The organism is Azospirillum sp. UENF 211521 (assembly GCF_058780535.1).
In genome coordinates, this window is record NZ_JBSNCF010000002.1 from 1,358,863 (window position 1) to 1,416,533 (window position 57,671).

Annotated in this window: 45 protein-coding genes and 4 pseudogenes (1 of these 49 running past the window's edge); 27 read left to right on the top strand and 22 right to left on the bottom strand. The window is 65.4% G+C overall.

Annotated features, from left to right (window positions below; all coding sequences use genetic code 11):
* Nucleotides 1–185 precede the first annotated feature (185 nt).
* Both ACWPN5_RS22970 and ACWPN5_RS22975 read right to left on the bottom strand, forming a co-directional pair.
* The gene (locus tag ACWPN5_RS22970) at nt 186–725 is read right to left on the bottom strand and encodes a hypothetical protein (RefSeq protein ID WP_492297548.1); all 540 of its coding nucleotides are present in this window, start codon (nt 723–725) and stop codon (nt 186–188) included.
* Nucleotides 722–1,897 (bottom strand): hypothetical protein, encoded by a 1,176-nt coding sequence (locus ACWPN5_RS22975; RefSeq protein ID WP_492297550.1) that lies wholly within the window; start codon nt 1,895–1,897, stop codon nt 722–724. The genes ACWPN5_RS22970 and ACWPN5_RS22975 overlap by 4 nt, the downstream gene beginning before the upstream one ends.
* A gap of 582 nt (nt 1,898–2,479) precedes the next feature.
* Between ACWPN5_RS22975 and ACWPN5_RS22980 the strand changes: the two genes are divergently transcribed.
* The 9 genes from ACWPN5_RS22980 (at nt 2,480) to istB (ending at nt 9,563) form a co-directional block, all read left to right on the top strand.
* The gene (locus ACWPN5_RS22980; protein WP_492297551.1) at nt 2,480–3,457 is read left to right on the top strand and encodes a hypothetical protein; all 978 of its coding nucleotides are present in this window, start codon (nt 2,480–2,482) and stop codon (nt 3,455–3,457) included.
* Nucleotides 3,458–3,603: 146 nt separating this feature from the next.
* Nucleotides 3,604–4,116: a winged helix-turn-helix domain-containing protein gene (locus ACWPN5_RS22985; protein WP_492297553.1), complete on the top strand. Its 513-nt coding sequence runs from the start codon at nt 3,604–3,606 to the stop codon at nt 4,114–4,116.
* Complete coding sequence (locus tag ACWPN5_RS22990; protein ID WP_492298020.1) at nt 4,113–4,556, top strand: IS630 family transposase; 444 nt, start codon at nt 4,113–4,115, stop codon at nt 4,554–4,556. The genes ACWPN5_RS22985 and ACWPN5_RS22990 overlap by 4 nt, the downstream gene beginning before the upstream one ends.
* A 59-nt stretch (nt 4,557–4,615) precedes the next feature.
* On the top strand, nt 4,616–5,008 hold the full coding sequence (gene tnpA / locus ACWPN5_RS22995) for an IS66-like element accessory protein TnpA (RefSeq protein ID WP_492297555.1): 393 nt from the start codon (nt 4,616–4,618) through the stop codon (nt 5,006–5,008).
* Nucleotides 5,005–5,352 carry an IS66 family insertion sequence element accessory protein TnpB gene (gene tnpB / locus ACWPN5_RS23000; protein ID WP_149168379.1) on the top strand — a complete coding sequence of 116 codons (348 nt, stop codon included), beginning with the start codon at nt 5,005–5,007 and terminating at the stop codon, nt 5,350–5,352. The genes tnpA and tnpB overlap by 4 nt, the downstream gene beginning before the upstream one ends.
* An 82-nt stretch (nt 5,353–5,434) precedes the next feature.
* The gene (tnpC, locus tag ACWPN5_RS23005; protein WP_492297558.1) at nt 5,435–7,057 is read left to right on the top strand and encodes an IS66 family transposase; all 1,623 of its coding nucleotides are present in this window, start codon (nt 5,435–5,437) and stop codon (nt 7,055–7,057) included.
* A 6-nt stretch (nt 7,058–7,063) separates the two neighbouring features.
* A complete protein-coding gene (locus ACWPN5_RS23010) occupies nt 7,064–7,318 on the top strand; it encodes a hypothetical protein (protein WP_492297560.1) in 255 nt (84 codons plus the stop codon).
* 89 nt (nt 7,319–7,407) lie between these two features.
* The gene (gene istA / locus ACWPN5_RS23015; RefSeq protein WP_492296729.1) at nt 7,408–8,691 is read left to right on the top strand and encodes an IS21-like element ISAzs30 family transposase; all 1,284 of its coding nucleotides are present in this window, start codon (nt 7,408–7,410) and stop codon (nt 8,689–8,691) included.
* Entirely contained in the window at nt 8,691–9,563 is an 873-nt protein-coding gene (istB, locus tag ACWPN5_RS23020) for an IS21-like element ISAzs30 family helper ATPase IstB (protein WP_492296731.1), read from the top strand. The genes istA and istB overlap by 1 nt, the downstream gene beginning before the upstream one ends.
* A gap of 344 nt (nt 9,564–9,907) precedes the next feature.
* Here the strand turns inward: istB and ACWPN5_RS23025 are convergent, their stop codons facing one another.
* Together ACWPN5_RS23025 and ACWPN5_RS23030 are read right to left on the bottom strand one after the other, a co-directional pair.
* Nucleotides 9,908–18,130 (bottom strand): FG-GAP-like repeat-containing protein, encoded by an 8,223-nt coding sequence (locus ACWPN5_RS23025; protein WP_492297562.1) that lies wholly within the window; start codon nt 18,128–18,130, stop codon nt 9,908–9,910.
* Nucleotides 18,131–18,224: 94 nt separating this feature from the next.
* A pseudogene (locus tag ACWPN5_RS23030) lies at nt 18,225–18,455 on the bottom strand (transposase domain-containing protein); the annotation flags it as partial.
* 175 nt (nt 18,456–18,630) lie between these two features.
* Between ACWPN5_RS23030 and ACWPN5_RS23035 the strand changes: the two are divergent.
* Nucleotides 18,631–19,697, top strand: a protein-coding gene (locus ACWPN5_RS23035; RefSeq protein ID WP_492296215.1) for an IS630 family transposase whose coding sequence is annotated in 2 segments (ribosomal slippage) — nt 18,631–19,116 and nt 19,119–19,697 — 1,065 coding nt in all. Because the reading frame shifts where the segments join, the coding sequence is not laid out codon by codon here.
* Between the two features lie 79 nt (nt 19,698–19,776).
* Here the strand turns inward: ACWPN5_RS23035 and ACWPN5_RS23040 are convergent.
* Nucleotides 19,777–21,072 carry an ISL3 family transposase gene (locus tag ACWPN5_RS23040; RefSeq protein ID WP_492298022.1) on the bottom strand — a complete coding sequence of 432 codons (1,296 nt, stop codon included), beginning with the start codon at nt 21,070–21,072 and terminating at the stop codon, nt 19,777–19,779.
* 4 nt (nt 21,073–21,076) lie between these two features.
* Between ACWPN5_RS23040 and ACWPN5_RS23045 the strand changes: the two are divergent.
* Nucleotides 21,077–21,511, top strand: a pseudogene (locus ACWPN5_RS23045) (IS5-like element ISAzba7 family transposase); the annotation flags it as partial.
* Between the two features lie 79 nt (nt 21,512–21,590).
* Nucleotides 21,591–22,826, top strand: a complete 1,236-nt coding sequence (locus ACWPN5_RS23050; RefSeq protein WP_492293979.1) for an IS701 family transposase — start codon at nt 21,591–21,593, stop codon at nt 22,824–22,826.
* Between the two features lie 1,013 nt (nt 22,827–23,839).
* Here ACWPN5_RS23050 and acuI read toward each other — a convergent pair.
* From acuI to ACWPN5_RS23075, 5 genes are all read right to left on the bottom strand, one after another.
* Complete coding sequence (gene acuI / locus ACWPN5_RS23055; RefSeq protein ID WP_145689424.1) at nt 23,840–24,832, bottom strand: acrylyl-CoA reductase (NADPH); 993 nt, start codon at nt 24,830–24,832, stop codon at nt 23,840–23,842.
* Nucleotides 24,833–24,878: 46 nt separating this feature from the next.
* Nucleotides 24,879–25,526 (bottom strand): acrylate utilization transcriptional regulator AcuR, encoded by a 648-nt coding sequence (gene acuR / locus ACWPN5_RS23060; RefSeq protein ID WP_492297564.1) that lies wholly within the window; start codon nt 25,524–25,526, stop codon nt 24,879–24,881.
* Nucleotides 25,527–25,604: 78 nt separating this feature from the next.
* Nucleotides 25,605–28,073 (bottom strand): trimethylamine-N-oxide reductase TorA, encoded by a 2,469-nt coding sequence (gene torA / locus ACWPN5_RS23065; RefSeq protein WP_492297565.1) that lies wholly within the window; start codon nt 28,071–28,073, stop codon nt 25,605–25,607.
* An 11-nt stretch (nt 28,074–28,084) separates the two neighbouring features.
* Complete coding sequence (locus tag ACWPN5_RS23070; RefSeq protein ID WP_492297567.1) at nt 28,085–28,732, bottom strand: TorD/DmsD family molecular chaperone; 648 nt, start codon at nt 28,730–28,732, stop codon at nt 28,085–28,087.
* Complete coding sequence (locus ACWPN5_RS23075; RefSeq protein ID WP_492297568.1) at nt 28,729–30,357, bottom strand: c-type cytochrome; 1,629 nt, start codon at nt 30,355–30,357, stop codon at nt 28,729–28,731. The genes ACWPN5_RS23070 and ACWPN5_RS23075 overlap by 4 nt, the downstream gene beginning before the upstream one ends.
* A gap of 217 nt (nt 30,358–30,574) precedes the next feature.
* Here ACWPN5_RS23075 and ACWPN5_RS23080 point away from each other — a divergent pair, with 217 nt between their 5' ends.
* Complete coding sequence (locus tag ACWPN5_RS23080; protein ID WP_492297570.1) at nt 30,575–32,884, top strand: hybrid sensor histidine kinase/response regulator; 2,310 nt, start codon at nt 30,575–30,577, stop codon at nt 32,882–32,884.
* Nucleotides 32,881–33,570 (top strand): response regulator transcription factor, encoded by a 690-nt coding sequence (locus ACWPN5_RS23085; protein WP_186466184.1) that lies wholly within the window; start codon nt 32,881–32,883, stop codon nt 33,568–33,570. The genes ACWPN5_RS23080 and ACWPN5_RS23085 overlap by 4 nt, the downstream gene beginning before the upstream one ends.
* Before the next feature lie 347 nt (nt 33,571–33,917).
* Here the strand turns inward: ACWPN5_RS23085 and ACWPN5_RS23090 are convergent, their stop codons facing one another.
* Nucleotides 33,918–34,673, bottom strand: coding sequence for a TetR/AcrR family transcriptional regulator (locus tag ACWPN5_RS23090; protein WP_145689429.1), 756 nt, complete (start codon nt 34,671–34,673; stop codon nt 33,918–33,920).
* A gap of 140 nt (nt 34,674–34,813) precedes the next feature.
* Here ACWPN5_RS23090 and ACWPN5_RS23095 point away from each other — a divergent pair, with 140 nt between their 5' ends.
* The 7 genes from ACWPN5_RS23095 to ACWPN5_RS23125 all read left to right on the top strand — a co-directional run bounded on the left by ACWPN5_RS23095 (nt 34,814) and on the right by ACWPN5_RS23125 (nt 42,079).
* On the top strand, nt 34,814–35,959 hold the full coding sequence (locus tag ACWPN5_RS23095) for an ABC transporter ATP-binding protein (RefSeq protein WP_492297572.1): 1,146 nt from the start codon (nt 34,814–34,816) through the stop codon (nt 35,957–35,959).
* Between the two features lie 22 nt (nt 35,960–35,981).
* Nucleotides 35,982–37,046, top strand: a complete 1,065-nt coding sequence (locus tag ACWPN5_RS23100) for an ABC transporter substrate-binding protein (RefSeq protein ID WP_145689431.1) — start codon at nt 35,982–35,984, stop codon at nt 37,044–37,046.
* A complete protein-coding gene (locus ACWPN5_RS23105) occupies nt 37,043–37,939 on the top strand; it encodes an ABC transporter permease (protein WP_200476514.1) in 897 nt (298 codons plus the stop codon). Before ACWPN5_RS23100 ends, ACWPN5_RS23105 begins: the two co-directional genes overlap by 4 nt.
* A complete protein-coding gene (locus ACWPN5_RS23110; protein ID WP_492297575.1) occupies nt 37,936–38,739 on the top strand; it encodes an ABC transporter permease in 804 nt (267 codons plus the stop codon). The genes ACWPN5_RS23105 and ACWPN5_RS23110 overlap by 4 nt, the downstream gene beginning before the upstream one ends.
* A 139-nt stretch (nt 38,740–38,878) precedes the next feature.
* Nucleotides 38,879–40,447, top strand: coding sequence for a class I adenylate-forming enzyme family protein (locus ACWPN5_RS23115; RefSeq protein WP_492297577.1), 1,569 nt, complete (start codon nt 38,879–38,881; stop codon nt 40,445–40,447).
* Between the two features lie 65 nt (nt 40,448–40,512).
* On the top strand, nt 40,513–41,280 hold the full coding sequence (locus ACWPN5_RS23120; RefSeq protein ID WP_145689435.1) for an enoyl-CoA hydratase/isomerase family protein: 768 nt from the start codon (nt 40,513–40,515) through the stop codon (nt 41,278–41,280).
* A 322-nt stretch (nt 41,281–41,602) separates the two neighbouring features.
* Nucleotides 41,603–42,079, top strand: a complete 477-nt coding sequence (locus ACWPN5_RS23125) for a hypothetical protein (RefSeq protein WP_492298026.1) — start codon at nt 41,603–41,605, stop codon at nt 42,077–42,079.
* Here ACWPN5_RS23125 and ACWPN5_RS23130 read toward each other — a convergent pair.
* Nucleotides 42,043–42,294: pseudogene (locus ACWPN5_RS23130) on the bottom strand (transposase); the annotation flags it as partial. The gene ACWPN5_RS23125 and the pseudogene ACWPN5_RS23130 sit on opposite strands and share 37 nt — an antisense overlap.
* Here ACWPN5_RS23130 and ACWPN5_RS23135 point away from each other — a divergent pair.
* Nucleotides 42,262–42,699 (top strand): isocitrate lyase/phosphoenolpyruvate mutase family protein, encoded by a 438-nt coding sequence (locus ACWPN5_RS23135; protein WP_307833580.1) that lies wholly within the window; start codon nt 42,262–42,264, stop codon nt 42,697–42,699. The pseudogene ACWPN5_RS23130 and the gene ACWPN5_RS23135 overlap by 33 nt on opposite strands.
* 774 nt (nt 42,700–43,473) lie before the next feature.
* Here ACWPN5_RS23135 and ACWPN5_RS23140 read toward each other — a convergent pair.
* Both ACWPN5_RS23140 and ACWPN5_RS23145 read right to left on the bottom strand, forming a co-directional pair.
* On the bottom strand, nt 43,474–44,784 hold the full coding sequence (locus ACWPN5_RS23140) for a hemolysin family protein (protein WP_492297579.1): 1,311 nt from the start codon (nt 44,782–44,784) through the stop codon (nt 43,474–43,476).
* 437 nt (nt 44,785–45,221) lie between these two features.
* On the bottom strand, nt 45,222–45,704 hold the full coding sequence (locus tag ACWPN5_RS23145) for a hypothetical protein (protein ID WP_492297581.1): 483 nt from the start codon (nt 45,702–45,704) through the stop codon (nt 45,222–45,224).
* A 278-nt stretch (nt 45,705–45,982) separates the two neighbouring features.
* Here ACWPN5_RS23145 and ACWPN5_RS23150 point away from each other — a divergent pair, with 278 nt between their 5' ends.
* From ACWPN5_RS23150 to ACWPN5_RS23160, 3 genes are read left to right on the top strand one after another with little or no spacing between them, the layout of a single operon-like run.
* On the top strand, nt 45,983–46,864 hold the full coding sequence (locus tag ACWPN5_RS23150) for an amidoligase family protein (protein WP_492297583.1): 882 nt from the start codon (nt 45,983–45,985) through the stop codon (nt 46,862–46,864).
* A gap of 16 nt (nt 46,865–46,880) precedes the next feature.
* Complete coding sequence (locus ACWPN5_RS23155; protein ID WP_145689439.1) at nt 46,881–47,576, top strand: response regulator transcription factor; 696 nt, start codon at nt 46,881–46,883, stop codon at nt 47,574–47,576.
* Nucleotides 47,569–48,888: a sensor histidine kinase gene (locus ACWPN5_RS23160; RefSeq protein WP_492297584.1), complete on the top strand. Its 1,320-nt coding sequence runs from the start codon at nt 47,569–47,571 to the stop codon at nt 48,886–48,888. Before ACWPN5_RS23155 ends, ACWPN5_RS23160 begins: the two co-directional genes overlap by 8 nt.
* On the opposite strand, the gene ACWPN5_RS23165 is transcribed toward ACWPN5_RS23160, so the two are convergent.
* Nucleotides 48,878–49,702, bottom strand: coding sequence for an undecaprenyl-diphosphate phosphatase (locus tag ACWPN5_RS23165; RefSeq protein ID WP_145678902.1), 825 nt, complete (start codon nt 49,700–49,702; stop codon nt 48,878–48,880). The genes ACWPN5_RS23160 and ACWPN5_RS23165 overlap by 11 nt on opposite strands.
* Before the next feature lie 219 nt (nt 49,703–49,921).
* Between ACWPN5_RS23165 and ACWPN5_RS23170 the strand changes: the two genes are divergently transcribed.
* Nucleotides 49,922–50,560, top strand: a complete 639-nt coding sequence (locus ACWPN5_RS23170) for a DedA family protein (protein ID WP_492297586.1) — start codon at nt 49,922–49,924, stop codon at nt 50,558–50,560.
* A gap of 30 nt (nt 50,561–50,590) precedes the next feature.
* Here the strand turns inward: ACWPN5_RS23170 and ACWPN5_RS23175 are convergent, their stop codons facing one another.
* The 7 genes and pseudogenes from ACWPN5_RS23175 to ACWPN5_RS23205 all read right to left on the bottom strand — a co-directional run bounded on the left by ACWPN5_RS23175 (nt 50,591) and on the right by ACWPN5_RS23205 (nt 57,355).
* Entirely contained in the window at nt 50,591–51,019 is a 429-nt protein-coding gene (locus ACWPN5_RS23175) for an NAD-binding protein (RefSeq protein WP_348982522.1), read from the bottom strand.
* A pseudogene (locus tag ACWPN5_RS23180) lies at nt 51,005–51,496 on the bottom strand (NAD(P)-dependent oxidoreductase); the annotation flags it as partial. The gene ACWPN5_RS23175 and the pseudogene ACWPN5_RS23180, both read right to left, overlap by 15 nt.
* A 64-nt stretch (nt 51,497–51,560) precedes the next feature.
* Nucleotides 51,561–53,450, bottom strand: coding sequence for a TRAP transporter large permease (locus tag ACWPN5_RS23185; protein ID WP_200476497.1), 1,890 nt, complete (start codon nt 53,448–53,450; stop codon nt 51,561–51,563).
* A 97-nt stretch (nt 53,451–53,547) separates the two neighbouring features.
* On the bottom strand, nt 53,548–54,603 hold the full coding sequence (locus tag ACWPN5_RS23190; protein ID WP_492297587.1) for a TRAP transporter substrate-binding protein: 1,056 nt from the start codon (nt 54,601–54,603) through the stop codon (nt 53,548–53,550).
* A 121-nt stretch (nt 54,604–54,724) separates the two neighbouring features.
* Nucleotides 54,725–55,738 carry a transketolase family protein gene (locus ACWPN5_RS23195; protein ID WP_200476493.1) on the bottom strand — a complete coding sequence of 338 codons (1,014 nt, stop codon included), beginning with the start codon at nt 55,736–55,738 and terminating at the stop codon, nt 54,725–54,727.
* Nucleotides 55,735–56,580, bottom strand: a complete 846-nt coding sequence (locus ACWPN5_RS23200) for a transketolase (protein ID WP_186466186.1) — start codon at nt 56,578–56,580, stop codon at nt 55,735–55,737. Before ACWPN5_RS23200 ends, ACWPN5_RS23195 begins: the two co-directional genes overlap by 4 nt.
* Before the next feature lie 25 nt (nt 56,581–56,605).
* Nucleotides 56,606–57,355: an SDR family NAD(P)-dependent oxidoreductase gene (locus ACWPN5_RS23205; protein WP_145689446.1), complete on the bottom strand. Its 750-nt coding sequence runs from the start codon at nt 57,353–57,355 to the stop codon at nt 56,606–56,608.
* Between the two features lie 240 nt (nt 57,356–57,595).
* On the opposite strand from ACWPN5_RS23205, the gene ACWPN5_RS23210 reads away from it, so the two are divergent.
* Nucleotides 57,596–57,671: the 5' portion of a LysR substrate-binding domain-containing protein gene (locus ACWPN5_RS23210; protein ID WP_492297590.1), read on the top strand. It continues 863 nt past the right edge of the window; 76 of the gene's 939 nt are visible here — the first part of the coding sequence; it begins with the start codon at nt 57,596–57,598; its stop codon lies off the right edge, out of view.

Consider the following 57,671-nt stretch of genomic DNA (forward strand, 5'->3'; position numbering starts at 1 on the left):
GTGGCGGCGATCAGGCTATCGCGTTTGAGGCACGGGTCGGGTACATGGAGTGCGGCACAGTGTAGTCCACCCAGGATCGATGGTCTCGAACTTGGCGCCCCCTTTCACCACACCTCTCCAGACCGCCGATCATCCGGACTGACGCAAACATGTTGGGCAGACCTCTTCATAAGGGAAGGCTTCGGCTACTCCTTGTCGCTGCAGGACAGAATGAACGGCAGTAGGTCCGCATGCGGACGGGCGTCCCCTTGGCTGGCCGCTGACAGGTTATCGAGCGCCTTGGCGAGCGGAACGGAATCGAGCAGGCCGACGGCGGCGCCGAGCGTGCCAACCACCTGATAGGCCTCGGCGCAGTCCTGCCGGAGGCGCTGAAGCTCGCGCAGCAGCGCGTCTCGGTCATCACCGCGAACAGCGAACAGGTCCGGGTCTTCGGGACCTTCGTTCACACCTTCCACCTGTGCCAACATATCGAGAAGACTGCCACGCTCACTCGACGGCGTGGGCTGGTCGCGAACCGGGAACGCGATGCCGGGAGAGGCGAAAAATTCTGTCCAGCGATCAGGCTCCGCCGCGGCCCGATCTGTGGGGGCGTCGAGCGGCGGGCCGACCTCCACCGGGCGCATTCCCCGCGGATGCCCAAGGATCTCGTACCGGCCGTCCCCCAAATCGCGGCCGGGCTCCCATTCAGCCGTAGGAGACAGTCGTATCCATCGCATTGTGCTCATGCCAGATGCTCCTTCATTTGACGGTAGAGCACCAGCGCCTGTTCCAACTGCGTGACCGCCGCATCCAACTCCTCCGGCGGCACGATCGTCCAGCCGATTTCCGACCCGGCCACAACCAGCACACGCGCCCGGTGGCGAATAGCCGCAATATGTTCGTCAATGCCACAGCCCTGGCTCAGAGCTGGAGCAAGCGCCAGCACCTCGATCTCCGGTGCCGGGCAGTCAGCGCCTGTGCCGCGTGTCAGCGCGTCGGCGATTCCTATCATGTCCAGGTCGGTAAGCTGGCGAACCCAGCCTTGCTCCTGCTGGCCGTTGTTGGACATGACCGGAGGCCCCCGCCCAACATCCGCCCTCCAATCAACCAAGTCGGGCCTGCTATCCGGCCTGATGCCCGCCCACAACTCCTCCAGGGTGTAGCGGTACTGCGGCTTCTGGGGTTCACGACCCTTCTCCGCACAGGCGGCCAGATACTCGTCCACGCCGTCGCGGAACGCTTGCCACAGGTCCGCGGCCGTGCGCCCCTCGGCGTGCACCACGTCAGAGATTCCCGACGCGACCGCATGCAGCGTACTGGTCACCGGGTCGATCTGGATATCCGCTGCGTAGCCCTTGTAGCTGTCGTCGCGGTCGATCTCACCGGTTCCGGCGCCAGAGCCATCCCGCGACGTGCGCCACAGACACCCACGGAGCCGAGCGATGTCAGCTTCGGCCTGCTCGACGCGCTGGCGAAGCTGATCGACTTCGTCGCAGGCCACCTCGAACGCCGACACGATCGGCGCAAGGTCGTCGGCAACGCGTTGTCCCGCGATGGTCCGTTTACCGAGAGCATGATAGTGCAGCCACTTCCGGCGCAGATTCGCCAAAGCCGAGCGGTCCCAAGGGGGTGGTGAAGCGCTGCCGTCCGGCGCCTCGCAAGGGATTTCATCCTCTCCGGCTATGCCTTTGAGGGCAGCGATGACAGTCGCACTGGTCTGTCCGCTCAAGCCGGCGACGCGGAGCGCATGCGCGAGCGTGTCCCATCCCTCGAAGGAAAGGTGGCGCTGCGGCGGCACGGGTTCGCCACGCTCCACTCGTTTCACGACATCGATGATGTCGCGAGCGGCGTCGTCAAGCATCTGGTCGCCGAAATGGATGTGCAGCGGCGGAGAGGCGCGTTCGGTGTCCTTGCTCATCAACCCCTCCACTGGTATCGGCGGCATCGCTTCCAGCTCCGGTGCCCGAGATCGGAGCGCCATTGGTCATCCCACGCTGTCGGTGGTCGGCGCAATCGTCCGGAGATAGCTACATCGCTTTCATCCACCTTGGCTGCTGCGGTCCGGCGCAACTCTGCGAGCGTTTGCGGATTGCGCAGCATCTGACCGACGAGACGTCCAAGACGCGGCTTGCCAGTGCCGGGAACCGGGGCACGGCGAATTCTGAACATGACCTTTCTCCGCTAGGTAGCTACCTAGCGGAAGGCCGAGGGCTCCTTGCTCCGTCGACGCTGCATGACCATGGCTCGCGCATCACAACGATCGCAACATAGCGTGTTCGGGCCGCTCCGCCTAGTCCACCCAGGGTCGATGGTCTCGAACTTGGTGTCCCCTTTCACCACACTCCTATCGGCGGATGTCGCCCCTTCCTGGGCGGCGGGATCGTTCGCTTTGCGCCAGAAGCGGAAGTTGGATCGGCGCGCAGCCGTTCTGATCTTGCGCATCTCCCTCTACCGCCGTGCGGTGCCTATATGAGTGGCGAGCCGATGAGCAGGGGGCGGAATGCGCGAAAGCAATACGAGCGGCATTTTCGCCAATGCCGTGGATTCCATCAAAATGGGAATTGAGGACTACGCGTTGGATACGCCGGCCCGCGCATTGTCGGCCGTGCGCAATTTCTACGCGGGCGTGCTGCTGCTCGGAAAGGAGGTGCTTATCCGTGCAGCGCCCCTTGCCGATCCTAATGAGGTTATCGGTGCCAAATATGCCCCTGTACCTGACGGTAAAGGCGGGGTGGATCATGTGATCGAGGGCTACCAGACGGTTGATTTCAACACGCTCAGCAAGCGCTTTAAGGATTTCAAAATCCCGATCGACATCAACAGGCTTCAGGAATTGAACGGTCTCCGAAACCACATCGAGCATCGTTATACCGATCAGCCTGCCCATGCGGTTCGCGAGGCCATTGCTCGTGCCTTCCCGATCACGGTCGCGATGTTTCAGCAAGTCGGCGAGCATCCAGCCGAAGTGCTCGGCGACGCTTGGCCGATCATGCTCGAGGTGCGTGCGCTCTACGAGGCAGAACTCGCACGATGCCGTGCCACGTTTGCCGGGGTCGATTGGGTCTCGGCGACGGTCGGGGAGAAGCACCTGCACTGCCAGGAATGCGGTTCCGATCTGATCGAGCAGCGTGACAGTGCCAATACAGATCAGGAGGCGCTCGCGCTTGTCTGCCGAAGCTGCGGCGCCGAACCCGACTGGGATGACGCGATCGCTGACGCGGTCGATCGTGCTCTCTCCAATGAGGCATATGACCGCTTCAAGGACGCGGGTGAATCCGGGCCAGTCTACGACTGCCCCGCGTGCGGGCAGCATACATATATTGATTTCGAGGACGCCTGCGCAGTGTGCGGAGAAACCTTCGACTATGAAGCCGAGTGTATGCGCTGTTCCAGCGGTATCCCAATTGAGGATGCGCTCGCTGGCTTCGATGAGGGGCTGTGCAGCTATTGCACGCACGTCATGGGCAAGGACGATTAAAGGCCATAGCATGGGAGAGTCTCGGCGCGCTGGATGCCGGCGATAGCGTAGACTTATACCGGCGAGCGGAGCCGCTGACTCACTGAGAGGGATTCCCAAGGCCGGCAACCCGTGATTCGATTCCCCATCGCGATGGGGAGGAGCGAATGCCAGCGGCGTTGCCGATCCGGGAAGACCTGAGCGCCAGCGAATTGCGTGCTTTGGCGCGGCGGGAGAACAAAGGGCGGGTGGCGGCACGCATGTTCGCCATCGCCCATGCGCTCGACGGGGTGAGCCGGGCGGAAGCGGCGCGGCTGGCCGGCATGGACCGCCAAGCCCTGCGCGATGCGGTGGTGCGCTACAACGCCGAAGGCGTCGCCGGACTCTATGATCGTCCGCTGCCCGGCCGTCCGGAATGGCTGACCGAAGGCGAGCAGGCGACGCTCAAGGCCATCATCCTGGCCGGTCCCGATCCCAAGCGGCATGGCTGCGTGGAATGGACCCTGCCGATCCTGTGCGAGGTGATCGCCGACCGCTTCGCCAAGACGCTGCATCCGGCCAGTCTGTCGCGCATCGTGCGTCGGCTGAACCTGTCGAAGCAGAAGACGCGGCCCCGCCATCCGCAGTCCGACGCCAAGGCCCAGGCCGCCTTCCAAAAAAGGGGCTGCGCGAAGCGCTGAAGGCCGCGGCCGCCGCGCATCCGGAGCGGCGCCTCCAACTCTGGTTCCAGGACGAAGCGCGCATCGGCCAGAAGGGCCGCACCACGCACCGCTGGTGGGAGCGCGGGCAGCGTCCGGCCGGGCTGTGCGACAAGCGCTTCACCTCGGCCTACCTCTACGCCGCCGTCTGCCCGGCCAGCGGCGCCGACTTCGCGCTGGTCATGCCGACCGTCTCCACCACCGCCATGAGCCTGTTCCTGGACGGCTTCTCCCGAAGCCTGGAACCGGACGTCCAGGCGGTGCTCGTGCTCGACCAGGCCGGCTGGCATGGATCGCGGACGCTGGTCGTGCCTGACACCATCACGCTGGTGCCGCTGCCGCCCTACAGTCCGGAGTTGAACCCGGTCGAGCGCGTCTGGCTGTACCTGCGTGGTACCCCTCCGCCGAGCGCCGCCTTGTGACCGAGCGGGGAAGCTGAATCATGGGGCCTGTCCCTATGGCTATCCCTATGGCACTCCCTATGACTATCCAACGCGTCGAGGTGATCACGGGCCTGGAGCGGCGACGGCAGTTCAGCGACGAGGAGAAGCTGCGGCTGGTCGAAGAGGCGTTCCAGCCGGGCGTCAAGGCGACCGAAGTCGCCCGGCGCCTGGGCGTGGACGTCAGCCTGCTGTACCGCTGGCGCCGCCAGTTCTTCGGTCAGCAGCCCCGGCTGCCCGCCTTCCTGCCGATCAACGTCGCCACCGACGCTCCGGCACCGGAGGAGGTGACGGAGCCGACAGCGGCGCCCGTAGCCCCACCAGCCGGTCTCATCGAGGTCGAGTTCGCGACGGCGCGCTTGCGCATCAACGGCCCGGTCGATCCGGCCCTGGTCGGCACGGTGATCGCCGCGCTGTCGGGACGCTCGGCATGATCCCGGTGCCCTCGGGCGTTCGGGTCTGGCTGGCTGGCGGGGTCACCGACATGCGCTGCGGGATGAACTCGCTGGCGCTGAAGGTCCAGGAGGGTCTTGGCCGCGATCCCCATGCCGGCGATTTATACGTTTTCCGTGGGCGTCGCGGCGACCTGGTGAAGTGCCTGTGGCATGATGGGCTCGGCATGTCGCTTTACGCCAAGAGGCTTGAGCGGGGCCGTTTCATCTGGCCGAGCCCGGCCAGCGGAGCCGTGGCCATTTCCGCCTCCCAGCTCGCGTATCTGCTCGACGCCATCGACTGGCGCAATCCGCAGCAGACTTGGAGACCGCGCTCGGCCGGATAAGCTGCGGCACAGTGAATCAACCCGCCGCTCTCCGGCAGGAAGAGCGAGGATTGGTCCGGGGTTCACGGTACAATCCGGCTCCATGGACGCCCTGCCCGACACCATCGACGCCCTGCGCGCCGCGCTGATCGAAGCGCGTGGCCGGGCTGCGTTGGCTGAGGCGGACGCCGCCCAGGCGCGGGCCGAACGGTCCGGCGACCAGGCGCTGATCGCCAACCTGAAGCTCCAGATCGAGAAGCTCCAGCGCGACCTCTACGGCCGGCGCTCCGAACGGACCTCCCGATTGCTCGAGCAACTGGAATTCCAGTTGGAGGAGGCGGAGGCCAGCGTCGGCGAGGACGATCTGGCGGCGGAGCAGGTGGCCGAGGCGACCGGCGCGGCCCGCATCACCCGCAAGGCGCCATCGCGCAAGCCGTTCCCGGCGCACCTGCCGCGCGAGCGCGTCGTGATCCCGACGCCGGCGGTGTGCCCATGCTGCGGCTCGACCCGGCTGTGCAAGCTGGGCGAAAGCGTCACCGAGACGGCCGAGCGAATCCCCGCGCGGTGGACGATCATCCAGACGGTGCGTGAGAAATTCTCCTGCCGGGACTGCGAGACGATCAGCCAGCCGCCGGCCCCGTTCCACACCACGCCGCGCGGCTGGGCGGGGCCGAACCTGCTGGCCACGCTGCTGTTCGAGAAGTTCGGCCAGCACCAGCCGCTGAACCGCCAGTGCGAACGCTTTGCCAAGGAGGGCATGGCGATCAGCCTGTCCACCGCGGCCGACCATGTGGGGGCGGCCTGCGGAGTGTTGAAACCGCTGCTCGACCGGCTCGAAGCGCATGTGCTGGCGGCGGAGCGGCTGCACGGAGACGACACGACCGTGCCGGTGCTGGCCAAGGGCAAGACCGACACCGGCCGCATCTGGGTCTATGTGCGCGACGATCGCCCCTTCGCGGGTGTGGCGGCGCCGGCGGCGCTGTTCCGCTACTCCCGGGACCGTGGCGGCGGACATCCCGAAGCACACTTGGCCGGGTGGACCGGGGTGCTGCAGGCCGACGCCTACGCCGGCTACAACCGCCTCCACGACGCGAGCCGCCGGCCGGAGCCGGTGGCCGAGGCCCTGTGTTGGGCGCACGCGCGTCGGAAATTCTTCGAGCTGGCCGATATCGCCGCCAACAAGCGGCGCGGCAAAGGAGCGCCGCCGATCTCCCCGCTGGCGCTGGAGGCGGTGCGGCGCATCGACCCGCTGTTCGACATTGAGCGCGAGGCCCTCGGGCGCTCGGCGGCCGACCGTCTGGCGGTGCGCACCGAGCTGTCCAAACCCCGGGTCGAGGAACTGGAGAGTTGGATGCGGACCGTACGGGCCGGGATGTCGAAGCACGCGCCGGTGGCCAAGGCGATGGACTACATGCTGACCCGCTGGGAAGGCTTCACCCGCTTCCTGCACGACGGACGGGTCTGCCTGACGAACAATGCCGCCGAACGAGCGTTGCGCGGTATCGCTCTGGGCAGAAGGGCATGGCTATTCTGCGGCTCGGATCGAGGCGGGCAGCGCGCTGCCGCCATGTACAGCTTGATCGTGAGCGCCAAGATGAACGACATCGATCCCCAGGCGTGGCTGGCCGACGTCCTGGCCCGCATCAACGATCTGCCGCAGACCAAGTTGCACGAGTTGCTGCCCTGGGAATGGAAGCGGCTGCACGAGACGACCACGGCGATCTGAGGAACCATGGCCAGAACCCGTAACCTCGTGACCATGGAGCGCGTCGCCGAGATCCTCGGCGAGGACGTCGAATGGCTGATCGACATCGCCATCGAGCTGGAGCCAGAAGACGGTTGCCTGACCGTGTTCGGCCCAGGCGAGCAGTGGTTCTATGCTCTGACCGAGGATGGCGTCGAGAACCTCAAGGAACTGATCCAAATCCACCTGTCAGTGCCGATTGGATACTCCCCGGAAAGGGCGACTGAAAATTCCCCAGGCTAACGCAACGGCAGGGCTCCGGGGCGTACGCCCCGGAGCCCTGCGGCCACTCGTCGCCCATGATCACCCTCCGAGGCGGAGGGAGAGGGCCGGTGGTCAGACTTGGGGAACTCGTCATGATTCTCGATCTCGCCCGCGAGGGCCTGTCGGTGTCAGCAATCGCACGCCGCACCGGCCTGGATCGCAAGACCATCCGCAAATACATCGCCCGCGGATTGGAGGCGCCCGCCTACACTCCTCGGCCGGCTCGGCCGACGCTGCTCACACCCTTCGAGCCCTATCTGCGCGAACGCCTGCAGGCCTTTCCCGATCTCAGCGCCCGGCGACTGCTGCGGGAACTCAAGGAGCGCGGTTACACCGGCGGCTACACCATCCTGAAAGCCGTGGTTCGCGCCATCCGTCCCACCCCATCACCGTCCTTCGAGCGCCGCTTCGAGACACCGCCCGGCAAGCAGGCCCAGGTCGATTTCGCCTTCTTCAAGACGACCTTCACCGACGAGCCCGAGGTGGAACGGATCGTCTGGCTGTTCTCCATGGTGCTCGGCCACAGCCGCATGATGTGGGCCCGCTTTGTGGCCCGCCAGGACCTGCAAACCGTGCTCCGCTGCCACATCGCCGCCTTCGACAGCTTCGGCGGCGTGCCGGAACAGATCCTCTATGACCGCATGAAAACCGCCGTGCTAGGCGAGATCGAAGACCCCGATCAGCCGACCCAAGGCATTGCCTACAACCCCAAGCTCCTCTCCCTGGCCAGCCACTACGGTTTCCTGCCGAAGGCCTGCAAGCCGTACCGCGCCAAGACCAAGGGCAAAGTCGAACGGCCCTTCCGCTATGTGCGCGAGGACTTCTTTCTGGCCCGCAGCTTCCGCAATCTCGAGGACCTGAACATCCAGTTCACCCAGTGGCTGGATCAGCTCGCCAACCGCCGTCGGCACGCCACCACCCAGCGCGTCGTCGCCGAGCATTTCGCCGAGGAGCGCCCCCACCTCAAGCCGCTGCCGGCCGGCCCCTTCAACAGCGTCCTGGCCCTGGAGCGCCGCGTCACCCGCGACGGCATGGTGTCGGTCGGCGGCAACCTCTACTCCGTGCCGGATTGCACCCGCCGGCGGACGGTGGAGGTGGAGGTCACCGCCGGCACCGTCACCATTCTGGAGGACGGCATAGCCGTCGCATCCCACCCGGCGCTGGAAGGACGAGGCCGGCGGCGCATTGCCACCGGACACCGGACCCAGCCCCCACCGCCCAACAGCCAGACGCCCAGGGAGGTCGCCATGCCCCCGGCACCTCCGCTGCAGGGCGGCACCGTCACGCCCCGCTCGCTGGCCATCTACGACACCATCGGCCGCCACTTGGCCAACCAGCCGGGGAGCCCGTGATGAGCACCACGTCGCTGGAAGCCGGCCCCGCCACCCTCGACCGCATTCGCCAATATCTGGTTGGGCTGAAGATGCCGCGCGCCTTGGAAGCGCTGGAGCACATCCTGCGCCGGTTGGAACGCGGCGAACTCTCCGCCCTGGAGGCCATCGACGCCCTGCTGGGCGAGGAACTGACGTTGCGCGAGGGACGCCGCATCAAGGCGGCCCTGAAGATGGGCCGGCTTCTCTCCATCAAGACGCTCACCGGCTTCGACTTCTCCTTCCAGCCCTCGCTCGATCGCGATCGAATTATGACCTTGGCGCAGCTCGACTTCGTCGACCGGCACGAGGTGGTCCATTTCCTTGGCCAGCCCGGCTGCGGCAAGACGCACCTGGCCCTCGCTCTGGGGGTGGAGGCCGTCAAGGCCGGCCGCTCGGTCTACTTCGCCACACTGGCCGACATCGTGAGCTCGCTGGCCAAGGCCGAGCGCGAGGGGACCTTGCGGGAGCGTCTGCGCTTCCTATGTCGGCCACAGCTGCTGATCGTCGACGAGATCGGCTACCTGCCGGTGATCCCCGGCGGCGGCAACCTATTCTTCCAGCTCGTCAACGCCCGCTATGAACGCGGCGCCATGATCCTGACCTCCAACCGCGGCTTTTCTGAATGGGGCGATGTCTTCGGCGGCACTGTCGTCGCTTCCGCCCTACTGGACCGCCTGCTGCACCATGCCGTGGTGGTGCAGATCGAAGGCGCCAGCTACCGCCTGCGCCGTCATGCCGAACTGATGCCGGACAACAACCGCAGCAGGCCGATCACGGCCCCACCGCTGGCTCCACGGCGCCGAGGCCGGCCACCAAAAGCAAGGAGCGCCGACACCGAAGCCAATCCATAGCCCTTCAAACCATCTGGGGATTTTTCAACCGACCGTTCTGAGGAAACTTCATTCGGCCTTTACACCACCGAACGGGACGCTGAACGCTTCGATCCGCATCCGCGTCACTCACCGGATGCGTACCAAAGACCGACCGGGATCGGCGATGGGACTTGATCCAACAGCTGCATCATGTGAGCTCCCATGGTTCACATGTGCGACAACAGCTGCACCCTCTTCGCTTCAGCACCGAATGAATGCGCGGATGAACCCCGGTTGAGTGCTGAATCACAGCCTCCATGCACCAGAGCAACTCCACGGCACGGTCCTGCTGCCATTTGAGGATTATCAGGTCATAGACTTCGTCATCTCCCTAGCACACGCAGATCCCAATGGTTCCACCATGACGGAGGGCCGTTTCCGATCCTCATCGTCGGTCCAGGCACACCTGTACGATACGTGCTTTCGTAAGTGAAAGGGCCTTCTCGTAGCTTTGTATATCCGAACCTTAAGTATCTGTTTTGATTAATGAACTGGAGCGCCTTAATCTCCTTACCAAGACTGCCCAAATAAGCGAGACCGCGTGCCGCTCCGGCTGGATAAAACGCAGAAACAAGTCCACCACCCAACTTTCCGGCCATATATGCCTCGGAATTTGCGTCTACGTAGCCTGCTGCACCAAGCTTCTTATTTACCCAATCAGTTACACCGAAGCTGGCTCCAGAACCAAATCCTTGAACTCCATTAGAAATATCGTCGGGAATCATCGGCAATTCTGCGATGAATTTTTCGAAGCGGCTCTGACGGTATTCGTCGGCGATCTCGTGCGCTTTATCGTTGAACATAAACGAGAAGGCACCAATAATCGCACCATTTACAAACTTCCCTCCGGAGATAGCGGAAACACTACCCCCGACGATAGCAGCGCGCACAACATCTGCAGACGTACTTCCAAGCCTAAACGAACTTGTATATTTAGTTATCGCGCCAGAAGCAAAACCTCGCCAGAAGTTTCCACCTTGCGCCGATTCTGTAGCGCCTCCGACAACACCATGTCCGAAAATTGCGCCAGCCGAGTCCGGCGAACCAATTGATCCCTCCAGTCCGCTAAACGCGCTTCCAACCCCGTAGAAGGCTCCAGCAGAGATGCCGCCGATAACAGCCCCTCGCACCGCACCACTCAGTATGTCGTTTATGTCACCACCATACAGAGCTGCACTCAACGCTCCGGTCGTCGCTCCTGCTGCCATTCCCGACAATATGGCCGCAGCCAAAGTTCCACCAGCGCCGCCGGTAGCAACAGTAACAACAACCGCGACTGCCACGATTACAACTGTTCGCCAATTTTCTTCGATCCATTTCCCAGTTTCGTTTACGAAGTGGCCCACTCCTCGGCCAATCGCACCAATCCCTTCGCCAATTCCTTGTATGGCACCGCCGATTGCATTACCGACATCATCAAGGAACCCAAACCCGCTAGGATCAATGTATTTCAGGGGATTTCGTCTCGCATATTGGTATCCATTCCCTGTCTGTGTATCTAACAGCGACTGGTTCAATATATCAGGAGAGGTGAAGACTGCAGTTGCTGCGCCGAACATACGACCGTTCATGTTGATAAGAGAAAACTCATCCATATGCTCGTGGCCGGTAAAGCCGCGATCCCAGCTGTTATCAAGTCGCTGGCCGGGACGCGTACCCTTGGGATCACGCACGAAAGCTGTTCGCTTGCCCCAGGGATCATACCAGAACGCGGCGGCTACCCGCCCCGCCTCATCCGTAATCTTGATCACGGAGCCAAGCTGGTCCTTGTGTAGATACCAAACTTTGTCGGTCTCGATCAGGCTACGCGGAATCTCAGATTTGGACTGATTGGCGCGCTTGCCAGTTATCTGGCTCAGAACGTCGGAGTACTCGCCATTGGTTTCGATGGTCGCGAACACGCCGTCGCCATTCGAGAGATAAATGCGGTGCCGTGTCAGCTTTCCTCGTCGCGCGTCGGTCAGCGGCCCGACATACTCGGTTACGCGCTCATAGGAGCCCAGATACAGCGTCTCGACGGCCTGAATTCCCGTACGAGAAAACTGGCGATAGCGCGCACCGCTTGGCGCATAGTCGAAGCGTGCCCACCTCGCTTGGTCGGCGAAGAGCAGTTTCATCTTGTTGTCGGCCGTGTACTCAAAAGTCCCCGTCGGACCGCGAACCATGTTCCCGTTCAGGTCATAGCCGTAGCTGTCCCTCGTTGAGCCAGACTTCGTCTGGAGCACCGCATGGAACGGCTTGGCGTTCGGGTCCTCTCCTGCCAACGCGATCGTGACCGGCGGGGCATAGGAGTAGTCCCCGACACCAGACTTAAAGGTTATGCGACCCGCGGCATCAAACGCGTAACGCTCAGCCGAACCGTTGGGCTTGGACATCCCCGTCAACCGATCGAGAGCATCGTAAGTGAACGCTTCGCTGATCGGCTGCCCCGGGCGCGTTCCCTTCTTCTCTGTTCGGCTTGTGAGGTTGCCGACGAGATCGTACTTCAAGGACAGGTCAAGGACTGTCCCTTCCTTCTCTTGGCCGACATAGATTGTCTGCGGGCGGGCGCTTTGAGGGTCGAAGGTGCGCGTTGTGCTCAGCCCATTTCCAAGGAGATCAATCGTGGTCCGACCGAACTGATCGACGTCGATAGCTGTCCAGTACTCGATGCCGCTATAGGCGTTGCGTACGGATTGAAGGTACCCCTTCTTATCGTAGACGTTTTCTACCGAAACCCCGTTGGGATAGTAAAGTCGAGCCACGCGACCAAGACGATCATACTGAGTTGATGTCGCAAAGGTCTCGTTACCTATAACGACAGCCCAGCGGTTCTGCCGTCCGAACTCGTCATAGAAGAAGTCCTCGCGATACCCGTCAGATCCCCTTACCGAGGCGATTTTTCCGATCCCTCTCGCGGCGGTGTCATATTCCCACCAGGATGCGGCGTCATTCTGCGACTTCCGTAAGGGGCGCCCGAGCAGGTCATATTCTATCGTTGTGATCTGCTGCTTTGCGTCGATTTGCTCCACCAACCTACCAAATGGATCGTACTGATACCGCCAGCGGCCCATGTCTGGATCGGAAGACTCGACTCGTTGTCCAACTCCATCGTAGGTGTGGCGGGTCGTGGCGCCAGTAGGGCCGACCATCGTCAGCAATCTATCGCCTGCGTCGTAGGCATATGTCACCATGCCACCCATCGCATCTTTGACCAGCAATGGCAGAAGACGCATGTTGGTTGTGGTGGTCGTTTTCCTTCCAAGTGGGTCGGTGATGATCAGCATCGAGCCACCGCCTGCTCTCGATGCATAAGCGGTCTCTGTGACCGCGCCGTTAGGGGCTATGGTCCTGAGCGCACGCCCGAGTGCGTCGTAGCGATCGACGAGTGCCCAGTAGCGCGCGGAACCTCGCTCATAGGGCAAGCTGGTCCTTGTCGGGCGCCCGAGCAGATCATACTCTGTGTCTCGCTGGATCGGACGCTTGGCACTCGCATCGGTCGTTAGGCCCTCTGCGACGGTCCGCAGAACCCGTCCCTTGGCGTCTATCAGCCGAGTGGTTGGTGGCAAGTTGTCGGTCCACGCGCGCACAACATAGACAACATTCAGGCCATGGACTGCATCCGCATCATTCAGGTCTGCAGGCAACAGCAATTCGGATGATGAAGAGACACCCGTGGGCGAAACCTCTCGCAAGAGACGTCCGAAGCCATCGTACTCATAGCTGGTCGTCAACCCATTCGGCCCTGTTACGGAGAGCGGAGCGCCAGTCGTGAGCTTTGGCTCTTTGCGCACCGTGTGTCCCAGTGCGTTCGTCTCGGCGATCGCAAAACGACCGAGAACGTCATACTGGGTCCGGGTTGTTCGCGCGGGCTGGCGTGGAGCTGCTACTTCGGTCGATACAACGTTGCCGTATTCATCGCGTCGGTAGGTCGTCGTGACGGATTGGTCAGGAGATTGAACGTTCGCCCGCTCGAACGCCAACAGCCCCGTCGAGGCATCGTAGCCAAATTCGGCGATTTTGGATTCCGTATACCGCGTTGTATCTCCGGGCTTGATCTCGTCTCCGACCTTGACCACGACCGAGCGTGTCAGGCGGCCGAAGAACCATTTCTCTACATTGTCCTGTCTATACACGTTCGTCGTTCGAATGGAGGTGCCGTCTCCTCTTAGGCTGAGGGTCTCCACCACGTTCTGGCGCCGCTCAAGGAGGTCGGCAGGCGCGTCGTATTCGAAACTGTCTTCCTGCGAAGAGACGATCCCTCCATCCAATTCGTATGTTTTCGAGGCAGTCGAAGCGATATTGATCTGCCGAAGGAGACGCGCGGGCAGACCGTTTTGACCACCAACCGTCTTCTCTGCCAATTGCCAGGACGTTTCTGTCTCGCTGAGCTTGTAAACTCCCGCGAGCTCTGCGGTCAGCGTTGATGGGCACCAGTTCAGCGGAGACGGGTCGAAGGTGCGTGCCGTATCGTTTCCAGTGGCTCGGATTTGCAGGCCCTGATCGGAGATCCAACAGGTGGCCTCGCGAACGGGGCTGTTGCGAAGCTTCACGTCCTGCAACAATTCCGTGCGGGTCAGGATTCGGCTTTCCGTGGCTTCATTGAAGCTCTCTCGCCAACGGAATCCCAACGATCTCATCGCCAGCCCGTGCATGCGAAATTCGCCATATCGGTAGGCAAAGGCGATGCTTCGTGAGTTGCCTTCATCGACCACCGCACGGCGGACGACATAGCTTGCAGGCACAGGCGAAATGATTGGGTACTGTGCCAACGCGCCAGGCGAATAGACAGACTTCCAAGGAGCCGTCTTGTTCTTGTCGCAAGGGCTATTGGGGTCCGGGTCGAAGGGAACCTCGAGAAGTGTCTGGTAGCAGACTGTGGTCGTTAGTCCCATCCCGTTATTGATTGATGTCAGCACATCAGAGCGACGACCTGTGTTGACAAGAACAGTTGCGCTTCCTGGAATAGCGCCGCCTGTTGTAAACGACTGAAGTACGTCGAGCAGGCCGTTGCCATCCACATCGAAAAGGCGAACCCCCTGATCAACGCCTTTCTCATCGATGAAGGCGGGGATCATGTCGGAAAGGCTCTTTTCTGCCTCTACCCACGTCGACCCGTTGTTGACAAAAATTCCAGCCTCTTTTTGACCACCCGCTATTTTCCTTGAGTAGACAACATCAAGCAAACCATCGCCATTTACATCCAGAAGCCGGAAGCTGGGATCGCCATCCCGATCTGCAATGACCGCAGTCTGGAGCTTCCAAGCCGGGACTTCTACAAAGCCACGGCCAGTCGAAAGAAAAGTCGCGGATCCATTTGTCCCACCAGCCCGCTTCGTAAAGATGATGTCTGCAAGGCCATCACCATTAACATCCGCCCATTGCACAAGCGCTCGTCTGTCGCGAAGGGGCTCATCGAGATATAGCCGCGAACCGTTGGCGAAAGTCGGAAACCCGATGGATGGATCGCGCCGCCAACCCTTGCCTGTGTTGGTCCATACCTCCAAGACATCCTTCGAATTGTCGTAGGGATGTTTGAACGCCGCTACTATATCGGGAAGCCTGTCGCCATCGACGTCGATGATCTGGACGAAGAGATCCCGCGTTCGTCCACCAGCATTGGCTTCCTGCGACACGAATGGGAGAGGTGGATCAAAGCCTGGCGAACGAGCCCATAAACTGCCATCGTTCAGAAACGCAGCCACCCGAAATAGGTGCCTATTCAGTTCACATGCTTGTTGGCCGTTTTCCGTCTTGCAGATCTCTACCTGCTCATTTGCCCCGGTCGATCCCTTACTCGGCAGGTATCCGACAAAAATGTCGGCGCGGCCATCCCCATTAAGATCAACAATCCTCACGCCAAGGTCGCCAACTCCCTCTTTTGCGAACGGAAAATCCGCCGGAGGGGTCAAATCTGAAGGCACGCCGGGAGCTTTTTCTTGGAGCGCCCATTTCCGATCAATGCGAGGATCCCAAGTCCTGCCCGGGTCACATACCTTTTGGTCCTCAGGGCTATTCGGATCGCAAGGTACGTTTCGGTAGTAACCCCGCTCTTTCGTCCCATTCGCACGCTCGTAGCTGTAGAGGATGTCGATGAAGCCATCGCCGTCCACGTCCACAAATTGGACCGGGTTCCCCGTAATGTGATCCGCTGCAAATGGTTTCGGTGGAACAAGCCCTGCGACCGGCAGCCAACCAGAGCCGGTATTTATGTAAGCACCCTTCTCGTCCTTGTCTGCGCTCTGACCTTGCCGGAAATAAACAATGTCGGGAAGACCATCACCGTTCAAGTCAAGAAGCCGGATGCCTCGGTCTTGCTGGTCTGCGCGCGCAAAGGCGACCCTTGGTACGTAATCTGGAACTTCTGCGAACCCCGACGTCGACCCTTTGTAGACACGTTCAGTTCCGACATCCGAAGCGGCGGGCAGAATTATGTCTGAGATCTGATCGCCATCGATATCGCCAACAAACGGATTTGGATCAAATTCTGCAGCTATCGACGTAGATAGTGCCGGAGGATCGAACCTAGCGTCCTTGTCCCAACCGGTTGGGGTTTGTGTGTAGGCGAACTTGATTGCCGTTCCGCTGGCGATGGCGTGGTTTGCGATGATGCCAGCTTGGCCATTTATCTGGACGACCCGCACAGGTACCGGTTTTCCGTTAGCTGAGACCAAGTCAAACGGTGGCTCTTTCCCACCTACCGGCTTCCACCCGGTGGGCGAAGCCGTGATCGCCGCCCGAAAGCTAGTTCCTTCACCGGTTGATGCGACCAAGCTCGCGCAAGTTTGCCCGGTGAGCGCTACCTCAAGAAGTGCATCAGGATTGATGCTGGCCGGAATGAGCTGCTCTGGTAGGAATTGGGGTCGAATTTCCTCGACCCAGCCGGCTGCGCTGAACCGAAAGACGCGCCACTTCGGCCCGCCGGCTGCTGTAGGGTCAATACCGATGAGTTCCGGGGTTCCATCACAATCGACGTCGATCAATTTTGCGAAGTGCTTTAGTGGGACAGGAGGAACAAAAGCACCTGACCGCGGGGTCCAACCTGCACCGTTGTTCTCAAGAAAGCCCAACTGGCCTTCTGCTTCATAAATCAGATCCAGTTTCCTTGAGGCACCCAGGCGACCGGTCAATATGGCCGCAACGCGTTGGCCGTCTACGCTGATGTTGAAAGGAACGCGATAGGTATCAGTAGCCAGCCATTTGTCCTTGTCTGCAAGGAAGGCCGAACTCTGTAACGTTCCATCCTTTGCCTTGTTACTCTGGATAAGGTCGGTTCGGCCATCTCCATTCACGTCAATCAGAAGAGCTCCAAGGTCCGCGCCATCGCCGTTCGTAAACGCGAAGGGAGGCTTGTAGCCGTCAACGGAATCCCATCTGCCATTGCCAAGATTGCGGTAGGCAAAGGTCTCCAACTGACCGTTTACTTGCGCTGCCACCAGGAGGTCAGGAAAGACACTCGGTTGCTCGGCAAATCGCGTGAAGCGGTACGCGCCCGCCAGTTGCCGCCGCTGAGCAAAGGCAATGCCGACGGGGAGGCCGTACTTATTGTCTTCCCAGCCGAACGTAGGCGCGGAGTATGTGAATTTGGTCGGCGCAAGTTGGCTTCCATTTTCGCCGAACTGCGTGACACTCGTCAGCACGAACCGGTTTGCGGTTGCGTCGCGATCTTCGTATCCCAGCCTGTACGTTGAAACAGTTTCCTGTCCTGAGCCTAGACTACCGCGTTCCTTTGCAACAACCGAATGGATGGAATCTAGCCGCCGCTTCTTCTTGACGGTGTGGCCGGCTACGAATGCCTCTAGAACCCGTGCTGAAATCGTGTACGTAAATCTGACAGATGCAAATCCCGGATGAACGACCGTGGTTTGCCCCGTCGCAAAATCGACGGTTCCTCGACCCGTATAATTGATCTCAGCGATATCGTAGTCGCCATCTCCATCATTATGATACTTGAATTCGATGAAATTTCCGGCCGTATCAAAGATAAAACTGGCTGCATGAAGCAAAGTCGGGCCACTCGAAAATTGAATGCGGCTACCTCCTGCTCCATTGAAAACTATTGTCAAACCACCCTTCGTGCGGACCAAAAAACTTGAATTTGGGAAGTCTGAGCCAAATTGAACAATCTGACTTTGATCATCGACTTCCTTACGAAATTCGACCCTTCGCGCCACTCCAGTGCCACTGCTGTTTATTGGTACAAGACGTTGGCCATCAAGGAAAAGAGCGTCCGACTCTTGCAGTCGGACGCCGTCAACTACACCGTCAAAGAAGAGAGATTTGGGACCGCGCGTTATTGCAGAAAGTCCCGCGATAGACCAGCCTGCGCCGACACTGCCCCCTGGAGCCTGAGAGTCGTAAACTAACGCTAATTTCGGCTCGGTTCCTGCACTTCCGGGCGCAATTCTAATCGGGATGCTATAAGTGGAGCTCCCTGACAACGTCACATCAAAACTGCCGCCGATTGCCCCAACGATACTCTTTGATTGTGCAAACGATTGACCTGGCAGGGTAGCTATCGAAAAGCTAACCACGAGGAAGATTAATATTTGTCGAAATACATTCATCGCCGGACTCCCCCCAATCCTGCCATAATCGTTAAGATTACAATAAACTGCACTCGTGTCGAGTTCTCGTTTAAGCATCCGCTGAGTGCTGCCGTCAGGCAGCTTTCGTCTGCTCGCGGATTGCCTTCCATTCCCAGGGCAGGAGTTCGGGCGGGCGGGCTTGGGGCATGTCGTTGATGCGGGCCAGCACGTCGGCGAGCCACGCCTGAGGATTGACGTCGTTGAGCTTTGCCGTGGTGATCGGGCCGTACATGATCGCCGCCCGCTGGCCGCCGCGATCGGATCCGCAGAACAGCCACACCTTCCTCCCGAGGGCTATCGCCCGTCCATTGTGCCCATGCCGGCAGTGATCTTGCCCTGCTTCGGTGGACACCACAGCTAAGCTCCGAGTGGAGCGGGAAGGTGTCTGATACCGGCGAGCGGAGCCGCTGACTCACTGAGAGGGATTCCCAAGGCCGGCAACCCGTGATTCAATTCCCCATCGCGATGGGGAGGAGCGAATGCCAGCGGCGTTGCCGATCCGGGAAGACCTGAGCGCCAGCGAATTGCGTGCTTTGGCGCGGCGGGAGAACAAAGGGCGGGTGGCGGCACGCATGTTCGCCATCGCCCATGCGCTCGACGGGGTGAGCCGGGCGGAAGCGGCGCGGCTGGCCGGCATGGACCGCCAAGCCCTGCGCGATGCGGTGGTGCGCTACAACGCCGAAGGCGTCGCCGGACTCTATGATCGTCCGCTGCCCGGCCGTCCGGAATGGCTGACCGAAGGCGAGCAGGCGACGCTCAAGGCCATCATCCTGGCCGGTCCCGATCCCAAGCGGCATGGCTGCGTGGAATGGACCCTGCCGATCCTGTGCGAGGTGATCGCCGACCGCTTCGCCAAGACGCTGCATCCGGCCAGTCTGTCGCGCATCGTGCGTCGGCTGAACCTGTCGAAGCAGAAGACGCGGCCCCGCCATCCGCAGTCCGACGCCAAGGCCCAGGCCGCCTTCCAAAAAAGGGGCTGCGCGAAGCGCTGAAGGCCGCGGCCGCCGCGCATCCGGAGCGGCGCCTCCAACTCTGGTTCCAGGACGAAGCGCGCATCGGCCAGAAGGGCCGCACCACGCACCGCTGGTGGGAGCGCGGGCAGCGTCCGGCCGGGCTGTGCGACAAGCGCTTCACCTCGGCCTACCTCTACGCCGCCGTCTGCCCGGCCAGCGGCGCCGACTTCGCGCTGGTCATGCCGACCGTCTCCACCACCGCCATGAGCCTGTTCCTGGACGGCTTCTCCCGAAGCCTGGAACCGGACGTCCAGGCGGTGCTCGTGCTCGACCAGGCCGGCTGGCATGGATCGCGGACGCTGGTCGTGCCTGACACCATCACGCTGGTGCCGCTGCCGCCCTACAGTCCGGAGTTGAACCCGGTCGAGCGCGTCTGGCTGTACCTGCGTGAGCGCTTTCTGTCCCACCGGCTACTGGACGACTACGACGCCGTCGTCCAGGCCTGCTGTGACGCCTGGAACGCCCTCACCGCCACACCGGAGCGCCTACGCTCCCTCACCAGCTATCCGTGGCTCCCATGTGTCAGTGCTTAAGCTCGGCGGTATGATGACGAAGACGAGGCGATCCTTCACTGTACCGCGGCCCGGAAATGAGACACCCGGCTGTGCTTATTCAGGCGGCCAAGGGTAGCTCGGCCATGAGCGTCTCATCAACCCCGAGCTGGTCGGCGCGCACCTGGGCTGGGGTGCGGTGTCCATGCCGGGCGACGAGCCAGGTTTCGTTGTTGTAAAGGCCGAATGAAGTTTGGTTCTCCCGCACTTTTCGTGAAGGCTTTGCCCACGCTGCAGAGAGCGTGCGGCTGCGCAGGAGTTCGAAGCCGGCTCGGCCGTACATGGTGCGCTTGATGGTCTTCAGTCGGTTGATCCGCCCCTCGACCGGGCCGGTCGACCAGGGCATCTCCAGCGCCGCCCGTACGGCCGCCAAGTCCTTCCGGAGCCCGGACGCGAAGCCCTCCAACGGTGTCCCGACGGTGGCCGCCAGCCAATCGTCGAGGGTGCCCGTCCCCTGCTTGCGCACCAGCGCGGCGAAGCCGTGCGCGAGATCACGCACGTCGCTGAGCGCGGGGATATCGGCCAGCAGCGTGTCCACGAATACCCGGTCAGTCTCCGCCACATCCTTCCGGTCGGCCTGTAGAAGGCGCGCCACGCCGCGGATGGACGGAGGCTTCCATGTGTCCGTTTTCGAGGGTCCGGCGTCCAGCGGATCCCAGGACGTCCGGCGTCGAACTGTGGCCCACGCTCGCACCGTTGATCGGCCGCCGGTGAAACCCTGACCGCCGATCTCGCGCCACAACGCGGTGGCGTTTCGCTGACCTTCGGCCCAGCGGTGCTCCAGGTGCTCGAGGTACGGCGCGAGGATCCCCCCGCCACCCGACGGGCGAGCCCAGGTGCCGGGGCCGCCATCGCGTAGCCAAGCACGCACCGTCTTGCGATCCAGGGCGCAGTTCCGGGCGATCGCGCTGACCGTGGCGCCAGTGTCGGCCAGCCGTCGGACCTCCGCGTAGCGGGCGTGACGGGGAGCGTGCGTGGCGACCCTCCTCACGTCCCGTGCCGACGGCTTCGCGGGTACCTGAGCGACCGGACGTGCGCCTGCCGATGCGCAAGAAGTCGCGGCGCGTCGGACAGCAGCGTGGTGGGCGCCGACCGCCGAGCACATGGCGTCACCCAGATTGCGCAGGAGATGCCAGCGGTCGGCGACATGGACCGCACTCGTCGCACCTTGGCGGGCACCGTCGGCATACACGTCGGCCCGATCGCGGACAATCACCTCCACCCCAGGGTGCGCGCGCAGCCATGCGGCGAAACTGGAGGCGTCCCGATCCGGTAGTAGATCCACCACGTCGCCACGCTCGAGGTCAACCAGGATGGTCCCGTAGCGATGGCCCTTGCGCCACGCCCACTCGTCCACCCCCGGCAAGCCGGGCTCCAAGCGTCACATCCTCGTCGATGCCAATGGCATCCCCCTCGCCCTGAAGATCTCGCCGGCCAACCGGCACGACAGCAAGTTGCTGGAGACGCTGGTCGATGCCGTGCCGGCGATCCGCCAGTGTGCGGGCCGGCCACGGCGCCGCCCGGCCAAGTTGCACGCCGACAAGGGCTACGACTTTGCACACTGCCGGCGGGCGCTGCGCCAACGAGCGATCATTCCGCGGATCGCCCGGCGTGGCGTCGAGAGCAGCGAGCGTCTTGGCCGACACCGATGGGTGGTCGAGCGGACGCTCGCCTGGTTCGCCCGCTTCCGCCGCATCGCCGTCCGCTACGAACGACGCGCCGACATCTTCACCGCCTTTCACCACATCACCGCCAGCCTCATCTGCTGGCGCTTCGTCCAAAGATGGTTCTGTTAGGCACTCTAATCCTACAGTTGAGCCTGAGAGGCTGGGGGGTATGAGCTGTTGAAGGGAGTCTCCGTTTTTGGAGGCTCCCATGACCGCAGCCCTGGATGTGTTGACGGGGTGGCCGGCGCGGCTCGATGAGCTGTTCGGCCGCATTTCCAATGAATTCGCGCGTGCCGAGCCGCGTCGGCAGGCCCGCAAGTACCTGGAAGGGCTGCTCGGAGGCGCCAAGCGCAAGAACGGCTGGCAGTTGGCCGAACAGATCGGCGACGCCCGGCCCTGGCGCACGCAGCGGGTGCTCAGCCATGTGCTGTGGGACCAAAACCATGTCCGCGACGTATGCCGCGCCTACGTCGTCGAGCAACTCGGCCGTGACGGTGTGCTCATCGTTGATGAAACCGGCTTTCTCAAGAAGGGCGAGCACTCCGTCGGCGTGGCCCGGCAATACTCCGGCACCGCCGGGCGCATCGACAACTGTCAAGTCGGTGTGTTCCTGGCCTACGCTACCGAGCGTGGCCACGCACTGATCGACCGCCGCCTCTACCTGCCCGAGGACTGGCTGGATGACGTGCATCGGCGCGAGGGGCGCATCCCGGCCGACGTGGCGTTCGCCACCAAGCCGGCGATGGCGCGGGCGATGATCGCGCAGGCCCTGGATGCCGGCGTGCCGTGCGGCTGGGTGGCGGCGGACGCGCTCTACGGCTCGGACAAGAGCCTGCGCGTGCTGCTGGAGCAGCGCGCGGTTCCCTACGTGCTGGCGGTGCGCGGCAACGAGGTGCTCAACGTCCTGACCGCTGAGCGCGAGTTCCTCCACCTCAAGGCCTCGGCCTTGGCCGACCTCGTGCCGGAGGATGGCTGGAAGCGGCTGAGCGCCGGCGTCGGCGCCAAGGGGCAGCGCTATTACGACTGGGCCCGGTTGCGCCTGTTCCGGCTTCAGGAACCGCCCTGGGATCACTGGCTGCTGATCCGCCGCAACCGCAAGGACCACGCCGACAAGGCCTACTACGTCACCTTCGGGCCGATGGAAACCACCTTGGCGGAGTTGGTACGGGTGGCCGGGTGGCGGTGGGCGATCGAGGAATGCTTCGAGATCGCCAAGCAGGATTGCGGATTGGCCGATTACGAGGTCCGCAGCTGGCACGGCTGGTACCGGCACATCACCCTCGCGATGCTGGCGCTCGCCTTTCTCGCCGCCATGCGCCGGCGGCTCAATGTGGAAAGGGGGGCGGCAGCCGTACGCCATTCGAGCCGATTGCCTACAGCATGCCGGAGATCCGCCACCTCATCGCCGCCCTTCAGAGGCAATGTCCACCCGGGCTCACCTTGATCCTCGGTTGGTCGGTGTGGCGGCGAACCCATCAAGCCGTCGCCCGTGCGTATCACTGGGGCCGCCAGCTCATGCCCAGGCAACCTCAACTGTAGGACTAAGAGGGTCGAGCCGACCACGGCGGCTCGACTGGCGCTGGTGCTTGGTACCACACCACGCTTCTGGATGAATCTCCAAGCCGCCCTCGATGAATGGGACGCCTCGGTGGAAATCGGTGACTGGACGCCCAGTGCCACGTTCGCATCGCCGCAGCCGGCCAGTAACGATCATCCACACCGGCGACGTAGGGCCGTCTACCAAAGGCGGGAAGTCTAAGAGCAAACATTTTTGTCGGATATCTATGGCGCATGCCGTTCACACAGGAGCTTGAAGAGCAAACTTTCTTCACGCTAGGCATAGAGCGCTCTAGAAAGTTCAATGATTTAGCGCGCAATTAGGAGCAAACATTTTTGTCAGCCTACAGCATCTTGTAGTTGGACAAAAATGTTTGCACATTGATAAGAAAGTCTACACATCGACAAAAATGTTTGCTCTTAACTCAGCTTGAGCTTGGCCCTACGCCTGTCGGCGCCGTTCACTTATCCAGCTACTTATCCTTGGCTCCCCTCCCTGTGGCGGACAAGCGTCTCTGCTTCCCAAAACTCCACGGACTGAGCAACTTGACACCCATCGGCTCAAAGTCGCGCACGTTGTGAACCAGCAGCCAACCAGGACCCCAAGCTGACGCATCGCAATCACTTGAAGTGATTGAGAAAAGCTCTGCTGAGGTGGGGTCCCGATCAGCGCCGATCGGGACCCCACCTTGGTGAGGAAATTTCATTTATTTACAAAGGGCTAGATTGATTCTGATAAGGATCCCGCTTCCGAGCCGATTCACAGCAGTCAGGTCATCGCCGGAGTGATCTTGCCCCAAATGGATATTCTTCAATTTCGGGGGGAGGTGCCCGGTGCCAGCCCGCACCACCTCCCGCCATGGCGGAACGGAATAACCGTTCAGCGCAGTGACGCGGCAGTCACGCGAGTGTGGGAGAAACCGCCACGGTGACGCGGCCACGGACCTGCCCGTCGAGCAGGCTGGCGGCGGTGGCCATCACATCGGACAAGGCGATCTCCCTCGTCAGGCCGTCCAGCTTGGCCGGATCGAGGTCATCGGCCAGGCGGTGCCAAGCCTCGATCCGCAGGTCCCTGGGGCACATGACGCTGTCAACCCCGGCCAGGGTCACGCCACGCAGGATGAAGGGCGCCACGGTCGTGGGCAGCGACATGCCGCCGGCAAGACCGCAAGCGGCCACCGTGCCGCGATACTTCATCGCTGCGCAGACATTCGCCAGGACTTGGCCGCCGACGACATCCACTGCACCGGCCCAACGTTCCTTGGCAAGCGGCTTGCCGGGGTCCTGGAACTGCTTGCGGTCAAGCACCTCCGTGGCGCCCAGCACCTTCAGGTAACCGGCCTCTTCCGGGCGGCCGGTGACGGCCACCACCTCGTAGCCGAGCTTCGACAGCAGGGCGACGGCGACGCTGCCGACCCCGCCGGCGGCGCCGGTGACCAGAACCTCCCCCTTGTCCGGCGTGACGTCATGCCGTTCGAGCGCCATGACGCAGAGCATGGCCGTGTAGCCTGCGGTCCCGATCGCCATCGCCTGACGGAGCGTGAACGGGCTTTGCAGCGGGACCAGCCAGTCGCCGTTGACACGCGCCTTTTCCGCAAGGCCGCCCCAATGCTGTTCGCCAACGCCCCAGCCGTTGAGGACGACCTTGTCACCGGCCTTGTAGTCGGGATGAGCAGAATGCTCCACGACACCGGCAAAGTCGATGCCAGGGACCATGGGATAGCTGCGGACCACCGGCGCCTTTCCGGTGATCGCCAGAGCGTCCTTGTAGTTCAGCGTCGAATGGGCGACGCGGACGGTCACGTCGCCCGCCGGCAGGCGGTCGTCATCGATGGTGGACAGGCCGGCGCGGACGTCCGTGCCGTCCTTCTCGATCAAGATGGCTTGAAACATTGAACCCTCCTAGGGGTTGGGTGCGGGTGACGTCAAAGACGCCTGGTCATGCCTGACGATGCAAGGCCGCGAAGAAGCCGCGGGAAAAGGCGTCGAGAGGGGCGGGGCTTCGTTCCAGCTTTGCCCGCAGCACGGCACCCTCCCAGCCAATCCAGAAGAACTCGGCCAAGTGATCGCAATCCAGATCGACGCCGATCTGTCCGGCGGCTTGCGCTGCCCGCAGACAGCGGGATGTGCGGGCCTGCCAATCCAGAAAGACGAGATGCAGCTTTTCACGGAACGGCTCGGGAAGCGTGCCCATTTCCTGGCCGAGATTGCCGACCAGACATCCACGGCGGAAGTCGAACCGCGCCATGCCCGTCTTGGCATCCTCGACGAAATCGCGCAGACGCTGCAGCGGAGGGCGGGACTCGTCCAGGAACCAGCGGTCCAGCTTTCGCGCGAAGTATTCCGCATAGGCAGCGATCAGCGTACCGCCGAACTCTTCCTTGCTGCCGAAGTAATAATAGAAGGATCCTTTCGGCACGTCCGCCGACGCCAGGATTTCCTCGATGCCGACGGCGGAAAATCCCTTTTCCGTGAGGATGGCGACGCCGGTCCTGACCAGCCTCTCCCTGGTGTCCAGATAGGCGCCGTCCTGCTTCGGCGGGCGCCCCCGCCGGCGAGGCTTCAAGGATGGGTCGGTCGTGCTCATGACGCTGATTATAGACCGATCGTCTATAAAAATAAAGCGCCAGTTTTACGTGGCGCACATCGGCTCCCGCCCCGGTTCTCATGCAGGTTGGCTGAAGACCACAACGGGTGGCAGGCTTCCCTTGAAACGCTCCACCTCGGCGACCCCGGTGTGCCCGCAGTTGGCCTGCGCCAGCTTCGAGGTCGACAGCCCGGTCGTCAGGTTGTTGACGTCCCCGTACCGGCACAGGCTGCCGATTTCCCGGGCGTTCGCCGGGTCGAACCAGCCGCCTTCGTTGATGCGGATCACACCGCGGCAGATGTCGTCGGTGATCTTCAAACCGGCAAGGATCTGGCCACGGTCGTTGAAGACACGGACCACATCGCCGTCCGACAACCCGCGCGCCCGCGCGTCCTCCGGATGCATCCAGCAGGGCTCCCGGCCGGCGATGGCGTAGCTCTGCCGGTTGACGGTCCCGCAGAGCTGGGAGTGCAGGCGCATCTGCGGGTGGTTGGCGGCCACATGCAGGGGATAACGGGTCGTCGGTCCGTCCAGCCGCTCGACCGGTTCCATCCAGGTGGCGTGCGGCGGGCAATCGTCGTAGCCGTACTTCTCGATGGCCGTCGAATACAGCTCGAACTTGCCCGACGCCGTCCCCAGCGCGTTCAGCAGCGGATCGGCGCGGAAGTCGGCATGGCGCACGAAATCGGCCTGCTCCTTGCCGAGCGGAAATTCCAGCGGCTTGTTGCTGTCCCAGAAGACGTCGAAGACCGGCATCTCCATGCCCTTGGCGCGCGATTCGATCTTGGCGGATTCGTAGATGCCGCGGATCCAATCCATCTCGCTGAGTCCCTGGGTGAAGGCGTAGCCCTTGCCCAACTTGTCGGCGATGGCGGCGAAGATGTCGAAGTCGCTGCGCGCCTCGAAGACCGGATCGACGATCCTCTTCATCGGGACGATGTGGCTCAGGGCGTAATCCCCGACCTGCTCGATGTCGTTGCGTTCGTAGGACGTGGTCGCCGGCAGCACGATGTCGGCGTGGCGGGCCGACGCGGTCCATTGCACATCCTGCACGATGAAGGTGTCGAGCTGCCGCCACGCGCGCAGCATCTCGTTGCGGTCCTGCTGGTGGGAGAACGGGTTGCCGCCGGCCCAGTAGGCGAGCTTGATCAGCGGAAGGGTGATCTCATGCCCGTTGAACTGCATCGTCTTGCCGGGATTCAGCAGGGTCTCGACCAGACGCGAGACCGGGATCGACACCGCTCCGCTCTGCGACAGCCAGGCCGCCCCGTCGCTCGCCTGACCGGACGCGTCGTCGATCGCCTTGAGGATCGGCGTGGTATGGGTCGGCGCTCCGCCGGAGGCATAGTGATAGCTGAGGCCGTAGCCGCCCCCCGGCAGGCCGATCTGCCCGAGCATGGCGGCGAGCGTGATCAGCATCCAATGGATCTGTTCGCCATGGTGCTGGCGTTGCGTCGAATAGCCGAGCGCCAGCATGGTCCGCTTGGCGGCGAAGCGGCGGGCCAGATCGCGCAGCGTCTCGGCGGGCAGGCCGCAGATGCCGGCGGCCCAGTCGGCGCTCTTCGGCGTTCCGTCGGTTTTGCCCAGCAGGTAGGGCAGGAACTTGTCGAAGCCGTTGGTGTAGCGGTCGAGGAAGTCCTGGTTGTGCAGCTTCTCGGTGTAGAGGGTATGGGCGATGCCCAGCATCATCGCCACGTCGGTCTGCGGACGCGGCGCCAGCCATTCGCCGTTCAGCTCCTGGCAGGTTTCGGTGCGGATCGGGTCGATGCAGAGAACCTTCGTCTTGGCCGCCTTCATCAGCGCGATGCCGGGCCAGGCGCCATGGTCGGCGACCTGCCAGGAGATCTGCGAGCTGTTGAGCGGGTTGCAGCCCCAGAACACCATCAGCTCGCAATGCTCGGCGAGGTTCTTCCAGGTGGTGCATTGCTCATACACCTCGATCGAGCCGGACACGTAGGGCAGGATCACCTGCGCGGCGCCGGTGGAATAGTCGCCGGAGCTGTTGGTGTAGCTGCCGGTCAGGTTCAGCATGCGGCGCAGCAGCGTCTGGCAATTGTGCAGCTTGCCGGGGCTCTTCCAGCCATAGGAGCCGGCGAAGACCGCCTGCTGGCCGTGTTGGGCGCGGACGCGCGTGATCTCGCCGGCGACGAGTTCGATGGCCTTGTCCCAGCTCACGCGGACGAAATCGCCGCTGCCGCGCCCGTCCGGATCGGCGCCGGGGCCTTGTTCCAGCCAGGCGCGGCGCACCATCGGGTAACGAATGCGCGATTCCGAATAGATCGAGTCCATCACGCCGGGAAGCTGCGGCGACGGCGCCGGATCGCCTTCCCACGGGATGAATTCGGTCACGCGGCCGTCCGCGACCTTGCCGTAGAAGACGCCCCAGTGGCAGCCGGACAGGATTTTCCTGGGCGCCGCCTGCGCGAGGGCGCCGCGGGCGAGCAGCGGCAGGCCGGAGAGGCCCAACGCCGCCGCCGATCCCTTGAGGAACGTCCGTTTGGAAAGCCGCGGACCGCCGGTCATCGTCAAGCTCTTTGTCGTGTTCATGGTCAGACCTTTCAGATCGCTGCGGCTGCGCGGCCACCGTCCACCGTCGCGGAACCATCCGCGATCCGGTCGAGCAGCGAGAGCAGGAAGCGCGCGAGATTGCCGTAATAGCCGACGCCGTCGGCCCTGATGAGCGCCCCGGCGAAGCGGCCGGTCCAGACCCGCATCTGGTCCAGCAGGTCGGCGACCGTCGCGGTCCGCCGCTGCCGCATCGCCTCCGCCAGCGCCGCCAGTTGGATCGCCACATGGTCGGGCGGTTCGGCGCAGTCCGCCCCGACCCGCATGTCGAGATCGCGCAGCGCCGCCCGCATGCGGTCGACCGCCGGGCCGCAGAGCCGCCCGGTGCCGTCCCACAGGCTGGCGTAGGGCGGAACGGACCGCTGGCGGAAGATGCCTTCGAACAGGGCGGTGTGCCGCCGCTGCACCGCCAGGGTCACGTCCGCCACCGAACCGGCGGCAAGCAGCTGGCAGAGGGCGTCCGCCGCGGCGGGCTGGCCGAGCGCCTCGCCGAACCGGCGCAGGGCGATCTGCCCCGGCATCGTGCGCGCCGCCTCGACCTGTTCGATGGTGGGGGGCGACAGGAACTGCCGCACCAGCCAGTCGGTGACCGCAACGAGGTCCGTCTCCCCGGAAAAGGCGTGCGTCATGGCTCCACTCATTTCGCCGCCTCCTTGCCGTTCGGGCGCAGATCCTTCGAGTGGTTCTGCAGGTAGGTGAGGATCAGCCGGTACTGGTCGTCGTTGAAGGAGGTGAAGCGCTTCATCGCCTTCAGCGTTCCGACCCACTGGTTGGCGGTGAAATGCTGCTTGTCCGGCAGCACATGGCAGGCGGAGCACGCCTTCTGGTAGGTCGCCTGGCTGTAATCCCACAGCGCTTTGCGGTCCGCGTTCAGGTTGGCGGCGTCGGACCACAGGGTGACCTCGACCGGGACCCAGGACTGGCCGGTGTCGGCGTCGGTTTCCGGCTTGCCGCGCTTCACGGCCGCCGCCGCCGCTTGGTCGAGCACGGCGAGCATCACGCGATGCCCCTTCGACTGATAGACGACCGACGGCGCCTCCGCCATCTGCCAGCCCTTCAGCACCAGCTCCAGCCGGGCGGCGTTGCGGGCGGCGACATGCACCGGCGCGCCGCCCAGCAGCTTGCCCTGTTCCGGGGCCGACCCGCCGACGCCGGCCTGATCGAGCCACACCGGCTTGGTCGCCACCACCCAGACGTCTCCGCCCTGGGCGATGGCCTGCTCCGGCGTGGTCGGCAGCGTCGGCGCGGCGGCGACGGCGTTGCGGAGCATCACCAACGTGTCGGTCCGGTTGGGTTCCGGCATGCCGGGCGCGGGCTTGTGGACGGCGGGAAGATGCTTCAGGTAGACGGCCATCGCCAGCAGGTCCTCGCGCGGAAGCTGCGCGGTGTTCTTGACGACCTCCGCCATGTCGCCCGCCGCCGTGCGGCCGATGGGGCTGACGCCGGTGTGCAGGTAGTTGGCGATCGCGTTGACCGACCAGAAGCCGATCCCGGTCTCGTCGGGGGAGATGTTGGGGAAGTAATCGACGCCGTCGGGGGACTTGCCGCCGCCGTAGCGCTGGCTTGCGATGACGTTCCCCATCAGGCCGCGCGACGAATGGCATTCGGCGCAATGGCCCGGCCCCTCCACCAGATATTCGCCGCGCCGGTACTGGGCCGCGTCGACACCGGCCGGAACCGGGCTTTCCTCGCCGCGCTTGCCGTCGAGGAAGGCCAGCCTCCAGACGCCGACGCCGCGCCGCATGGCATAGGGGAACTTCAGGTCGTGGTCCGGTACCTTGTTGCCGACCGGCTTCAGGCTGAGCAGGTAGGCGTAGAGGTCGCGGACGTCGGTGCCGCTCAGCCGCTGGTAGGAGGTGTAGGGGAAGGCCGGATAGAGGTTCCGGCCGTCCGGCCAGGCTCCGCCCGGCCCGACGCCTTCCCGCAGCGCGCGGTCGAACTGGGCCAGCGTCCAGCCGCCGATGCCGGTCTGCGGATCGGGCGAGATGTTGGGCATGTGGAACACGCCGAACTGCGTGTCGAGCGCCCAGCCGCCGCCCAGGACGGTGTCGTCCTCCTGGCCGGGGGTCTTGTGGCAGGTCGCGCAGTCGGAGGCGACGAAGACCTTGCGCCCGTTGGCGAGGTCGGCGCCCTCGGCGTCCGGCAGGGTCCGGCCGGGATGGGTGGCGGACCATGTCCAGGGCGAGGTCAGCACCACGAAGCCCAGCACGCCCAGCAGCGCCGCGCCCCCGGTGAGACGGTAAAGGGTCCTGCGATGAAGTGCCATGTCGTGTGCTTCCTTCGAATGGTACCGACCGATGGAAGCAGCGTAGCGACGGTGGCGGCGCCATAGGCGTCACGCCTGTGAGCAAGATGTAAACGCGATGTAAACGACGACGCCCTTTACACCGGCCGCACCGGCCGTAAGCTGGCCGTCTGGAGTCCGGGGGCCGGGGGCCGGGGGCCGGAACCTCGACGGTGCAATGGCTGGAGGATGGGTGCGGATGAAGCGGCGGGCCGAATGGTTGACCGACGCCCTTCGGGCCGAATGCGGGGCGCTGGTCGACGAGGGCATCCGGCTGGCCAAGCAGAAGGGCTATGCCGACCAGACCAGTTCCATGCGGGCGGCCTGGACCGAAGCCACCGTGGCGCTCAACGAGGGCCTTGCCGCCTATCTGTCCGACCCGCTGCGCCGGGATGGGCACAGCGGCCACAACAATTATCGCACCGACCCGCGTTTCGACAGGCTCCGCCACATCGCGCAGACGCACCACGACGCGGGAATCCCGCTGGAGCTGAACAACGGTTTGCTCAAGCTGTACCGGCGCGCCTATCGCAACCGGCTGGGCGACCTGCCGGACGGTGCGCGGGAGTTCGGCAGCGGCGACGCCTTCCGGGCGAGGCTCGACGATTTCTTCGACGAGGTCGAGCTGGCGATGCTGGTTCCCTGGGCGGTGGCCGCGCCGCAGGAGGAGGCCTTGAGCGACAGCCTGCGGCGGCTGACGCGCGAGCGCGACCAGTATTTCGCGGCGCTGGAAAGCCTGCGCAATCCGGTGTTCATCCTGGACGAGGACGGCCGCCTGCTGACCGCCAACCGGGCGGCCCTGCAATTCTTCCTCGACATGTCGGAAGCCGGTGCGTTGACCTACCGTCTGGCCCTGCAACCGCACCGCAGCGAACTCCAGGCGGTGGTGGACCAGATCGTCGCCACGCCGGGCACGGAGTGGAATTCGATCTGGATGCAGACCCGCCAGGGCAGCCGCTGTTTCGACATCCGCCTGCGGTCGGTCGAGGATACGGTCCACAAGCTGCGGCCCTGGCAGATCATGCTGCTGCACGACGTGACCGAGCATCATCAGGCGATCCGCAGGGCGCGCGAGGCGGAACGCACCATGTCGCTGTTCCTGGCGGCGATGTCCCATGAAATCCGCGCGCCGCTCCACAGCGTCCTGGGGGCCGCAAGCCTGATGAAGGGGGCCAGCCCGGAAAAGCAGGAGGAACTGGTCGAGCTTCTGGACATCGCGGCCCGGTCGCTGAACACGACCCTGGAGAATGTGCTCAGCTTCTCGCGCTTCGAGCATCAGGCGCCGCAGCCGCGTCCGGTCGCGGTGTGCCTGCGCGAGGCTTTGAGCGATCTGGTGCGGATCAAGGACATTCCCGCCCGTCAGCTGGGCGTGCCCCTGCGCCTGGAGATGGCGCCGGGCCTGCCGGAGCATGTCCGGCTGGATTGGTCGATGATCCAACAGATTCTGGGCAACCTGATCCAGAACGCCCTGCGCCACGACGACGGCCGTGGGGTGCTGGTCGGCCTGCGGGTGGAAGACGGCATGCTGGTCTTTCGGGTCGCCGACCATGGGCCGGGCATGCCCGAGGAGATCCGCGACATGCTGGCGCAAGCCCCCGTCGGGCTGCGGCCCCGGACGACGGGGCGCAACGGGTCCGGCCTCGGCCTGGCCATCGCACAGCGCATGACGCTGGCGCTGGGAGGCGGCATCGCCGTTCTCGATCCTCGGGAAGGGGCCGTTGTCGAGGTGCGCCTGCCACTGGTCGTGGCTTCCCCGGCAGAACCGCCGGCCCGGCAGAGCATGCCGGACGACCGTCTCCACCAGAACTGCCTCATGGTCGACGACGACCCGATCAATGCCCAGGTCACCGCCGCCATGCTGGATCGCATGGGTCTGTCGGTGGACCACGCCCAGACCCTGGAGCAGGCGCACGCCCTGTTGCTTGCGGCCCCGGACGCCTATGGCGTCTTCCTCCTTGATTACCGGTTGCCGGACGGCACCGGACCGGACTTCGCCCGTGATATCCGTCGCAATCCGGCTTCGGCGGATGCCTCGATCATCCTGTTGAGCGCCAACGCCGATTGGGTTCGCGCCTCGCCCGCCGACGCCGGACTGTTCCAGGCCATTCTGGAGAAGCCGCTGGACGCGACCGCGCTGGGCAAGGCCATCCGCGGCAAGGCGGCGCGACCGGCGGTGGGGGCGGGCGGACTGCTCGACGGCCTGTCGCCGACCGCCCGGCGGCGGATGGCGGAAGCGTTCACCCGTGGCTGGACTGAGTTCCGTACGATGCTGGAGGTCGCCGACCCGGCGGAGCGGGATGCCGCCCTTGCCGCTCTCGCCCACAAGCTGGCGAGCGGAGCCGCGACCTTTGGTCTGGACGAAATCGCCGACCGGCTGCGCCGGATCGAAGCGGCGCATGAGGATGGCACCGTCGGCGCGGCGACGCGGGCCAAAGAGCATGGTTCCCTGCTCGCATGTTCTCTGCCACCGGATTGGCGGAACCGCTTCGCAGAGGACTTCTCAGCGTGACCGAGACCGCCGACATTCTTCTCGTCGACGACGACGTCCTGATCCAACTGATGGTCGAGGATGTGGTCACGCAGATGGGGCATCGCTTCCATTGCGCCGCCGACGGCGAGCAGGCGCGGGCCGCGCTGAAACGGCAGCGCTTCGATCTGGTAATCCTGGACCGCCGGCTACCGGACACCGACGGCCTGCTGCTCGCCCAGACCATCCAGGCCGAAGCCAGGGCGCCCTTCATCGTGCTGTCCAGCCTGTCGGCCTCGCACGACCAGTTGCTCGGCCTGGGGCTGGGCGCCCTCGACTACATCTGCAAGCCGGTCGAGCCGGCCTTGCTCCGGGCGCGCATCGCCAAGCACATCGACGCGCCGCGCGAAGCGCATGAGGACAGGGTCGTGACCGTCGGCAAGGCCGTTCAACTCAACACCCAGACCCGCCGGCTGTCGGTCGGCGGGCGGACCGAAGTCCTGTCCCCGGCCGAAAGCCGGCTGCTCGTCCATCTGATCCACACGCTCGACCGGCCGTCGGATCGGCTGGAGATCAGCAAAGCGATTTGCGGGCGGGAGTGGGTGTATGGAGACCGCACCGCCGACGTGTTGGTATCACGCCTTCGCCGTCGACTTGCCGGAAGCGAGGTGGAGATCGTCACGGTCCATGGGCTTGGGTATCTGCTGACCGCCAAGCCGGATGCGTAGGTTAATGCCCGTCCTCAGGAGAATGGACCCGTGTACAATTGTCCCGCCGCGGCATTTTCACCTGTTCATGGTGCCGCACTTATATGCCGCAATGGGCCTTGCACCAAGCTCTGGCTTGGGCGGGCGGCTATCCCCACAGTGATGGTGTGGAAACCAGGGCCGAGCGGATCGGCTCCAAGCATCAAGAGGGACAGCCATGGATCACTGTGCCGGAATCGACGTCTCGTCGGAACAGAGCAGCGTGTGCGTGGTTCAATCGCCTCGTCTTCGTCATCAGACACCTTCCCGTTCCACTCGGAGCTTAGCTGAGGTGTCCACCGAGCCAGGGTGAATCTGTCCGAACCTTGTCACCCTGATGCGGCATGGCGGTTAGCGCTTACAGCCGGCTGGATTGGGCCTTCGAACTGCACCATCGCAAGATACCATTGATCGGACAGCGCTTTTGCGAGGCTGTCGGCGGTGGGGAAGGACCGGCACAGCAACGCGTCGCCATGGACGAACCGTTCGCGCAAGCTTTCGATCGTCATCGCGATCAGCAGGCGCAGGACGCCCTCGAACCTGCCGCGTTCCTCCACGCCGAAGGGCTGTCCGCGACGGCGGGCGACAGCGACGATGATGCGGTCGACCCATTCGGAATTCATCCGCTCGCGCATGCGCAACACCTCGGGATTCCGCGTGGCCAGTTCCGAGAACAGGCTGTAGAAGCCTGCGTTCGCCTCATAGGCGCGGCAATAGTCGGTGTTGGCGGTCAAGATCGCCTCGTAGCTGCTTCGTGGCCCCTTCGATACGGTGCGGCGGTGGGTGACATATTCGAAGAACAGGTTGACGAGGACGACGGCGCATTCGTCCATGTCTTTGAAGTGATTGTAGAAGGTTCCGCGTGACAGCCCAGCTTCGTCCAGCAGGGCCTCCACCGTCATCAGCTTTCCCCGTGTGGTGCGCAGGTGGCGGGCGACTAGGGAGAGCAGCATGTAGCGCGTCCGCTCCCGCTTTGGGCGCGTCCGCTCCCGGCTCTTGATCGCCAGCACCTCTTCAAAGAAGAGAGGGGGAACGGTTTCATCCCGCTCAGGCCCGCTGCCCTGAATTTTCTCATCCTGCTGCATTTTTATGCCCTCGCTCCCCAACCACCATGGCCCCGACAAAAATGTTCTGCGAACTGACGTTCACAGCTTGACGAAGGCCATTTTTACACATAGCGTCATATTTAGACAATGCGTCATCACTGGACAGGCCGATGATACCTATGATGGTGGATGTCAATAAACCCTCCAGCGGCACCTTGAACAGGGAAGCTTTTTCGAAAGCGAAGGCGACCGGTGCGACGATCGAGTTCCAATCCGTCCGCAAGGCCTATGGATCGATAACAGCACTGCACGATTTTTCTCTGACCATTCATCCCGGCGAGTTCCTGACGATCCTCGGGTCGAGCGGATCGGGAAAAACGACGGCTCTGAATGCACTTGCGGGTTTCTCCGGGGCGGACTCGGGCGACATCCTCATCGACGGCAAGTCGGTGATCGACGAGCCGCCGGAGCGCCGGAATCTGGGGATGGTGTTCCAGAACTATTCCCTGTTCCCGCACATGACGGTGTTCGACAACATCGCCTTCCCGCTGCGGATGCGCCGCGCCCCGCGTAGTGAGATCAACGAACGGGTGGAGCGGGTCCTGGAGATCGTCCGGCTCGGCGCGCTCGCCAAGCGGATGCCCCGCGATCTCTCCGGTGGACAGCAGCAGCGAGTGGCTTTCGCCCGCGCCATCGTGTTCGAGCCGCCCGTCCTGTTGATGGACGAGCCGCTCGGGGCGCTCGATCTCAAGCTGCGCGAAGCGCTGCAGTTCGAGATCAAGGAAATCCAGCATCAGCTCGGCTGCACCGTGGTCTATGTAACTCACGATCAGCGCGAGGCGCTCGCCATGTCGTCGCGCATCGTCGTGCTGCGCGACGGCCGGATCGAGCAGGTCGGCACCCCGTCCGAAATGTACGACGCGCCGAAAAGCCGCTTCGTCGCCGATTTCATCGGCCAGACCAACCTGCTGGCCGCCGATCTGTCGACGGCCGGATCGGTGTCCATTTCCGAACTGGGCGCCGTTTACCGGGATGCGGACTCCCAGGCCCGTCAGGGGGCCTGGTACGCCAGCGTTCGTCCCGAAAAGCTTCAGCGCCGCCCGGCCGAAGGGGCGGACATTGCCGTGGGCGTGACCGTTCAAGAAGCGGTATTCCTCGGCGACGTGATCGAGTACAGCGCCCGCACCGCCCATGGTGCGCTCATCCACTTCCGGGAACAGAGACGCGACAGGGATCGGATCCCGGAACGCGGCGAGACGATCAGTCTCGTCCTGCGACCCTCTGACGTCGTCCTCGTTCCGGATCTCGCCAAGACCGGTCGCTAAAGAACTGATTGGGAGTGCCGTTATGAAGAAGCTGCTGTGGAGCCTCTCCGTTGGAGCGGCGATTGTCGGCGGTGCCGGCGACGCCGCCCTGGCCCAGTCCGGCAACAAGTCGATCACGATCGCCAATTACGGCGGTGCGTGGGCGGAAACCCTGAACCGCATCTGCATCGAGCCGTTCACCAAGGAGACCGGCATCACCGTCACCCAGGCGGCGACCGAAGACTCCCTTGCCCAGATCCGCGTCCAGCAGACCACCAAGAACATCCTGTGGGACATTGCGCCCACCGAACGTTCGGGCTTGCCGGTCTCGTCCAAGAATGGCTGGCTGGAGCCGATCGACTGGTCGGTGGTCGACCCGGAAAACAAGCTCCCGCCGGTTGCCCGCAAACAGTACGCCATCGGCGCAATCGCCTATTCCACCACGATCGGCGTGCGCACCGATAAGCTGCCGGAAGGCAAGAGCTTCGGCGGCTGGAAGGACTTCTGGGACGTCAAGACCTTCCCCGGCCCGCGCACGCTGCGCAACTCCCCGGCGGAAAATCTCGAATTCGCCCTGATCGCCGACGGCGTAAAGCCGTCCGAAGTCTACAACGTGCTGCGGTCACCGGAAGGCGTCGACCGCGCGTTCAGGAAACTGGACGAGATCAAGCCGGCGATCACCGTCTGGTGGACCAGCGGCCAGCAGCCGGTCCAGTTGCTCGCCAGCGGCGAGGTCTTCTACGCGACAGCCTTCAACGGCCGCATCCAGCAGCTTCAAAAGGACAAGCTGCCGGTCAGGATCATCTGGAACGGCGGATCGCTGGACGTCAGCTACTATTCCATCGTGAAGGGCGCCCGCAACGTGGCCGATGCCCAGAAATTCATGAACTACTGCTGGAACACACCGACGCGCTTGGCCGAGATCGCCCGCGCCATGCCCTACTCCTCCTTCAACCCTGACATCTACAAGATCCTCTCGGCCGACGAGGCCAAGGAACTTCCGACCAGCCCGGCGAACCTCGACGTTCAGTTCGCGCTGGATTCCGAATATTGGGCTGAAAACCTCCCGCGCATCCAGAAGCGGTGGGAAGCTTGGCGCCTGCAATGAGCGACGGCGTTGCCATGCCGCACGATGGGAAAGGGGCGGCGCGCGGCAGGCGCGCGCCTCTCTCCTCCCTGTGGCTGCTTGCCCCGGCGGCCGTGCTGTTCCTCTTCGTGTTCATCCTCCCGGTGGGCGAGGTCGCGTTGTGGAGCGTGCAGGGTGAAGCCGGGCTGTCGGCGGAGAATTACGAGGCGGCACTCGGCGCGGGCCCATACCGGACGATCCTGTTCGGAACCTTGCAGCTTTCCTTCGGCGTGGCCTGCGCCTGCATCCTAGTCGGTTATCCGGCCGCCTATTTCCTCGCATCCCGTCCGCCGCGCAACCGGACCCTGCTTCTCCTGCTCATCCTGACCCCGCTGTGGGTCAGCGTGCTGGTGCGCACCTTCGGCTGGATCGTCGTTCTCGGCCGGGAAGGGCTGGTGAACTCCATGCTGATCGGGATTGGCGCCGTCGACGGGCCGCTCCAGATGCTGTACACGCGCGGAGCCGTCTACATCGCGATGGTTCAGGTCCTGCTGCCGGTCGCCATTCTGGTCATGTTCTCGACCATGACCACCATCAACCGCTCTCTGTTGATGGCGTCCCGGATTTTGGGTGCATCGCCGTGGCGCGGCTTCGTCCACATCTTCCTTCCGCTGAGCGCGGGGGGCGCGGTCAACGCCTGGATGCTCACCTTCGTGCTGGCTCTCGGCTTCTTCATCACCCCGGCGTTGGTCGGCGGTCCGAAGGAGACGATGATCGCGAACCTGATCGCGACGCAGATCACGCTGACCCTCGATTGGGGGTTGGGTTCGGCGCTGGGCATGGTGCTGGTGATCGCGGGCTTCACCGTGGTGGGTGCCATCGCCCTGCTCTTCCGGCGAGCGACGGGGCTGAGCGGCCATGGAGGCTCGCGATGAAACGATCACTTTGGGAAAAGTCCGGGTGCTACCTGCTTCCGGTCTATTTCGTCGGCGTCCTGCTTTACCTGTTGCTGCCGTTGCTGCTGGTCATCCCGATGTCGATCAGCGAAACGCGCTATCTGAAATTCCCGCCGCAAGGCTTCACGTTCCGATGGTATCAGGAGTTCTTCGCGTCCGCCGGCTGGATCGACGCCACCCTGCGCAGCCTGCTGATCGCCGCGGCGAGCGCCGTGCTGGCCACCGCCATCGGCACCGCCGCCGCCCTGGTGCTGAGCCGGGAGGGCAGCAAGGCCGCGCGGGTGGCTGGACCGGTCTTCCTGGGTCCGCAGGTGGTGCCGGTCATCATCCTGGCGCTGGGCACCCTGCTGGTCTTCAGCCGCTTCGGCCTTTACGGCTCGCTGTGGGGGGTGGTTCTGGTCCATGCCGTTCTGGCTCTGCCCTTCGTCACCACCACGGTGTCCGGGGCGCTGCGCCAGACCGGCGATACGCTGGCCCGCGCGGCCCGCGTGCTGGGGGCGAAGCCGCATGAGGCCTTCTGGCACGTCACCTTGCCGACGATCCGTCCGGCGGTGATCTCGGCCGCCGTGTTCGCCTTCTTCATCTCCTTCGACGAGCTGGTCATCGCCCTGTTCGTCATGGGGCAGAACGAAACCCTGCCCATGCGCATCTGGGCGGACATGCGTCACGACCTGACGCCGGTCGTGGCCGCCGTCGCCACGCTGCTGATTGTCGTCACCTTCGTCGCTGTCTTCATGAGCGATCTGATCCAACGCCGCGCCCAACGGCGCGCGGGGTGACGGGTCGCCCGGCACCGCGCGCCTGCGCCGCACCTCAAATGGGCCACCACACCCGACGGTCCCATCACCCAAGGAAAGTGTGATGTTCTCAGATTTCCGCAGGGAAGAACCCGATGCTCTTGCCCACCGCCTGGAGGCGATGACGCTTCCAGATTCGGTGTATGACCTGCTGCTGACCACCGCCACCCGTGTCCCGACGGCGCCCGCTTGGCGCTTTCTCGACGATAGGGTGGAGCGGAACTGGGGCGAGGTCCTTGCCAGGGTCGATACCGCCGCCGCCGCCCTGTCCGCCATCGGCATCGGCCCGGGGGTCCATGTCGCGGTTATGGCGTGGAACCGCGAGGAATTCCCGATCACTTGGCTGGCGCTGTCGCGTCTCCAGGCGGTGATGGTACCGGTCAACGCGACCTACACCGCGCGTGAGGTCGAGTATGTCCTGAAGACCTCGCTCGCCACCTATATGGTGCTGGAGGCGGAGTTCCTGCCGCATCTGGATAAGCTGGAAACGGTGACGCTCGATCCCTCCCGCATCGTCGTGATCGGCGATGCCGTGTCGGACCGTCACCGCAACTGGCGGATCCTGATGGACGAGGCCCGTGGCCGTCAGGCCCCGGCGATCCCCCGTTCGATGGACGCCACGCTGAATCTCCAATACACCTCTGGCACGACGGGCTTCTCCAAGGCCTGCATGCTCAGCAACGAGTATTGGCTGTGCCTCGGCATCAGTTCGACCGAGTTCTTCGCCACCGACCTGCGCCGCTTCTATGTCGGCTCCAGCTTCTTCTACATGGTGGGGCAGCGCATCCTGCTGAATGCCATGGTCAGCGGAGGCTGCGCCTTCTTCCCGCGCAAACCGGGCGCCAAGCGCTTCATGCCCGACGTGTCGGCGCTGGAATGCGATTACTGCGCCCTGTTCGAGATGGTCTACAAGCAGCCGCCGCGCGCCAGCGACGCAGACAACAAGCTGAAGATCGCCACGATCTTCGCCTTCGGCCCCGAGAGCCATGTCGACTTCCAGCGCCGCTTCGACGTGTATGGCCAGGAATTCTACGGTATGACCGAAATCGGCGGCGGCAGCTATGTCCCCGCCCATCGTCTGCCGGAGAAGACCGGATCGGGAAGCTGCGGCGTGGCCGCTCCCTTCCGCGAGCTGATGATTGCGGGCGAGGACGGCAAGCCGGTCCCAACCGGCCAAACGGGCGAGCTGTGGGTTCGCGGCCGTGGCATCCTCAAGGGCTATTTCGGCAATGAGGAAGCGACGGCGGACGCCTTCACCGACGGATGGTTCCGAACCGGCGACCTTTGCCGCGTGGATTCCGAGGGCTATCACTACATCCTTGGCCGCACCAAGGACATGGTCCGCCGCATGGGCGAGAACATCGCCTCGCGCGAGGTTGAAGTGGTGCTGCGCGCGCTCGACCAGATCCAGGACGCCGCCATCGTGCCGGTGCCCGACGATTACCGCGGCGAGGAGATCAAGGCCTACATCCTGCTGGCCCCCGGTGTGTCCCCGGACTCCTGCACGCCGGAATTCATCGCCGATCACTGCTCCCGCCATCTCGCCGGGTTCAAGGTCCCCCGCTACTACGAGTACCGCGACAGCTTCCCGCTGACCGACTCCCAGCGGGTCCAGAAGAAGCACCTGATCGCCGAGAAGCCCGACCTGCGGGTCGGCGCCTATGACCGGCAGGACAAAATCTGGCGCTGACGCCAACCCCATCCCAATCGACCCAATCCGAGAAGGCCAGCCGGCCTTGAAAGAGGACTATTGCCATGCCCGAAATTTCCACGCGGACGGAGGGCGCGATCCGCATCCTGACCATCTCCAACGAACGCAAGCGGAATGCGTTCGAAGGATCGATGGCGGCGGACTTTCTCCGTCTCCTGAACGAAGCGGAAAGCAATGACGCGGTGCGCGTGATCGTGGTCACCGGAGCCGGGGACATCGCCTTCTCCAGCGGCCATGACCTGAACGAGATCGCGTCCGGCGTGCACGCCGAAAGCAACCTGGGGGAAGAACCCTTCCTGCGCCCGCGCAGCATGCGCAAGCCAGTGATCGCTGCAATCAACGGCCATTGCTATGCCGCGGCCCTCATCTTCGCAGTGAACTGCGACCTGCGGGTGGCCAGCAGAAACGCGACCTTCGGTTCGCCGGGGGCGCGTCTCGGCATGCTGCCCGAGGGCGGCCAGATCGGCCGTCTGCCGCGTCTGATGACGTCGGCCCGCGCGCTGGAGCTGATGTTGACGGCGAACCCGCTGTCGGCCGACGAGGCTTACCGGACCGGCTTCATCAACCGGCTGGCCGAAAAGGGCGAGGCATTGAGCGAAGCGCTCGCTCTGGCGGGCGACATCGCCAGGAATTCCCCGTCCGTGGTCGCCGCGATCAAGGCCGGCGTGATCCTGGGCGAACTCGAGGGGGTCGAGGCCGCGGCCATCTATGAAGCGACGGTCGCCCGCCGGCTGGAGACGGAAGCCGATGCCCGTGAAGGTGTCAGCGCCTTCCTGGAAAAGCGCGCTCCCATGTTCCGGGGCGGTGCATAGCGATAGTTTTGGAGGGTGGAAGACAACGGCACCATCACCTTGTCGTCCACCCAATTGCCTGCGCGACAGCGGCCCCGGCACCTGGGCTCGCCCGTCAGGCGGCGGGGAGGTCCTCGCGCCGTACCTCGAGCACTTGGAGCACCGCTAGGCCGAAGGTCAGCGAAACGCCACCGCGCTATGGCGCGAGATCGGCGGCCGGGGGTTCACCGGCGGCCGATCAACGGTGCGGGCGTGGGCCACGAGCCGGCGCCGGACGTCCCCGGACACGCTGGACGCCGGCCCCTCGAAGGCCGACACATGGAAGCCTCCGTCCATCCGAGGCGTGGCGCGCCTTCTGCAGACCGACCAGAAGGAACTGGCGGAGGTTGATCGGGGGTTCGTGGACACGCTGCTGGCCGATGTCCCTGTGCTCGGCGACGTACGTGATCTCGCGCACCGCTTCGCTGCGCTGGTGCGCAAGCAGGGGACGGGCACCCTCGACGATTGGATGGCGGCCACCGCCGGGACATCGCTGGAGGGCTTCGCGTCCGGACTCCGAAAGGATTTGGCGACCGTGCGGGCGGCGCTGGAGACGCCCTGGTCGACCGGCTTGGTCCGACCGGCCTGGTCCGACCGGCCTGGTCGAGGGACGGATCAATCGACTGAAGACCATCAAGCGTACCATGTACGGCCGAGCCGGTTTCGAACTCCTGCGCAGTTCGTGCCCCGAGGCGTGGTGTCTGAGGGGGCCTCTGTGCTCTTCGGCGAGGTGAAGCCACCGGCCTACTCCGCGGCAATCGGCAGCGGATCAGCCGTCTGAGGGTGGCACAGCTCGTTCATGCTTTCCATGGTCATGTACCGCCGGCACACCGCCCACTCGTCGTGCTGTTCGAGCAGCAAGGCACCGACGAGACGGGTGACCGCCCCCTCCCCGGGGAAGATGCCGACGACGTTGGTCCGCCGCTTGATCTCGCCATTCAGGCGCTCCAGCGGGTTCGTGCTGTGCAGCTTGGTGCGCAGGTCCTTGGGGTAACCGGCGTCCTCCTGACCGCACGTTGCGAGTCCCTACTGGTGGATCACCCAGCGACCGTCGAGAAAGCGTTGCGTCGCTTGCCGGCCTACGCTGCCGCGGGCGCGGATGTCCTCTACGCGCCGGGTTTGCGGACCCCGGACGTCATCAAGGCGGCGGTCGACGCCGTCGATCCGAAGCCGCTCAACCTGCTGGTCTCGTCCCCGGTTGGCCTGTCGGTGGAGCAGATCGCCACCTTGGGCGTCCGTCGCATCAGCCTGGGCAGCGGCCTCAACCGCGCCGCCTGGGGCGGCTTCCTGCGGGCGGCCCGCATGCTGGCCGACCACGGGCGCTTCGACGCCCTCGGCGAGGCCGAACCGTTCGATGCGCTCAATAGGTTCTTCCGGACGCACGGCCGGCCAACACTCTGAACGACAGGAAGTGGGCGGCGGCCCGGTCAGCTTCATGCCTGGCGTGGACCGCCCGAAGGCACTCCAGATAAACTCAACCGGACGGTGGCTGGAGCCGGCCTCAGAAGATGCCTGCCAGGAGTTACGAGCAAACATTTTTGTTTGGGCATATCGCCACCCAATGCTCCCACATGGTGGTCAGGTGCAAACTTTGAAAATTTTGCTGACCAAGCACGTATGCTAGATCAATGCCTTAGAGCACACGAATGTGCAAACATTTTTGTCCGCTCACACATCATGCATTCGGACAAAACTACATTAGCATTGGAAAGAAAGTCTTCGCATCGACAAGATGTTTGATACCGGCCCAGCTTGAGCTTAGTCTTAACTTTTGGACGCCTCTTTCTTCGGCGATGACTTTTCCTCCGATGACCATCCCCGCAGTGGACAGGCGTCTCTGCTCACTCGACATGCCAGAGAGTGAAGACGCTGAGGCCGAACGGCTCACGGGTCCGCGCTTGGCGCGGACCATGAGTCCCTGCCCGTAGCGCCACCGTTTTCCACATCGGACGAGCGTGATCGACGCCGAGAGAGTCATGGAACGGGCGCCTCGCGCCCGGGCGCCCGTCTTCGGCCACATGGGCGGCCATGGCATGGGCGGCCATGGCATGGGCGGCCACGGCATGGCCACCAGCGGAACGCCGGGAACCACCAAGCGCGCGTCGCGCCCTGGCGGCTTCCGGCGTCCCACCTTGCCCCGGATGGGGCTATGCGGCGTTCGGAGTGGGAGTCCGGTTACTCGTCGGCCCCCGCGGAGGGAACGGGCCGGGGAACGACCAGCAGCTTGTCGATCCGGCGGCCGTCCATGTCCACAACCTCGATCCGGACGCCCTCCCATTCGAACGCTTCGCCGGCCACCGGGACGTGGCCCAGGTGATGAAGCACCAGACCGGCCACCGTGTGGAAGTCACCGGTGCCGCGCACCCCGCGCAGCCCGACGGTGTCCTCGAACTCGTCCACCGGCATCCAGCCTTCCACCAGCCAGGACCCGTCCTCCCGGCGCACCGCGGCGGTTTCCATGGCCTCGCCGGCCTCCGGAAGATCCCCGGCGATGGTTTCCAGGATGTCGGTCAGCGTGACGATGCCCTCGATGCTGCCATACTCGTCGACGACCACCGCCAGATGGTGGCCGGAGGTCTTCATCAGCTCCAGCAGCTTCAGGATCGGCGTGCCGTCATGCACGACCAGGGGCCGGACAACCTGGGCCTCCAGATCGAACGGCCGGCCCTCGACGAGGGACTCGACCAGATCGCGGGTGTGAAGGACGCCGACCAGCTCGTCGAGTTCGCCGCGGCACACCGGGTAGCGGGAATGGCCCCCGGCGCGGATCGCCGCCAGTTGCTCGGCCTGCGTCTTGCCCAGATCGAGCCAGGTGACGTCGGGGCGCGGGATCATGATGGTGCGCACCGTCCGGTCGGCCAGCCGCAACACGCCGTCGATCATCTCCTTCTCGGCCGGGGCGAACACGCCGGTCTGGGTGCCTTCGGAGATCATCGAGCGGACCTCCTCCTCGGTGACCAATTCCTCCCGCGCCCCCTGCAGGCCGAGCAGGCGCAGCAGCAGGTCGGTCGACGCCCCGAGCAGCCAGACGAAGGGAGCGGCGATGCGCGACAGCAGGCGCATCGGCGGGGCGATCAGCGAGGCCACGCGCTCCGGGCTCTTCAGGGCGATCCGCTTGGGAATCAGCTCGCCCAGGACAATCGACGAATAGGTGATGACGACCAGCACGCCGCCGACGCCGAGCAGTTCACCCCGTCCGGCCAGGGCGGGAAAACTGTCGAGCCATTGGCCGAGCCGGTCGCCCAGCGTCGCGCCGCCGTACGCGCCGGCGACGACGCCGACCATCGTGATGCCGATCTGCACCGTGCTGAGGAAGCGGCTCGGGTCATCGATCAGCCGCAGCGCCATCCGCGCGCCGCCGTTGCCCTGGTCGGCCATGCTCTGCAGCCGGGCCTTGCGCGACGAGACGACGGCCAGCTCGGACATGGCGAACACCCCGTTCAACAGGGTCAGCGCGACGATGATGGCGATTTCAAAAGACAGCATGACGGGCGATTCCGGACGTGAGGAGAGGCGGCGGGCTCCAACGGCTCAGGGGCGGTTGGGCGGCTGACCACGGGCGTGGGCCGGGCGGGGCGAGGGGCGCCCTGGCCTGGTCCCAGCACCGGCTCGACGCCCGGCTTGGCTGCCAGGGCCTGCCCGGCCACGGGTCTGCGTCTTGGGAATCGCCCGAATCGGGCTGCGGGGGAACGCCGCAGGACATCCGGTCGGGCCGGGTACCCTGCGGCCTACAAGGGCCGCTTGAAACGTTCATGGTGTCCCCGGCCGGTCGCCGGGGGCGCTCCGTCTTTGTTGCACCTGCCGCGATCATGTGGTTTCGGCACGCCTTCGCGCAACCGTGAAGTCGGGGTGGCGGCCCGAAACCGTTGGTGGCACCCCCGAACGATCCGGACGCGCCCGCCCCGTTGCGCCTGCGGACGCCGTCAGATCCGGATCTGCCCGTCCGCCGGCTTTTCTGCCGGTTTCTCCGCCGGCGCCGGCCGGGCGACGCCGTCCAGAGCCCGCTTCAGCGCCTCCAGGCCGGCCGCCGTCGAGCCCTTCGCCAATTCGACCGCCCCGGTGATCGCCATGCACAGATCCAGACGCTGCTGCGGATCCTGCCGGCTCGATTCGAGCAGGCGGCCGATGGCGCTGGTCCCATCCTCGGCGCCGGGCGGCGACCCCGCCGGATCGATGCCGAGCAGCGGCAGGATGTACTCCCGCCCCTTCTCCTTCGCCAGGGCGACGGCGCGGTCGCCGAACGTGCCGGCCGCCTGCAGCCCCATGTCCCAGCTGGTCAGGGCGGCGGACACCGTGGGCGAACACAGCGGCCCATTTCCCGGCGCCGGATCGGCCGCCCTGGCGGGGGTGGCGGCGCACAGGCCGGCGGCGATGACGAGGGCTGCGGTGCGCGCGGTGATCGGCATGGCTTCAGGTTTCCCCAAGTGGCGTCCGCCTATTTGGGGGCACGACGATCGCGCGTCCAGTCGGGTTTCGTGCGCCTTGCGGCGAGGCCGGGCCACGGAAGGCGCCCGTTGCCCATGGCGGGACTTTTGTGCGTTGCAGCGGACCATCTTGGAAACCGGAGGCGCGGGGCCACATGCGGGGCATGCACCATCATGACCCTCCGCCGGCGACCGATTCCCCACCCGAAGGCCGCAGGACCACCCTCCGCTCCGCTCTCCGCTTCCGGCGGCCGCCGTCGATGCGAACCGCCCAAGGGACGATCCGGCGCGTGGGGGTGGAGGTCGAGTTCCTGGGCATCGACGCCCGGACCGCCGCCCAGGCGCTGGCGCGCGCGTTCGGCGGCACCTGCGTCGAGGAGGACCCCCACGCCTTCCATGTCCAGGACACGGCGATCGGGCGCCTGAGCGTCGAACTCGACGTGCGCCACGCCCACCCGCGGCGGACGGCGGCGGCCCAGCGCCTTCGCCTGAACCCGGCGCTGGCCGCCTGGCTCGGCGCGGCCTTGAGCGGCGTCGTGCCGCGCGAACTGATCACCGCGCCGCTCCCCGTCGACGAGCTGCACCGCGTGGACGACGCCTTGCGCGCGCTGCGCGACGCGGGCGCCCGTGGCGCCGGGACGACGTGGTTCGGGTCGCTGGGGCTGCATTTCAACATCGATCCGCCCAGCCTCGACGCCGGCACGATCACCGCCGTGCTGAAGGCGTTCCTGCTGCGAAACGCCCGGCTGCGCCGCGAGACGGTCGGCCGCGGCCTGACGCCGGCCTTCCTCCCCGCGCCCTATCCGGACGATTATGTCCGCCGCGTCGTCGCCCCGGACTACTGGCCGGACCTGCCGACCCTGGCCGAGGATTATCTCGCCGCCAACCCGACGCGGAACCGCGATCTCGACCTGCTGCCCCTGTTCCTGCACCTCTTCCCGGACCGGGTGAGGGCGGCGCTTCCCCATGAGAAGATCGGAAGCCGGGCCGTCTTTCATTACCGCCTGCCCCAGGCCCATGTCAGCGATCCGGCGTGGAGCATCGCCGACGCCTGGAACGGCTGGGCCGGCGTGGAAACGTTGGCCGGCGACCGCGACGACCTCCTGCGGCGTTGGCGATCCCTGCGGGAACGGGCAGCCTGATGTCAGCGAGGACGACGTGAGACTGCTGCTTGTGGAGGACCATCAGGCCCTGTCGGAGATGGTCGCCGGCCATCTGGCGAAGGTCGGCTTCGTGGTGGATTCCGTGGGTTCCGCCGAGGAAGCGATCACGGCGCTCGGGATCACCCGCTACGACGGCATCGTGCTCGACCTCGGCCTGCCCGGAGCGGGCGGCATGGCCGTTCTGGAGCATGTCCGGCGGCGGGAGTCGCACGGCGTGCCGGTGCTCATCCTCACGGCCCGCGATTCTCTGGAAAGCCGTCTCGCCGGGTTGAACGCCGGGGCCGACGATTATCTGGTCAAGCCCTTCGACCTGAGGGAGCTGGAGGCCCGGCTGCGCGCCGTCCTCCGCCGGCCGGGACCGCGCCGGACGGAGTCCTTCGCGCTCGGCAACCTCACCTTCGACGTCCCGTCCTGGGACGCCCGGGTGGACGCGCGGTCGCTCGACCTCGGGCGCAAGGAGTTCGCGCTGCTGGAGGAGCTGATGCGGTCGGCGCCGCGCATCGTCATCAAGGACCAGCTCGAAGACCGCCTGTACGCCATCCACGAGGCCGTCACGCCGAACGCGATCGAGGCGATCGTCTCCCGACTGCGCAAGAAGCTGCAGGCGGCGGGGGCCCGCGTCCAGATCGCCACGGTCCGCGGCGTCGGCTACAAGATGACGGCGGAGGCGCGGGCGCTTGCGGATGAATAGCCTGCGCTCCCGTCTGCTCCTGGTCATGGCGCTCGTCTTCGCGCTGGGGGTGGGCAACGTCGTGATCTACCTGCTCGACCTGGACGAGGACATCCGCGCGCACGTCCTGAACGAGCAGGTCGACACCCTTCTCGCCACGGTTACGCCCGCCCCGGACGGTTCGAACCTCGGCGCGCTCCCCGTGCAGTTCTCCGCCTCGGACTGGCGCTACGCGCTTTACACGCGCGCCGGCGATCTCGTCGCGAGCGCGCCGGCGGGCGCCGCACCGCTGCCCTTCCGCAATCCGGAGACGCTTCCCGAAAGCGCGCGGGCCGCCATCACGACGCGCCTGATCGACGGCGACCGCGTGCTCGTCGCGAGCCGCAACGACTGGCAGGACTGCGAGGAGCTGTGCCAGCTCTTCCGGGCGCGGATGGCCGGGTCGTCCGTGGTCATCGCGATCCTGGCGGCCATCTCGCTGGTGTCGATCGTCTTCCTGGCGCGCTGGATGCTGGGCTCGGTCCGCCGCGCGGCCGACCTCGCCGCGACCATCGGCGTCGCCCATCCCGACCGGCGCATCCCGCTGCGCGAACTGCCGGAAGAGATCGTTCCGCTGGCGATCTCCGCCAACCAGGCGCTGGACCGCCTGTCGTCGGCGTACGAAATAGAACGGCGCTTCACCGCCGATGCCGCCCATGAGCTGAGGACGCCGCTCGCCGTGCTCGATCTGCGGCTGCAGAAGGCGCGCACCGAGCCAAGCCCCGACTGGAGCGCCATCGCGCGGGACATGGAGCAGATGCGCCACCTCATCGACCAGCTCCTGGTCCTGGCCCGCGCCGACCAGGGTGGCGAGCGGGGGCCCGATGGGTCGGACGTCTCCATCGGGCTCGCCAGGATCGTCCGGGAGGCGGTTGCCGACATGCTCCCGGCCTATGAGGCGGCGTCGCGCACGATCGACGTCGCCGTCGCCGAAGCGCTGGTGGTCGCGGACGCGCACTGGCAGCTGCGCCAAGCCCTGAGGAACCTGCTCGACAACGCCTTCCGCCACGGGCGGGGGCAGGTCTCGGTGTCCCTCGCGAGCCGGGACGAGCGCACGGCGGTCCTGCGCGTGTCCGACGAAGGGCCGGCGGTCGCACAGGACGAGGGCGACGTGCTGTTCGAGCGCTTCCACAAGGGCGCGCAGAATTCGCCGGGGTCCGGGCTCGGCCTCGCCATCGTCCGGCGCATCCTGCGCAATCTGGGTGGGGACGCCCGCATCGGAGCCGGCCCCACCTTCGCCATCGAGCTGATCGTGCCGCTCGCCCCACCCCGCCCGACACCCGTCAGGGCGTGATCACGCCGAGTTGCAACAGCGCCAGCAGCGCAAGCCCCAGCACCGTCCGGTAGATCACGAACGGCATGAAGGACGCCCGCGACACGAGCTTCAGGAACGCCACGATCACGATGTAGCCGACGAGGAAGGCGACGGCGGTCGCCACGATCGTCGGGGCGAGGGCGACGTGCTGCGGCTCCCCCCAGGATTTGGCGAGCTGGTAGAAGCCCGACCCGAACACCGCCGGAACGGCGAGGAGGAAGGAGTAGCGCGCCGCCGCCTCACGCGTGAAGCCCAGCATCAGGGCCGCGGTGATGGTGCCCCCCGACCGCGACACGCCGGGGATGAGCGCCATCGCCTGGGCGAAGCCGAGCAGAAGGCCGTCGCGCCACGACAGCTCGGCCAGCACCTTGCGCCGGCGGCCGTAGCGGTCCGCGACGCCCAGGATGATGCCGAACACGATGAGCGTGGAGGCGACGATGTAGAGGCTTCGCAGGCTTGTTTCGATGGCTCCGCTGAACAGCAGGCCGAGGACGACGATGGGCACGCTGCCAACCACGATGAGCCATCCGAGGCGCGCGTCCTCCGGGACGTGGCCGCCGATACCCGATGTCTGGCGGATCATCGCCGTCGCGATCCGCATCAGGTCCTCCCGGAAATAGATGAGGACGGCCAACTCCGTGCCGATCTGCGTGATGGCGGTGAAGGCCGCCCCGGGATCGGCGCCGGATGGCAGGAATTCCCCCGCGATCCTGAGATGCGCGCTCGACGAGATCGGCAGGAACTCGGTCAGGCCCTGCAAGAGCCCCAGAACAGCCGCTTCCCATATCTGCATCGTCCCGTCTCCGTTTCTTCTTGGTGTCGTGTACGGCGGCAGCCTGCCGTCGTAATCTGACACGCACCTGATGCGGACCGGCGATTCCGCGGCGCAATTGGGAGGCCGTCAGGATCGTGTCAGCCGCAGCGGCTAGGACTGGTTGGGACGGTTGGAAGAGGTCCGCGACGGCGGTGCCGTCTCTCCGCTTCCCTGAAACGGCCGAAGGTGGATCACATCATGGATGCAGCCGTCGAGATGGTCATGCATTTCCTGGAACGCCATCACGACTGGGCCGGCCCGATCGTGGCGGTCCTGGCGTTCTGCGAATCGGTGGTCCTGGTCGGCCTCGCCGTACCGGCGACGGCCCTCATGATCATGTTCGGCACGCTTCTGGGGCTGGGCATCATCGACCCGGTGCCGGTGGTCGCCGGAGCGGTCCTGGGAGCCATCGCGGGCGACGCCGTGTCCTACAGCCTGGGACGCTGGCTGGGGCCGACGGTGGTGTACCGGCGGCCCCTGTCCCGATACCGGGCGGAGGTGGCGAAGTCGCGCCTGTTCTTCCGCCGCTACGGCTTCGCCGCGGTGTTCATCGGGCGGTTTCTCGGCCCCCTGCGCTCGATCGTCCCGCTCGTTGCGGGGATGATGAAGATGAACGGTCGCCGGTTCCAGTTCGCCAATGTCGCGTCCGCCGCCGTGTGGGCGCCCGCCATGCTCGCGCCGGGATGGCTGGCGTCGGCCGGCGTCGGCAGCATCGCCTCCGAAACGGGCGGCTTCGGCGGGCTCATGATGGCCGCCCTCGCCGGCAGCATCGCACTGACGGCCCTGATCGCTTGGTTCCTGGGACCGCGGCGGCGGCCGAGCCGCCGCTATCGGTAAGCCGCGCGACACTGGACCGGCGGGGCCGCCTCACCCCGGCGTGACGCCGTTGAGCAGGTGGTAGCTGCGGATCACCTGGCTGTCGTCCATCGTGCCCTCGCCGCGCCCGGAGGCGGAGAGGAACATCTGGTGCGCGACGGCGGCCAGCGGCAGCGCCGCCTTGGCGCCGCGCCCGGCCTCCAGGACGATGCCGAGGTCTTTGACGAAGATGTCCACCGCGCTGGTGATGCCCGGCTCGGCCTCCAGCATGCGCGGGCCGCGGTCCTTCAGCATCCAGCTCGACGCGGCCGAGCCGCTCATGATCTCCAACAGGACCGCCAGATCGACGCCGGCCTTGGCGGCCAGCGAGAAGGCTTCCGCCACCACGGCAATGTGGACGCCGCACAGCAGCTGGTTGACCGTCTTCACCGTGGCGCCCTGCCCCGGCGCCTCGCCGACGTGGAAGACCTTGTCGCCCATCGCCGCCAGGACCGGGCGCACCCGCTCCACCACCGCCGCCGGGGCCGCCGCCATGATCGAGAGCGTTCCGGCCACCGCCCCGACCGTCCCGCCCGACACCGGGGCGTCCACGAAGCGCCGCCCCGCCGCCTCGACCCGCGCGGCGAGCGCGGCGACGGCGTCCGGCGGACAGGTCGCCATCAGGATCACCGTGGCGCCGTCCGGCAGGCGGTCCAGCGCGCCTTGGGCAAAGAGGACGGACTCGGCCTGGGCGGCGTTGACCACCATCAGGACCAGGGCGTCGGCCCCTTCGGCGGCGGCGGCGGCGCTGTCCGCCCCCCGTCCGCCACGGACTTCCAGGGCGGCGACGCTCTCGCGCCGCACGTCGAAGCCGCGCAGCGCGAAGCCGCGGGCCAGCAGGTTGCACGCCATCGGCATGCCCATGGAACCGAGGCCGATAAAGCCCACCGTCATCATGGCCGTATCACTTTCCTGAACGGAAGAAGGAGAGAGAGGCCCGGTCCAACCGTTAAAACGTCGGGCAACCGGGCCGGAAGACGGATCACAGGAAACCGATGGAAATCCAGGGCACCGCCGCGACGACGATCAGGCCGATGGTCAGCGCCACCAGATAACCGATGATCGGCTTCATGCCTTCGTCGGGGTTGATCCGGCTGATGGCGCAGGCCGCGTAGTAGCCGACGCCGAAGGGCGGGGCGAACAGGCCGATGCCCATGGCCAGGATCACGATCATCGCGTAGTGCACCTCATGCACCCCCAGCTGGCGGGCGATGGGGAACAGCAGCGGTCCGAACAGCACGATGGCGGGGATGCCCTCCAGCACGCTGCCCAGGATGATGAAGGCGATGATCGACACCACGATGAAGACCGGCACCCCGCCCGGCAGGGCCCGCATCGCCTCGGCCAGCGAGCTGGAGAAACCGGACTGGGTCAGCGCCCAGGCCATGCCGGTGGCCGCCCCGATGATCAGCAGGATCGCTCCGGACAGCGACGCCGTCTCGACCAGCATCGGGTAGATGCGGCGCCAGTCGAACTGGCGGTAGATCAGCAGGCCGGCGACCACCGCGTAGACGATGCCGATGGTCGACACTTCGGTCGCGGTCGCCACACCCTCGATCACCGCGGCGCGGATGATGAAGGGCAGCGCGATGGCCGGCAGCGCGATCAGGAAGGCCCTGCCGATCTCCGCCTTGCTGGCGCGGCGGACGTGGGACAGATCCTCGTGGCGGTAGCGCCACCAGACCAGCGCCGCCAGCGCCGCGCCCAGCACGACGGCCGGCAGCAGGCCGCCGGTGAACAGGGCGGCGATGGACACGCCGGTGACCGAGCCGATGGTGATGAGGACCAGCGACGGCGGGATGGTCTCGGTCTGGGCGCCGGTGGCCGACAGCAGGGCGACGAGGTCGCCGGGCTTGGCGCCGCGCGCCTTCATCTCGGGGAACAGCACCGGGGCGACCGCCGCCATGTCCGCCGCCTTCGACCCGGAAATGCCCGAGACGAGGTACATGGCGCCGATCAGCACGTAGGACAGGCCGCCGCGGACATGGCCGAGCAGGCTGGCCAGGAAGCCGACCATGGCGCGGGCCATGCCGGTCATCTCGATCAGCTGGCCGAGGAAGACGAACAGCGGCACCGACAGCAGGATCAGGTGGCTCATCCCCTCGTCCATGCGGCCCACCATGACGATGGCCGGGGTCGAGGTGGCGAGCGCCAGATAGCCGAAGGTCGCCAGACCGAAGGCGAAGGCGATGGGGAGGCCGAGGAACACCATCGCGCCGACGCCCACCACGAAGAAGAGCAGCAGGTTGTAGTTGCCGAGCCCGGCGAACAGCGGCGCCGCCAGCGCCATGACGCCGACCACCGCCGTGACCGCCGCCACCGCCCGCAGCACATCGGACGGGCGGCCCAGCCGCGCCAGCCGGAGCAGCGCCACCGCGATCATCAGGACGAAGCCCACCGGCAGCGCGCTCGCCCGCCAGGAGTTGGGGATGTCCAGCGCCGGGGTGGTGACCCACACCTCCTCCACCGCGAATTCATAGGCCGGCTCGGCCATCAGCAGCAGGAAGGCCAGCGCCGCGGTGATCGCCACCACGTCGAGGAACGCCTGGGTGCGGGGCTGGAGCATGCCGACGATCGCGGTCATCCGCATGTGCTCGCCACGGCGCAGCGCCACGACGGAGCCGAACATGGCGAGCCAGAGGAACAGGATGGAGGCCAGCTCGTCCGACCAGATGATCGGGCTGTGCAGGAGGTAGCGCCAGATGACGCCGACCAGCAGGACGCCGACCTCGGCGAGCACCAGCAGCGCCGCGGGCGTCTCGACCAGCAGCCCGATGCCGCGGTCCAGCCGGTCGAGCCAGCCGGTGCCGGCGCCCGATGGCCGCCCGGCGCCGTGAACGGCGGCGTCTGCCGTGTTGACGGGAGTGTTCATGGTAACCAGCCCTTCGCATGGACGATCGGTTGTGGGGAGGCGGCCGGCCCCGCAGGGTCCTTGGGGAACCGGGAGCCGGCCGCGTCGGCGGACCGCGTCAGCCCAGCTTGCCGGTCACCTTCTCAAGCAGGTCCCAGGCGGTGGCCCCGTACTTCTCCTTCCACTCCGCGTAGAAGTTCGTCCCAGCGAGCACCTTGCGGAACGGTTCGCGGTCGATGGTGTGGAAGGTCAGCCCCTTGGCGGACAGGTCCTTCTGCAGCGATTCGGTGAGCGCGGCGATGTCGGCCCGCTGGTCGTCCGCCGAACGGTCCAGTTCGCGGGCGACGATGGCCTGGATGTCGGCGGGCAGGCGCGCGAAGGCGCGCTTGTTGCCGAGCACCCAGTAGCCGTCCCAGACATGGCCGGTCAGGCTGCAGGACTTCTGCACCTCGTACAGGCGGGCGGTGGCGATGATCGCCAGCGGGTTCTCCTGCCCCTCCACCACGGTGGTCTGCAGGGCGGAGTAGAGTTCGTTGAAGTTGATCGGCGCCGGGGCGGCGTCGATCGCCTTGAACAGCGAGGTCAGGGCCGGCGCCGGCGGCACCCGCATCTTGAAGCCCTTGATGTCCTCCGGCGTCTTGATGACGCGGGTGGAGGAGGTGACGTGGCGGAAGCCGTTGTCCCAGATCTTGCTGAGCGTCATGATCGGGGTCTTGGCGATCTCCGCCCGGACATGCTTGCCCAGCTCGCCGTCCATCGCCTGCCAGACCGCGTCATAGTCCTTGAAGGCGAAGCCCATGCTGGTGATGCCGGACAGCGGGACGAAGGTGGCGAGGATCAGCGAGGAGAGGTTGAAGATCTCCACGCCGCCGTTGCGCACCTGCCCCAGCAGGTCGGTGTCGCTGCCGAGCTGGTTGGCCGGGAACAGCTTGATGTCGAGCCGGCCGGACGTCGCCTCGCGGATGCGGTCGATGGCCTCCTGCGCGCGGATGTTGACCGGGTGGGTCGGGTCCTGGCCGGTGGCGTACTTGAACTGGAACTCGGCGGCGTTGGCCGGGCGCTTCAGGATGGTCACCAGCGGCACGGCGGCGGCGGCGGCCAGAACGGCGCGGCGGCTCGGGCGAAGAAGGCCCAGGGTCGAGTGAGCGGGGGTTTGGGGCGGCTTCTTGTCCATTGTTTCCTCTCCTGTGGTCTTTTGTCGTTCAGCGTATCGGGAACGGGCGCGGCGCGGTTCTTAGGGTGTCCTCGCTTCTGCGACAGCCGGGATGGGGTGAGCGACGGGGGTGAGGGGCGGCTTACAGCCACCCCTTGATGCTGGTTACCATGGCGTCAGTGGAAATGCCGTAGAGGTCGTGCAGCGTCGGCAGGGCGCCGGCCTTCAGGAATTCGTCGGGCAGGCCGATCTGGCGGAAGGCGCTGGGAACGACCCCGGCGCGCAGCAGCGTGCCGGCCACCGCCTCGCCCAGACCGCCGATGACCGTGTGGTTCTCGGCGACGACGACCATCCGCCCGCTGCGCCCGGCCTCGGCCAGGATGGTCTCGGTGTCGAGCGGCTTGATGGTCGGGACGTGCAGCACCGCGACGTCGACCTTGTCGGCCTCCAGGGCCTTCGCCACCTCCAGCGCCCGCATCGTCATGATGCCGGAGGAGATGACCAGCACATCGGCGCCGTCGCGCAGCCGCTTCGCCTTGCCGAGTTCGAATGTGTAATCGTACTCGTCGAGCACCAGCGGGACGTTGCCGCGCAGCAGGCGCATGTAGACCGGCCCCTGGTGGGCGGCCATGGCAGGCACCGCCTGCTCGATCTCGAGGGCGTCGCAGGGGTCGATCACCACCATGTTCGGCATGGCGCGCATCAGGGCCAGATCCTCCGCCGCCTGATGGCTGGGGCCGTAGCCCGAGGTCAGGCCCGGCAGGGCGCAGGCGATCTTGACGTTGCGGTTCTCCTCCGCGATCGTCTGGTGCACGAAGTCGTAGGCCCGGCGCGAGGCGAAGACCGCGTAGGTGGTGACGAAGGGCATGAAGCCCTCGTGCGCCAGACCGGAGGCGGCGCCCATCAGCAGCTGCTCGGCCATGCCCATCTGATAGAAGCGGTCCGGGTTGGCCTGGGCGAAGATGTGCAGGTCGGTGTATTTCGCCAGATCGGCGGTGAGGCCGACGATCTCCGGCCGGGCCTTGGCCAGCTCGACCAGGGCGTGGCCGAAGGGGGCGGGCTTGGTGCGCTGCCCTTCGCCCGCGATCGAGGCGATCATGGCGGAGGTCTTCAGGCGCGGCTTGGCGGCGGCCGGGGTGGTGGTGGCGGTGCTCATGCGGTCCTCCCGGCGTCCAGCGCGTCGAGGGCGAGCGTCCACTCGTGCGCGTCCACGCGGATGAAGTGATTCTTTTCGCGGGCTTCGAGGAAGGGCACGCCCTTGCCCATCTTGGTGTCGCAGACGATCATGCGGGGCTTGGGCTCCGGATGGTCGCGGGCGGCGTCGAAGGCGGCGACCACGGCGTCCATGTCGTTGCCGTCCACCCGCTGGACGAACCAGCCGAAGGCCTCCAGCTTGTCGACCAGCGGCTCGAAGGCCATCACCTGGGTGGAGGGGCCGTCGGCCTGCTGGTTGTTGACGTCGACGATGCCGATCAGGTTGTCGAGCTTGTAATGGGCCGCCGACATGATGGCCTCCCAGACCGAGCCCTCGTCCAGCTCGCCGTCGGAGAAGAGCGTGTAGACGCGGTTGTCCGACGCCTTGCGCTTCAGGCCGAGGGCGATGCCGACCGCGATGCTGAGGCCGAGGCCGAGCGAGCCGCCCGACATCTCCATGCCCGGCGTGTAGGCGGCCATGCCCGACATCGGCAGGCGGCTGTCGTCGCTGCCGTAGGTCTCCAGCTCCTCGGCCGGGACGATGCCGGCCTCGATCAGGGCGGCGTAGAGCGCGATGGCGTAGTGGCCGTTGGACAGCAGGAAGCGGTCGCGGCCTTCCCAGTGCGGGTCCTCCGGCCGGTAGCGCATGGCGTGGAAGTAGGACACGGCCAGCACGTCGGCGATGTCGAGAGCCTGCCCGATGTAGCCCTGGCCCTGCACCTCGCCCATCAGCACGGCGTTGCGGCGGATGCGGTAGGCGCGTTCGGTCAGGGGAACGTTGTGGCCCAGTTGGGAGGTGTCCACGGGAGTCGTCTCCAGCGTTTCGGGATCAGTGGATGAGCATGCCGCCGTTGACGTCGAGCGTGGCGCCCGTGACGTAGGACGACAGCTCCGACGCCAGGAAGAGGCAGGAGCGCGCCACGTCCTCGGCGTCGCCCAGGCGGTTCAGCGGGATGCCCTTGAGGATGTCCGCCCGCAGCTCGGGCGTCAGCTTGCCGCCGGTGATGTCGGTCTGGATCAGGCCGGGGGTGACGGAGTTGACGCGGACGTTGTCCGGACCCAGCTCCCGCGCCATCGCCTTGGCGAGGCCGAGCACGCCGGCCTTGGCGGCGCTGTAGTGCGGGCCGCCGAAGATGCCGCCGCCGCGCTGCGCCGACACCGAGGAGATGCAGACGATGGAGCCGGACTTCTGGGCGCGCATGTGCGGGACGACCGCCTGGCTCATGTAGAGCGTGCCGCGCAGGCTGACGTCGGTCACCGCCTCGTAGTTCTTCGGCTCGATGTCCATGAACTTCAGCGGCTGGGTGATGCCGGCGTTGTTGACCAGCACGTCGATGCGGCCGAACTCCTCGACCACGCGGGCGGCGGCGCTGACGCAGGCGGCCTTGTCGGTCACGTCGCAGGCGATGCCGCGGTGCGCCTCGCCCAGCTCGGCGGCGGCTTCGGCGGCCTGACCGCCGTCGAGGTCCAGGATGATCGCCCGCCCGCCGTGCAGCGCGAACAGCCGCGCCGTGGCTCGGCCGATGCCGCGCTGGGACGCCGCTCCGGTGATCACGCACACCTTGTTGGACAGCAACATGCTCGCTCCCTTTGTTCGAAGCTGGCTCCGCCATGGCGGCCGTGGGTGTGACGGCCGTGGGCGTGGCGGCCCTGGGGATGCCGCGGCGGAGCGTCGTTTTCGCTCGGTTTTGGTGGTTTTTCGGTACGGAGGGCGGATGGTCCGGGCCTCCGATCGTTGCAACAATCCTATGGTCTTGAGATGAATTCGACAAACGAATAAGATTGCCGAATGCTGAAATGAATTCATCAATATGGTGCGATGCGGAAACGGATTTCCATCAAGGCTTTGCAAGCCTTTGAGGCGGCGGCGCGGCTCGGCTCCTTCGCAACGGCGG

Bases quoted from the DNA above. Each gene is read 5' to 3' on its own strand.
- ACWPN5_RS22970 (WP_492297548.1), bottom strand. From the start codon at position 725: ATGAGCACAATGCGATGGATACGACTGTCTCCTACGGCTGAATGGGAG.
- ACWPN5_RS22975 (WP_492297550.1), bottom strand. From the start codon at position 1,897: ATGAGCAAGGACACCGAACGCGCCTCTCCGCCGCTGCACATCCATTTC.
- ACWPN5_RS22980 (WP_492297551.1), top strand. From the start codon at position 2,480: ATGCGCGAAAGCAATACGAGCGGCATTTTCGCCAATGCCGTGGATTCC.
- ACWPN5_RS22985 (WP_492297553.1), top strand. From the start codon at position 3,604: ATGCCAGCGGCGTTGCCGATCCGGGAAGACCTGAGCGCCAGCGAATTG.
- tnpA (WP_492297555.1), top strand. From the start codon at position 4,616: ATGACTATCCAACGCGTCGAGGTGATCACGGGCCTGGAGCGGCGACGG.
- tnpB (WP_149168379.1), top strand. From the start codon at position 5,005: ATGATCCCGGTGCCCTCGGGCGTTCGGGTCTGGCTGGCTGGCGGGGTC.
- tnpC (WP_492297558.1), top strand. From the start codon at position 5,435: ATGGACGCCCTGCCCGACACCATCGACGCCCTGCGCGCCGCGCTGATC.
- ACWPN5_RS23010 (WP_492297560.1), top strand. From the start codon at position 7,064: ATGGCCAGAACCCGTAACCTCGTGACCATGGAGCGCGTCGCCGAGATC.
- istB (WP_492296731.1), top strand. From the start codon at position 8,691: ATGAGCACCACGTCGCTGGAAGCCGGCCCCGCCACCCTCGACCGCATT.
- ACWPN5_RS23025 (WP_492297562.1), bottom strand. From the start codon at position 18,130: ATGAATGTATTTCGACAAATATTAATCTTCCTCGTGGTTAGCTTTTCG.
- ACWPN5_RS23050 (WP_492293979.1), top strand. From the start codon at position 21,591: ATGACCGCAGCCCTGGATGTGTTGACGGGGTGGCCGGCGCGGCTCGAT.
- acuI (WP_145689424.1), bottom strand. From the start codon at position 24,832: ATGTTTCAAGCCATCTTGATCGAGAAGGACGGCACGGACGTCCGCGCC.
- acuR (WP_492297564.1), bottom strand. From the start codon at position 25,526: ATGAGCACGACCGACCCATCCTTGAAGCCTCGCCGGCGGGGGCGCCCG.
- torA (WP_492297565.1), bottom strand. From the start codon at position 28,073: ATGAACACGACAAAGAGCTTGACGATGACCGGCGGTCCGCGGCTTTCC.
- ACWPN5_RS23070 (WP_492297567.1), bottom strand. From the start codon at position 28,732: ATGAGTGGAGCCATGACGCACGCCTTTTCCGGGGAGACGGACCTCGTT.
- ACWPN5_RS23075 (WP_492297568.1), bottom strand. From the start codon at position 30,357: ATGGCACTTCATCGCAGGACCCTTTACCGTCTCACCGGGGGCGCGGCG.
- ACWPN5_RS23080 (WP_492297570.1), top strand. From the start codon at position 30,575: ATGAAGCGGCGGGCCGAATGGTTGACCGACGCCCTTCGGGCCGAATGC.
- ACWPN5_RS23090 (WP_145689429.1), bottom strand. From the start codon at position 34,673: ATGCAGCAGGATGAGAAAATTCAGGGCAGCGGGCCTGAGCGGGATGAA.
- ACWPN5_RS23095 (WP_492297572.1), top strand. From the start codon at position 34,814: ATGATGGTGGATGTCAATAAACCCTCCAGCGGCACCTTGAACAGGGAA.
- ACWPN5_RS23100 (WP_145689431.1), top strand. From the start codon at position 35,982: ATGAAGAAGCTGCTGTGGAGCCTCTCCGTTGGAGCGGCGATTGTCGGC.
- ACWPN5_RS23105 (WP_200476514.1), top strand. From the start codon at position 37,043: ATGAGCGACGGCGTTGCCATGCCGCACGATGGGAAAGGGGCGGCGCGC.
- ACWPN5_RS23110 (WP_492297575.1), top strand. From the start codon at position 37,936: ATGAAACGATCACTTTGGGAAAAGTCCGGGTGCTACCTGCTTCCGGTC.
- ACWPN5_RS23115 (WP_492297577.1), top strand. From the start codon at position 38,879: ATGACGCTTCCAGATTCGGTGTATGACCTGCTGCTGACCACCGCCACC.
- ACWPN5_RS23120 (WP_145689435.1), top strand. From the start codon at position 40,513: ATGCCCGAAATTTCCACGCGGACGGAGGGCGCGATCCGCATCCTGACC.
- ACWPN5_RS23140 (WP_492297579.1), bottom strand. From the start codon at position 44,784: ATGCTGTCTTTTGAAATCGCCATCATCGTCGCGCTGACCCTGTTGAAC.
- ACWPN5_RS23145 (WP_492297581.1), bottom strand. From the start codon at position 45,704: ATGCCGATCACCGCGCGCACCGCAGCCCTCGTCATCGCCGCCGGCCTG.
- ACWPN5_RS23150 (WP_492297583.1), top strand. From the start codon at position 45,983: ATGCGAACCGCCCAAGGGACGATCCGGCGCGTGGGGGTGGAGGTCGAG.
- ACWPN5_RS23160 (WP_492297584.1), top strand. From the start codon at position 47,569: ATGAATAGCCTGCGCTCCCGTCTGCTCCTGGTCATGGCGCTCGTCTTC.
- ACWPN5_RS23165 (WP_145678902.1), bottom strand. From the start codon at position 49,702: ATGCAGATATGGGAAGCGGCTGTTCTGGGGCTCTTGCAGGGCCTGACC.
- ACWPN5_RS23170 (WP_492297586.1), top strand. From the start codon at position 49,922: ATGGATGCAGCCGTCGAGATGGTCATGCATTTCCTGGAACGCCATCAC.
- ACWPN5_RS23175 (WP_348982522.1), bottom strand. From the start codon at position 51,019: ATGGGCGACAAGGTCTTCCACGTCGGCGAGGCGCCGGGGCAGGGCGCC.
- ACWPN5_RS23185 (WP_200476497.1), bottom strand. From the start codon at position 53,450: ATGAACACTCCCGTCAACACGGCAGACGCCGCCGTTCACGGCGCCGGG.
- ACWPN5_RS23190 (WP_492297587.1), bottom strand. From the start codon at position 54,603: ATGGACAAGAAGCCGCCCCAAACCCCCGCTCACTCGACCCTGGGCCTT.
- ACWPN5_RS23195 (WP_200476493.1), bottom strand. From the start codon at position 55,738: ATGAGCACCGCCACCACCACCCCGGCCGCCGCCAAGCCGCGCCTGAAG.
- ACWPN5_RS23205 (WP_145689446.1), bottom strand. From the start codon at position 57,355: ATGTTGCTGTCCAACAAGGTGTGCGTGATCACCGGAGCGGCGTCCCAG.